The organism is Psychrobacter sp. SHUES1, from assembly GCF_001652315.1.
Lineage (GTDB): Bacteria > Pseudomonadota > Gammaproteobacteria > Pseudomonadales > Moraxellaceae > Psychrobacter > Psychrobacter faecalis.
Window position 1 is genome coordinate 1 of sequence record NZ_LXWA01000032.1, and the last position, 47,049, is coordinate 47,049.

Genomic DNA, 47,049 nt, shown 5'->3' on the forward strand with positions numbered 1-47,049 from the left:
CTCACGCCATCGTAGTGTCACGGGGTTTATCACAAACTTGCTGTCAGGTTTGATTGCTTATTGCTGGTTTCCCTATAAACCCACCATCAAAAACATGCCTCAGCAGGGACAGGTAGCCATATTGTAAATAGTATCAATGAGTTACAATGTGGCTTATCCCGAACTGGGGTTTAGATAAGATACTTCATGCGAATGAATCTGAGGTCAATACTTTTCTTACAAAGCTAGACCATGGACAAGCTAACGGTGCAATATCTAACATGGTGCGTAAATCAAGTGACAGAGATATAGAAAATCTTCGTAATGGCGACTGGTTTTATTGAAAAGCTCGTAGTGTGCACCTAGCGCACCGATTAAAATTAAAGTTCAGACTAATTTATCATAAAATGGTCATTCAGAGGCGCGTTTTAGCCCCGACTGTAGCGGTATCCTGCTGGGTTGGGCAAGTTGCGGTGGCTAGAGTTTGAGGTAGTGTCGAGGTAACAGCAACATCTCAACTCGTGTCACCGCCTCGCCCAGACTGGCAGATATAAGCGAAAAGCGGGATTAGCTCCCCTACTTCTTAAAACTCAAATCCCAAACATAAAAAAGGTGAGCCGAAGCCCACCTTTTTTTATGTTTAAAACAATGATTTAAAACAACTTAAGCTATATCCTAACGCAACCAAGCGCGAGCGTTACGGAACATACGCATCCACGCTCCGTCCTCATCCCATGCTTCTGGTTTCCAGCTATGATTGTAGGCACGTAGCGTACGCTCAGGGTGCGGCATCATGATGGTGACGCGACCGTCGGTGCTACACAGACCCGTGACACCGCCGACCGAACCGTTCGGATTAAGCGGATAGGTCTCGGTTGGATGACCTTGGCTGTCGACAAAGCGCATGGCGAGCTGACCGTGTTTTGCCATACCGTCGATCTCGGTATTGTCCAGCGTGGCATAGCCTTCACCGTGCGCGACAGCGATTGGTAAGATACTATCTTGCATACCTTTGAACAAGATAGACTTGGTACGCTCGACTTTGACGTTGACCGTACGCGCCTCAAAGCGAGCAGATTTATTGGCAATAAATCTTGGAAAGTTTTCTGCGCCTGGGATGAGGTCTTTGAGCTGCGCCATCATCTGACAGCCGTTACAGACACCGAGTGAGAAAGTATCAGGACGGGCAAAGAAGCGCACAAACTGCATGCGCAATTCGTCATGGAACAAGATAGAGTTCGCCCAGCCAGAGCCTGCGCCGAGGACGTCACCATAACTAAAGCCACCACAAGCGACCAGACCGTCGAAGTCACGTAGATTAATACGACCTTCAAGTAAATCGCTCATATGGACGTCGACCGCTTCAAAGCCTGCTTGGGTAAAGCCTGCTGCCATTTCTGTCTGACCGTTGACGCCTTGCTCACGCAGGATAGCGACTCTTGGCTTACTTTCACGGCTAGCTAAATATGGCTCTTCAACTTTTTGATTGAGGTCAAAGTTTGGCGCAGCGATAAGTCCTTGATGGCTAGCATCAGAGATCAAGTCATATTCTTGCTGTACGCACGCTGGGTTGTCACGGCGACGGGCGATTTGATAGCTGACCTGACTCCACTCTTGTTGTAGCTCAGAACGCTTAAAGCGTAGCGTATCATCAACCATGAGTATTGGCGTTTGGATAATGAGGCTGTCTTCCTCACAGCTTTGACCGACGAGGCTTAGCATATCGCTGACGTTAAATTCTTCTGCCAATTGCATAAGAGCCGCGACGTTTTCTGGTAAGACTTGAATGACCGCGCCCAGCTCCTCACTGAATAACTGACCGAGTAAATTTTTATCGTCCAATGACAGCTTGATACCTTGTCGACTGGTGAATTGCATCTCTGCAATCGTTGCTAGCAAACCACCATCACCGATATCGTGATAAGCACTAATAACGCCTTGCTCGTTACCCGCTTGGATAAAGTTAAAGAAGTCGATTAAATCGCTTGGTTTATCGAGGTCAGGACACTCATTGCCCAATTGGCTTGCCGTTTGCGCAAGGATTGAACCGCCAAGGCGCAGTTTACCTTTTGATAAATCAATACGGTAGAAGGCGCTATCACCATTTATTAGCTCAGGCGTAAGCGTTTTTACCACGTCAATAACAGGCGCAAAAGCAGTAATCACGAGGCTCATTGGCGAAACGACTGATTTATCAGTGCTACCGTCTTCGTTGCTATCTGTCCAGTTGGCACGCATGGATAGCGAATCTTTACCAACTGGGATAGCGATACCCAATGCTGGGCATAGTTCTTCACCGATCGCATGTACGGCGTCAAACAATGCAGCGTCCTCATTGTCATCGCCACAAGCGGCCATCCAGTTTGCTGACATGGTGATGTCTGATAACTGGTTAATACGCGCGCCAGCAATATTGGTAATCGCTTCACCGACTGCTAAGCGTGCAGAAGCTTTTGGACTAATAAGGGCAACAGGCGTACGTTCACCGACGCTCATCGCCTCACCGCTCATTGGCTGACCATCTAGCGCTAATAAACCAGACGCGGTAACGGCGCAATCGGCAACGGGCACTTGATAGCGACCGACATATTGGTCACGGACTACCATACCCGTGATTGAGCGGTCACCAATGCTAATCAAGAAAGACTTACTCGCAACGGTTGGATGACGCAGCACATCTTTGATAGATTCAGCTAAATTAAAATCATTGAGCTCAAGCGGCGGCAACTCATTGTCTTGACGATTAAAGCTACGCTGCATCTGCGGCGTACCACCGAGCAATACTTGCATCGGCATATCGACTGGCTGCTCATCGAGCAATTCATCATCAACGATAAGCTGACGTATTTCCGTCGCTTCACCCAAGATGGCATACGGGCAACGCTCACGGGCACAAATCGCATCAAACTGCTCTTTGCTTTCAGGGCGAATTGCTAGTACATAACGCTCTTGCGCTTCGTTTGACCAAATCGCCATCGGCGACATGCCTGCTTCTAGCGACGGGATTTTACGCAGGTTTAAATGGGCGCCCATCTCGTGGTCATTGACCAATTCTGGCATGGCGTTTGATAGACCACCGGCGCCAACGTCATGTAATGAGACGATTGGGTTACCGTCCGCGCTGTTGTTACTAGCGTCGACATCGTTACCAGCCAAGGCCCAGCAGCGATCGATGACTTCTTGGCAGCGACGTTCCATCTCAGCGTTATCGCGCTGCACAGAAGCAAAGTCTAAACCTTCATCCAGCTCGCCGCTATCGACAGATGATGCTGCGCCGCCGCCCAAACCGATTTGCATCGCAGGGCCGCCAAGGACAATTAATAAGTCACCTTGTTGAATGGCATTTTTCTCGATGAGGTTGCGTTTGATATTACCGTAACCACCTGCCAGCATGATGGGCTTATGATAGCCGCGCATCTCGCTGCCGTCTTTTGCCGCTGAGGTATCTAATTGGAAACTACGGAAATACCCGCATAAGTTTGGACGACCAAACTCGTTAGAGAAGTTTGCTGAGCCGAGTGGTGCTTCGGTCATAATCTCAAGGCTGGTTGCCATACGATCGGGCGTACCGTAGTCTTGGGTGCTGACTTGCCCCGACTGCTCCCATTTTTCGGCAAGCTCTGGAATATGCAGATGTGATACATGAAAACCCGTCAAACCGGCTTTTGGTTTACCGCCACGACCGGTTGCGCCTTCATCACGAATCTCACCACCCGCGCCCGTCGCTGCACCGGCATAAGGGGCAATCGCCGTTGGATGGTTATGAGTCTCGACCTTCATTAAGATATCGATTTCTTCTTGATGAAAGTCATAAGGATGGGCAGAATTTACATCCGTGGCATCAGTCGGCACTGGGTAGTAACGCAGCCCCTTAGCACCAGCCATCACCGCGGCGTTGTCTTTATAAGCCGACAAGATACCTTGGGGATTGGCTTTATAAGTATTTTTAATCATTTGGAACAGTGATTTTGGTTGCACTTCGCCATCGACCGTCCACTCAGCGTTAAAGATTTTATGACGGCAATGCTCTGAGTTGGCCTGCGCAAACATCATGAGCTCAACGTCCGTTGGATTACGTTTAAGCTCATTGACGTAGGCATTCATTAGATAGTCGATATCTTCGCTCGACAAGGCAAAACCAAATTCTTTATTGGCATCCTCTAACGCTGATTGACCTTGGCCGATGACGTCAATGCGATTAAGCGACGCTGGCTGTTCATCATCAAACAGTTTATTTACGTCATTTAAATCATAAACTAGGCTTTGGGTCATACGGTCAAACAATAATTGCTCAGCGGCTTTAGGAAGCTTGTTATTGGTTGCGCTCAATTCACCGTCTGCTTTTGCATCAATCGTTAGGGTATAAACGATGACGCGCTCGACGCGTTTAATCTCAATTTCACAGTTATTAAAGATATCGGTCGCTTTACTGGCCCACGGCGAAATCGTCCCAAAACGCGGACCGACGATCACTTGTACTTGATTGGCCTCTGGAGCGGCAAGTTGAATATCGGCATGCATCCCAAACAAATCCAGCGCTTTTTTCTGCTCATCACCTACGAGGTCGCGCGATAGCACATAAACCTGCTGAGTATGAATCTGGCTGACATTTAGCTCGGTTTTTTGCTGAAACTGACTGATGAGTTGCTGCGTCTGAAAATCGGTAAGAAACGGTTGTCCGGCGATGGTCATCATAAAGGCATAATCCGTAAGATCAAGGCATCTCTGCCATGCAAAGTAAATGGTCTGCGTATTATAACAAGAAGCCCTGTAATAAGCAGGTCAAAACCGAGATAAAAAGCTTTTCAAAACAGAAATATTGCTCAGCTGGCGTCACAATTTTTACCTAATTCTTGTAAACCTTACAAACACTCACATCGCATTACTGGCGACCTATATAAATAAGATAGTGATAATCGCTATTCTAGTTGGCAGTTGCGATGAGTTAAGCGCGTCATAACGAGCTTGACAACTATAAATATAATCTGCTCATAAAAATTACTATAAACGGCGCTGGCTTGTCTAAACTGAATGATTAATAAGCAACCATAAGTTAAACAAAGAACCACTTACTATAATGATAAAAGGACAAACCAAATGAGTAACCAAGAGCATATCGCGAAAATCCAAGAAATTATCAAAGACGTAAAATTTGCCATGATGAGTACCACCAATAAAAAAGGTGACATTCACGCTTGGCCAATGACCACCAATAAAGCCGATGTCGCTGCCAAAGAAATTTGGTTTATCGGTGATAAAACCTCAGACGTCGTCAAAGACATCCAAAACGATGCCAGAATTGGATTAACGTACGCTACCCAAGACGAGAAAAACTATGTCTCTATCAGTGGTAACGCTGAATTATCAACCGACAAAGACAAGTTAGATGAGCTATGGTCGCCTGTTTATAACGCCTTTTTTGCTAACGGTAAAGAAGATGAAAACGTCCAATTGATTAAAGTAGTGCCACATGGTGCCGAGTGCTGGATCAGCGGTAGCTCAGTGGTCAATATGTTTAAAATGGCAACCGCAGCGGTACAAGAAGGTAAAACTGCTGAAGATTTAGGCGAGACTTTCTCCGTCTCTCTATAACCTCGGTTTCTGTAAGTTTTGCTGTCTTAATAATAAAAAAATAAAACACAAGACCGATACTTCAAACGCTAGTAAATTTTTATTTACTAGCGTTTTTTTCAACAAAATTTTATGGGTTTATTTTGTTTTATCAAAATCTTAAAGCTTACAAAGCGTCACAGCGTATTACAGAGCAGCTATATCGTTTTATTAAGCAACTTTATTATATTAATAACTGATTCCACGCATAACGAGTCATCGGCTAAGAGTTATTAATGATTCATTAATTATCTGTCGGTAGCTTTTAAACTGCCTATTTCAATAGTAAAGGATAACTATTATGAGTAAACAAGCGCAAATGGACACCATCCAAGCGATGGTAAAAGATATTAAATATACCATGATGACCACACGCAATGGCGAAGACCATCTGCACTCTTGCCCGATGAATACCACCGAAACCAGCATTGGCGCCAAAGAGATCTGGTTTATCGGACACACGCCATCTGAGACTGTTGATAACATTAAACAAAATGCGGAAGTAAATTTGGCTTATACCTCGAAAGGTGATGATAGGTATCTATCTATTTCTGGTACTGCTGAATTGATCGAGGATGCGGAAAAACTCAATGAACTATGGTCGGTTATGTATAACGCCTATTTTGAGCAAGGCAAAGAAGATCCAAGGGTACAGCTGATTAAAGTGGTGCCGCATGGCGCGGAATATTGGGCAAATGGTAATGCCATTACCAGCGCGGTCAAAATGACGGCGGCGGCAGTTACCGATACGGCGATTGAAAAAAGCTTAGGGGGAAATTTCTCTATTGAATTGTAATTATTTGATCATTAAATACAGTTAAAACTATGATAAATAAAAAACGCCAGTCACTTATCATGACTGGCGTATTTGTTTATGAGCGGTTTAAACTTAAGCGTGTAAACTTAATGACTAATAGCATTTATTCTACATACTAACCGCTTTGTTTTAAATACGGCCATGCAGCTCTTAAGTAAATCATCATCGACCATAAGGTTAAAATCACCGCCGCCACCATCAATATATAGCCTATCATTTCAAGCGATTGCCAATTTAACAATAACACAGTGATAGCGATCATCTGAAAAGTGGTTTTGAGTTTGCCGACATACGAGACAGCAACACTGGTACGATTGCCAAGCTCCGCCATCCACTCGCGTAGCGCCGAGACAGCAATTTCACGCGAGATAATCACAATCGCAGCAATCGCCATAATGATATTGGGATGCCACTGTACCAAGATAATCAATGCGGCTGCGACCATTAGCTTATCAGCGACTGGGTCTAAAAAGCGCCCAAACGCAGAGACCACGTTAAGCTTACGGGCAAAGTAACCATCGAGCCAATCGGTCACCGCGGCGATAATAAACACACCGGTTAGCAGCAAATGGCGCAGCAAACTGTCGCTAAATTCGCTCATACCTACCCGCGCGATGACATTGTCCGAAATCGCTGGCATGCCAATTCCCATGGCGGGTGGCCAATAAGCAATCGCCACAAATAGCGGAATCATTAAAATACGCGCAATCGTAAGATTGTTGGGTAAGTTAAAGATACTTCTGTCGTTTGGCGTTGGTAGCGGTTTTTGTTCTGGTGTGTGCAGCGGTGTACTCTCGGTCATGACAAACCCAGTTTATAGTGAACGATAAGAATGTGGCTAGCTTAGCATTTTTCAGCCATGTCGTCATGCTTCTGTGCCGGTTGGTTTTGGCTTTACTCAATTGCAAGTGTTTTTGAGCAAAAGATGCTTAGCAAAACGATTATGATGATGATTTTTAGCTAATAATCGGCGGACAATTAACCAAAACGTAATGACATGTAAGCAAGCTAGGTAAATCGACCAATTTCAGTTATGATGACTGTGTAATAAATACAGTTGTACACTGGAAATTGTAAGCAGATGTGATAATTTCTTGAAATCATAGATTTTGTCGTCATCTTTATATTAACAATAATAAATCTTGATCAATTTACTTGTGGCTCGTTATTCAGTAGTAGCTCGGTCGCATGATAAGTTTTCCTCAGCCCACGACACCTCCTTCGTGGGCTCTTTTTTTGCCGGTAAGTTAATGATTTATATAAATTCAAATTTATTATGATGTAATACGTCTAAGTTTAATTCCTTAAAGCCTTTATTATCTGTAAATTAAACCATCGCTGCCACCGTCTGCGCTGCCATTTGATAGCAGCTTTCGATATTACCTTGCCCGCACCAATCGCCGCTGACAATCCATTGTTGCTTATCATCAACCAATACTCCTAACTGCTCTTTATGAGAAGCGGTTACGGTTGCAGCAAAACGCCAACGGTGACAGTTAACTTGGCTTGGCGCGCTGTCGGTTTGCCAGTTTAGTGCTTGCTTGGCGGCTTCTAACAACTTTGCTTTTATGGTATCGATATCGTCATCGACGTGCTGCTCTGACCAGTCGTTGCGCGCATGAATGGTCATGCTGGGTAATAGCGCATGATGCTCAGGCTTATGATGTTCGATAAATATTCTATCAATGATAGAATTCTGTACATAAGCCACATCCCACGCCGTGTCCCAACAGCTTAGCGCCTCAGGTAATGGTTGGTTCTCATTCCAACCAAGCATTAAGCTATAGCACGCCTGCATTGTTGGCTCAGTGATTTTTGCGCATTCACTAAAGCCGCTATCTGCCATCAGCTCGACGGCTTGACCATTTGGCACCGTACAAATCACCCAATCAAAATGACCAAGACTGTTGCCATTTTCATCGAATAGCTCAGTTTTATTACTGGTTTTTTCACTGGTTTTGTCGTTAGTTTTATTATTGTTGTTGCTATCTGGCGTTTGCTTATATTGAGATAATGGCGCGACGCGGGTATTAAACTTGATGGTGCTATGCTGCAATTCATCAGCCAATGCTCGCCCCCAATTGGTCATCTTTGGCGTGCTGATATAACGCGCTTGCGTACTGCCCCATTGCTCTTTGAGGTGAATATCGAGTGTCTGATTATTCGCAGACATTGGCGTTAAGCTCACTACTCGCGCGCACCAAGGCTGTAGCAAACCTGTCTGCAACCACGGCTCAATAAATTGTTGAAAGCTTGTGGTTTTGGTGGTAAAAAACTGCGCTCCAAATGCCCATTGCCAGTTTTTATCAGTAAGGCTATCGCTGCGGTAACGTGTTGCTAGACGCCCGACGCTGCGTGATTTCTCAAAAATAGTGATTTCTGGTATTAAGGATTTGTCATTAATTTTCTGCTCATTCATTTGGCTAAAAGCGCGTTCTAATAAGGTGGCAGTAAATAGCCCCGTTAAGCCAGCACCGATAATAGCAATTTTTGGCGCTGATGCCTGCGTAGGCTGCAAAGAAGAGTTCGGCATAATGACGTTAAACCTTGTAAATGTAGAGAAAAACAAAAGTTATTGAAACTTTAAAGCGCGCCAATAGCAATAACCTCTAGGTAAAAAAACCATACTATTTACGATAGTATGGCTTTTGAAGAAGGGAAAAATTAGTTTAGTGCATATCCTTTTAGTATATCCAATTATCGAATCATACTCTTTAATCTCCGCGTTCCGCTTTGACCACGTCAATCAGCTCATTGATGACAGCGCTATCAGCGAGGGTCGATAAATCGCCCAATCCAACATACTGCCCTGCGGCAAGATTTCGCAGGATACGGCGCATGATTTTACCAGAACGCGTCTTGGGTAAGACGTCCACCATATAAATAGCATCCAAGTTAGCAATCGGGCCAATCTCCGCGCGCACGTGGCGATTGAGCTCGGATTTTAAAGCATCCGTTGCGGTTTCGCCCGATTTTAGAATGATAAAGGCACAAACCCCCATGCCGCGAATGTCATGCGGCATACCGACAATCGCCGCCTCAGCCGTTGCTGGGTGTGCAACCACCGCGCTTTCAATCTCTGCCGTGCCCAAGCGATGCCCGGCAACATTGAGCACATCATCCACGCGTCCAGTAATCCAGTAGTGACCGTCTTCGTCACGCTGCGCACCATCACCAGTAAAATAATAGCCCGGATATTCTGTAAAATAGGTTTTTAAAAAGCGCTCGTGATCGTTATAAATGGTACGCATCTGCCCCGGCCAGCCGCCACTAATCGCAAGGTTACCTTCTGCCGCACCTTCTAAGACATGGCCATCAGCATCGACGACGACCGGCTCGATGCCATATAGCGGATTCATCGCCGCGCCTGGTTTCATATCGACAGTACCCGGTATTGGTGCCAGCAAGATACCGCCGGTTTCCGTCTGCCACCATGTATCGACAATCGGACATTTACCGCCGCCAACGACATGATAGTACCAGTCCCACGCTTCTGGATTGATCGGCTCACCAACCGTCCCGAGCAAACGCAAACTTGAGCGATCCGACTCACGGACAAAGGTATCGCCCTCTTTCATCATCGCACGGATGGCCGTCGGTGCCGTGTATAAAATCGTGATTTGGTGTTTATCAATAATATGTCCAATACGCGCCCACGTCGGATACTCTGGCACACCTTCGAACATGACCGTCGTCGTACCATTGGCGAGCGGTGCATAAGTAGCATAAGTATGACCGGTCACCCAGCCGACATCGGCGGTACACCAGTAGACATCGTCTTCTTTGACATCAAACACATCGCGAAACGTAGAAAGCGCATAAGTGATATAACCGCCAGTGGTATGCAGCACGCCTTTTGGCTTGCCGGTAGAGCCTGAAGTATATAATAAAAACAGCGGATCCTCGGCATTCATGACTTCAGGCTCGCAATGCTTCGATTCGCCATCGACCAAACTGTGATACCAGACATCGCGGCGACCGCTCATCGGCACAGAGTTACCCGTACGATGGACGACCACGACATTGGTCACGCTATCGGTGCCATCCATGTCTAACGCACGGTCGACATTGGCTTTGAGCGGCGTGCGTTTATTACCGCGAATACCTTCATCGGCGGTAATGACCAATTTTGATTGGCTATCGATAATGCGATTGCCCAAACTCTCGGCAGAAAAACCGCCAAATACCACCGAATGTACCGCCCCGATGCGCGTACACGCCAGCATGGCGACCATCGCTTCTGGTATCATTGGCATATATAAAGTGACACGGTCGCCTTTTTTGACCCCAAGTTTGCGCATGGCATTCCCGAGACGACACACCGCTTCGTGCAGCTCTTTAAATGAGATGATTTTGTGCAGCGATGGATGGTCACCTTCCCAAATAATGGCAGGCTTATAAGGGTGATTTTTTACATGGCGATCAAGGCAGTTAACTGAGATATTAAGCTCACCGTCTTCATACCATTTGATATGAAAATCTTCTAAGTCATAACTGACATCGCTGATTTTGGTGGGTTTTTTTATCCAATCAATCAGCTCGGCACGCTTCGCCCAAAAGGCATCGTTCGCCTCAGGTGACGCAATAGATTGTTGGTATTCTTTGGTGTATTGCTCAGCGCTAGTATTGGCAGCGGCGACAAACTCAGCCGCGATAGGAAATGATTTTTGAGTCATCGTAGTCATCCTTTTTTAATTATTCTGACTTGTAGCGGCTGTCGTTGCGACTATCATTAAACAAGTAGCATAAAACCATCATCATCAAACGACTGGTAGTTAATGGCTTATGTTAAATATGAACGGCAAACGGTGGCCTATACAAGTGATGTCATCTTCCATAATGTCTGACACTTAAGTTAGTTTGACAAATAAGCAGCGTCGTTGCAAGACGTCGAGCGCAAAACACAACAATTTCGCTGCACAGCTGTATACTTAATCAAGGGTAGCGACTTTTATAAGTTGACTGGGCAAAAATATTTAATCCTTGTAACCTGCTACAAAACATGGACAATAGCTACCCTTTATGATTAAAACGCCCACTCGGCTACTTTTTAATTTTACGATTTTTTTTATTTTTATTCTTTAAAGTTTAGCGCTTTTTGGAGCCTATCATCATGGAAAATCCGCGCAATACAGCAGCACACAATTACTACGATGTCATCGTCATCGGCGCTGGTGCGTCGGGGTTATATTGTGCGCTCACCGCGGGTCGCCGTGGTCGCCGCGTCTTGGTGCTCGACCATGCCAATAAAGCTGGTAAAAAAATCCTCATGTCAGGTGGTGGACGCTGCAACTTTACCAATTACTTCGTCGAGCCTGAGCATTTTATCGGCAGCAACGCCCATTTTTGTAAATCCGCGCTCAGCCGTTATCCGAGTTGGGAATTCATTGCTATGGTTGAGCAGCATAAAATTCCTTACCATGAGCGCGAGCACGGGCAGCTATTTTGTGATGATTCGGCGCAAGATATTTTAACCATGCTCCTCGATGAATGCGCTGCCGTGGGCGTGCAAGTCAAGCTCAATACCCACATCGAACAAGTAAAAACTGATGAGAATAATAAAAAATCTCGCTTTGAATTAATTACCAGCAAAAACCTGAGTAAAAAAGAAAAGCAAGAGAGAAAAGACAGCGGCAATCAAAGTAAGTTGCCGCAAACCAGCTATCGCTGCGAGTCGCTTGTGGTAGCGACGGGCGGCTTATCAATTCCGACCTTAGGTGCGAGCGGCTTTGGTTACGAGCTGGCGCAGCAGTTTGGTCATACGTTAGTCGCAACTGATGCCAGCCTTGTGCCATTTACCTTTACCGATAAAACGGGTGAGCTGATTCGTACGCTTGCCGGTATCAGTCTGCCGGTGATTGCCAGTAATGAGCGCATCTCCTTTAAGCTACCGCTGCTCTTTACCCATCGCGGGCTGTCGGGCCCAGCTATGCTGCAACTGTCTAACTATTGGCATGTTGGCGAAACCATCACTATCAATTTACTACCTGAAATCGATATGACTGCGCTTTTACTTGCTCATAAAAAATCGCACCCACGCCAGCTTATCCGCACGGTCTTGGCAGACAATACCAACAATGCTTTGCCGAAAAAACTGCTGGCAGCGCTACAAACGCATTTGTGGGACGATATCAAAGATACCGAGCTTGCCAATATTAAAGATGAGCGCTTGATAGAGCTTGGCGCGACGCTGAACGGCTGGCAGCTAAAACCGTCTGGCACTGAAGGCTATCGAACCGCTGAAGTCACACGCGGCGGCATCACAACCGATGAAGTCTCGTCAAAGACCATGCAAAGCAAATATCAAGACGGGCTATATTTTATCGGTGAAGTGCTCGATGTCACCGGTTGGCTTGGCGGCTATAACTTTCAATGGGCGTGGGCCAGTGGTTTTGTTTGCGGCGAAGTGGTTTGATGTTAAGACAGACCCTTAATTTAAACGGTAAGCATTCAAACGCTAGCCTTTCAAACGCCAGCGATGCAAATTTAAAAACACTAAATATTTGACTATTTTGAATTTAACCACCATATAAACCCATACAGATTTAGAATTACTTAAGAGTAGGTATTTCATTCCTATTAAAGAATGACGGTGAAATAAATAAGTATTCTTTAATACAGTTAGGCTGACGAGGTAAGCAATGCGCGCCATCAAACATATTCATAATAATAAAGCACCGCATTGGGTCGGCGATGGTTTTTATGTCAAAACTTTGTTTAATCATTTAGATAACGAAGCTGATTTTAATTATCAGCATACCGATCCGTTTTTATTATTGGACTATGGTCAGCCGACCACCTTTGCGCCAAATCCAAACCATGAGAATGGGCCGCACGGTATCGGGCAGCATCCGCATAAGGGTTTTGAGACGGTGACGATTGCCTACGCCGGCGAGATTAGCCATGCCGATTCGGCTGGCGGTTGTGGCATCATCAAAGAAGGCGATGTGCAATGGATGACCGCAGGGCGCGGCATTATGCACGAAGAATTCCACTCACCCGACTTTAGTCGCCGTGGTGGACTTTTTAGCATGGTGCAATTATGGGTCAATTTGCCGAGCGCCCATAAGCTGACTGCCCCTAAATATCAAACGCTAAAACGCGCTGATTTGCCTATGGTTGATTTAACTGATTTTGAGAATGGACATGCTCTTGGTCAAGCAGCAATTATTGCTGGTGAATGGCAAGACACTAAAGGCGCAGCAAGTACCTTTACGCCAATCAATATGTGGAATATTGCCTTGCATAGCAGTGGCTCAACGATGCTGCAAGTGCCAAACAATCATAACATCATGATATTGGTACAAGAAGGCACGCTACTGGTTAATGATAAGTCAGTAAGCGCAGGCAGTCTGATTCAGTTTACAGCGCCGACTGATACTGATATCGCTATTGACTCTGCCAATGAACAAGCAACAACGCAGATAAACGATAGCATTAAGCTGACGTACCCCAAGCTAGCTGATGATAAGATTTCTGGTGATAAGCCATCGTCAAGCATAGTTAAACTGCTACTATTAAGCGGTGAGCCGATCGGCGAACCAGTGGTAGGCTATGGTCCTTTTGTCATGAATACCCAAGCGGAGTTAAAACAAACATTTCGTGATTACCAAACGGGTAACTTTGGTAAATAGCTAAATATTACCCATTAAAAAGCCACCTTACTGTTATTAGCAAGGTGGCTTTTTATTCATTATCGCTTTATTTTAATCGATAAAGCCAATTTAAAATAGCTATCTTAGAAATATTTAAGCTTGTTTTAAAAAAGGATAATCGGTATAGCCTTCTGTACCGCCGCCATAAAAGCTTTGCGGATGTTGCTCATTGAGCGGTGCACCTTCGCGGATACGCTCAGCTAAGTCCGGATTGGCAATATAATCACGGCCAAAAGCAACGGCATCGATATAGCCATCCTTAATATTCTGCTCCGCTTTTTCAGGGGTATAACCACCCGCAGCAATTATCATTTGCCCAAACGCATCACGAACGCGCTGACGGAATTCTGTGCTATAAGGCGTACCACCTGCCCAATCAGGCTCAGAAAGATGCAAATACATCAGCCCGCGCTTATTAATTTGCTCAATAAGCCAGATATTTTCGTCTTCATGGTAGCCTGCTTCGACATTATTAAAGGTACCAAGCGGTGAGATGCGAATACCAACATGGTCAGCGTCCCACGCAGCCACGCAAGCATCGATAACATCAAGGATCAAACGCGCACGGTTTTCGCGGCTACCGCCATATTCATCATTACGTTGGTTGGTTTGCTCAACCCAAAACTGATGCAGCAGATAACCATGCGCGCCATGAATCTCTACGCCATCAAACCCTGCTTCTTTGGCGTTTTTAGTCGCAAGCCCAAAGTCAGCGATAACTTGCTTTACTTCCTCAAGCGTGGCTGGACGCGGGGTTGTAGATTCAACGCGAATTGGTTGGTTATTACTGTCACGCAATGTCGTGCGCACGCCCACATGAACATCAGACGCCGAAATAGGCGCCTTGCCTTCCGGCTGGACGCTTTCATGTGAGACCAAACCGGTGTGCCATAGCTGCACGACAATTTTACCGCCTTTAGCATGGACATTATCGACGATGGTTTTCCACGCCGTCGTCTGATCTTCGGTATGAATACCGGGCGCGCCTGCATAGCCTTTTGCTTGAAAAGAAACCTGCGTTGCTTCGGTAATGACCAATCCTGCGCCACTACGCTGGGCATAATATTCATTGGCTAGTGGCGTAGGAACATCGCCCGGCTCGACCGCGCGTAAGCGGGTTAAGGGAGCCATAATGATGCGATTTTTTAGAGTTTGGGTACCCATTTTTACGGGTTCGAATAAGGTATCGTGTGCCATGTGGAGCCTTGTTTGTTGTTATAAAATAGATTTATAAGAATTATTGAGCTTTGATAAATAGCCATGCTAATTGTTAAGACAGCCATTTATCAGCCGAGTTCTTTATAAGGGTAGATACCGCGATTCCAAGTAATACTTACAAACAAAAACATCGACGCAAGTATATTTCCAACCTTTCAAACGCTATTATTTATGTGACCTTATAAGGGTGTTAAGCTAATAGAATCATTAATTTTTGCTAAAATTTAGTAATAAAAAAAGCACCTACTTTTAAGTTAGTGCTTTTTCTAATCGCTACTTTTAACAAACAATCTCAGTCAATTTTTAAAAATGATAACCCAATTTCATGCCAAGTGCGTAGCCAGTACCATCATCGATATTGGCCACTCGCCCATCAATCTTGGTATCGACTGGACCGCCTTCAAACCACATATATTGACCGCCCGCAGACACACTAAGCTGCTCAGTGAGTTTATATTGCGCGCTTAGCCCCAAGCTTTTGATAGAGTCATAAGGTCCTAATAAACTGAGCGGTGCGCCAGTGCCATGATCATAGCCCAAACGCACTTCGCCTAAAACTTTTGGATTAAACTGCTTACCCAATGCCACTTCAACCGCATAACCATCTTTTTTATAGGCGGCTAAAGGCTCTTGTGTCGATAATGTCGCTAAAGGCGGGGCAACATTAAAGTTACTCCAATCTACCCAGCGCGCGTTAACCATTCCTAATAACTGATACTTTTCACTCAGACCGGTTTGGAAATCGAAATTGACCGACTGCGGCATTTTCACTTCGGTCTTGCCTGCTAGCGGTAAGGCAACTTCATCAGTAGCTGGTCCCGGCGTTACGCCATCACCACCAGCGATAGGCGGCAAAATAACTTGCAGGTTTTCTACGCCAGATACCTGATATTTGGCAGGAGCGCGATAGGTTAATGCGGCACGCAAGGCAATCTCTGGCTTTTCATACGCCATTCCAACGACGGGCACTAGCGTATTTTCGTTTTCAAAATCTAAGGTATAATAAGTCGGTGCTGTCGCCACAGGATTGATGGCCGCTTCATTGATAGCGCCCAAAGTTGCCGCTTCAGTTGGCGTAATCGTGCCATTATTTTGTTTATTGACCAAATCATAATAAGCGGTAGTCGTTGGAATACCAAAAAGCGCGCCCGCTTCATCGATTACTTGCGAAACAGCGGTAGTCAAACCGACTGGCTGCGCGCCCGTTATATTGCCTTTTAACGTTTGGTATTCAAGACCACCATATAACCAAACATTATTGCCAATCTTACCGCCGCCCAAAAGCGTGATGCCAGTTGTCTCTACTCGCGCTTCAGTTGTACCCATGCGATTGTTAAATATATTTCCTGCAGGGTATTCGGTATCGACACCAAAGGGCTGCTCATAAATCACTGCCAATGCCGTATTGGCGGTCGGGGCGATTTTGACAGCGGCACCGGGTAAATCAAAGTCGTCCATCATATCGCCGATTTTATTACCAGCGGCATCGGTGCCTTCAATTTTTGGGTCAACATACGCATAAGATAGCTCGGCATAATTACCCGGCTCAAAAAAAGGCGCAACCGACTGTTTGCTGTATTCGATGCCAGCGGCATGCGCTGAGCTAATAGCCAGACCTAACGCTGTTAAAGCACTGGCAGTGAGCAAATAGCGCGAAGAACGAGAAAGGGAAGCAGAATTCGTAAATCCTAAAAAAGGCGTTGAGCATGCGATTGTATTTGTTGGAGAAAAGCGCAGTTATTTGGTACAGAGCGCCAAGAGAGATCGTGAATTTATTGATATTTTAGAGCAAGTAGATTTGGCTTATTTTTCCTTTAAGCCCATACCAGCATTCAATGCGCCATATTTTAGAATAAGAATAGACGAGCAAGGCTGCAGCTCAGCGCAAAGATGTATTGCCACCATATTATGGTTTGAAAAACCGACCCATCTGCTAGCCGCAGGTGAAACGGCGAAGCTTGAAGGGTTTGATTTTACTTGTAATGATGGTTTTGCAGGTGGTATAACACGCTGTACAAAAAATCTGTGGCGCCTTCCTGTGACAGTGGCACCGGCGGTGAAAAATATCGAGACGCTTACCTATCGCTTTCGCCAACCGACCACGCTGAAGTTTTATCATTATCAACCAGACAAGGCTTTAGCAGAAGAAAAAAGACTGGAAACGCTGATGCCATTTGCCAAAGCGTTTGACATCATTCCCATTCCCATTCAACTTATCATGGCAGAAGGTGCTAAATAAGTGGCATTGATTAAAAGGCTATTTATCAATTAGAAAAAAGCAATATCTTAGGATTTAAGCATCTTTTTAATAGACAGCTCTAACGACAGATAAGTACCAAACAATATCACCATTGAACCGATAATCGCTGGCGTGTCTAAAGCCTCACCAAGCAGTAGATAGCCTAAAATAATGGCAAAAATTGGAATCACTAAGGTAATGCTGGTCGCGCGCATCGGACCGATACTTTTGATGAGTTGATTCATAAAAATCAGCGCGATGGCGGTTGAGAAGACGCCGATACAAATCACTGACGTCCAAGCAGTGAGGCTAATGGTTTTGCCATAGGGAAACTCATACACCGCTATCGGCAGCATAATAATACTGGCAATGATAAGCGAGCCTGCGGTAATCGCCACCGGCGAGACATCGTATAAATAGTTTCTGGTGATATTGGCGCCGACCGCATAACCGACACAGGCCAATAATGCATAGCCCATCGGCAGTAACCCTGAACCTGACTCAGCGCCCTGCCCGCTGCCGCCAAATAAGTTCTCACTCATCAAAATAATCACGCCGATAACGCCAATGATTAAGCCGATAATTTGTTTTTTTGACAAACGGTCTTTAAAAAAGGTGCTGGCGATAAAACCACTCATCATCGGTACGGACGCATTAAGCACTGCCAACACCCCAGCATTGACCGAGCGCGCTGAAAAGGCAAATAGGATAAAAGGGATAGCGGCAGAAAACAGTCCGACTAGGGTCAAAACTTTCCAGTTATCACGGATACCTGCTCTGTTTTTTGGGCTGATTAAGACAAAAACCAACATGGTCAAGCCAGCTAGCACCACGCGCAAACTGGCAAATGCTAGCGAGCCAAATTCTGGCACGCCGACACGGTAAAAAATAAAGGACAGCGACCACATAAAGGACAATGTCATAAAAATAATGAGGTCGCGGTTGGACATGGGTAAATCCTATCAAGCGTTAGACTAAAAAAACCACGATGATAACTGGTTACACGCTTGAGAGCTGTTGTTTTTTTATACTGCTTGCAGATTTTTTATAGCTTTACCTTATCCAAAATAAAATCAATATCTTTATCGCCGCGCCCTGATAAATTGACCAAAATCGTCTCATCCGCTGACATATCTTTGGCGATTTTCATCGCATAGGCAATGGCGTGCGCCGACTCTAAAGCCGGAATGATACCTTCAAGGCGTGATAGCGCCATAAAGGCTTGTAAACATTCTGCATCAGTCGCCGACTCATAGGTAGCAAGCTTTAAATCTCGTAAATGCGAATGCTGTGGTCCAACGCCCGGGTAATCAAGCCCTGAGGCAATCGAATGTACCGGTGCAGGCTCGCCTTTTTCATCGAGCAATACATAACACTTAAACCCATGAATCTCACCCTTGACGCCCAGTGACATCGTCGCCGCATGATTGGGTGTATCCAAACCTTCACCTGCGGGTTCGACGCCGATTTTTTGTACCTCGGCATCATCGAAAAAGCCGCTAAACATACCAATCGCATTCGAGCCACCGCCGACACAAGCGACCACTTTATTGGGCAGCTTACCCGTCGTCGCTAAGAACTGCGCCCGTGCTTCATGACCAACCACTGACTGAAAATAGCTCACCATTTCAGGATAGGGAGCCGGCCCCAATGCCGAGCCAATCGCAAACATACTAGTATCAAGCTCACTCAAATAAGTCTCAAATGCGCTATCGACTGCTTCTTTTAGCGTCCCTGCACCGCGTGATACTGGGACAATATTGGCACCCAAAATTTTCATCCGGCTGACGTTTGGATGTTCTTTTTTAATATCGACCACACCCATGTGAATCTCACACTCGATACCCATCAAGGCCGCTGCCGTTGCCAATGCGACGCCATGTTGCCCCGCGCCCGTTTCCGCAATGACCTTTCTTTTGCCTAATTTTTTGGCTAATAATACTTCACCTAAGCAGTGATTAATCTTATGCGCGCCCGTATGGTTCAAGTCTTCACGCTTAAAATAAATCTGTGCGCCGCCGCAATGCTCCGTCAAACGCTGCGCATGATAAATGGGGCTTGGACGACCAACATAAGTCTCACGTAAGCGCTTCATCTCTTTGATAAAGTCGTCGTTTTTGATAATGTCACGAAAGCCTGCCTCAATCTCACTCATGGCTTTAGCAAGCTCTGGGTGAGCAATTTTGCCACCGAATTCACCATATAAACCCTCGTTATTTGGCAAGATAGATTGATGTAATCCGTAGCTCATGGCGGTATTTTTCGTTGTCATAGATAAGCCTTATTGTTTTAAATGGCGTATGAATATTGGCATTTTTGCCGAATTATTTAGCTTTTTTAAGGATAAGAACAATCAAATGTATTTGCGTTCTAGTACATTGAAACAAGATGATAAGCGAAATTATCTATTCGGTCAAGTTTACGCCTTACTCTAAAAACAATTTGCTAAGTAACTGGCTAAGCCATTGACTAAAAACTGGCAAGAATAATCGATGAACGAAAGCCCGATTTATCTATAAGTATTATAGCAATCGTGTGACTGAAGTAATAACGCAACCTATGTTTTCTAATATGATGCTCGCTTGGCTTAGCGCACCTTTGCGGTCGAAAGCTAATATTATTCAAATCGGGCTTTTTTAGCTTAAATATCAAATTAGGATACACCATGCAACGTCGCCAACTGATTAAAGCCATGGGTTTAAGCTTAGGCGCTATCAGCACCTCCGCTGCGGTGAGTGGCTGCCAAACGCTTGCCAAGCAGCCAAAACTACCAAGCAAAATTACTCAAGCTGGACACTTCCCCAATATCATCGTCGGTAGTGGTTACGGCGGCGCGGTATCAGCGCTACGATTAAGCGAAAAAGGTCATAAAGTATTGATACTTGAGATGGGTATGCGCTGGGATAGAACGCCCGCACATAATACCTTTTGCAAAATGATTAGCGCCGATAAACGCTCAAGCTGGTTTAGCAATATGCCAAACGCCCCTATCCCGATTCCAATTCCTATCAGAAAATATCCTGGGGTGTTGGATTTAATCGAATATGACGATATGAAAGTATTTGCAGGGCGTGCTTATGGCGGCGGCTCTATCGTCAATGGCGTGATTGCCATTCAGCCAAGACGCGCGCATTTTGAAGCAGTGTTTCCTTGGATTGATTCTAATGAGATGTACGATACTTATTTTCCCCGTGCCATGAAAAATCTGAAAGTCAGTAAAATCCCTGAATCGTTTTTTAATGAGTCCGAGCATTATGAGTACACTCGCGCAGCTGAACGCCAAGCAGCAAAGGCGGGAATGAAAACAGAGTTTTTCGGTAATAGCTACGATTTTGACTATATGCAAAAGGAAGCGCGCGGCGAAGTGTATAAATCCGCGCTCGGCGGTGAAGTCATTTATGGTAATAATGCTGGCAAATTTTCACTGGATTTAACCTACCTAAAAGACGCTGAAGCCACCGGCAATGTCACCGTAAAAACCTTGCGCAAAGTTAATACTATTCAAGCGCTCGATAATGAGCAACTGCGCTTAGAAGTTCATGTGTTAAAAACTACGGGCGGCATCGATAAAGTTGAGCATTACACTTGCGATAAGCTCTTCCTTAATGCTGGCAGTACGGGCACTTCAGAGCTACTGCTCAAAAGCCAAGCGGAAGGCAAATTAAACAACCTAAACGAACATATCGGACAACATTGGGGACCAAACGGTAATATCATGACCGGTCGCAATTTCGTCCACGCCGCGGGCACCACCCAATCGACCATTCCGGTCAAAGGTATCAATATGTGGGACGGCGATAGAGGCGGCTCAAAGTATAAAATCTTTGCTGAACTCGCGCCATTACCATTAGGACTTGAGACTTGGACAACGCTCTATCTCGCCATCACTGACAATCCAGAACGCGGTAACTATTACTATGATAAGGCCACTAAAACCGTCAAACTTAACTGGAAACGCGAGCAAAATGAGTATTCGGTGAACGCTGCTAAAGAGCTGATCGAAAGACTCGCCAAAGTAAATGGTGGCTCTACTTCAAGCTTATTATTCACCAAAGGCTTCGGCGATAACTTCTGCTATCACCCGCTTGGCGGCTGTGTATTAGGCTGGGCGACTGATGAAGTTGGTCGCGTCAAAGGGCACGAGAATATCTACGTGCAAGACGGCGCGTTAATCCCCGGTAGCGCTGGCGTCAATCCGTATGTGTTTATCACGGGACTTGCCGAGCGTAATATGGCGGCTATTCTGAGGGAAGATTTTGGGTAGGTTTTTAGAGTTTTAGGATTTGGTTAGATGAGAAACGCTCTTGATGAGCGTTTTTTTGGGTTTGTAGAAGTTATTTGATTTTAGGCTCTTTCCGATATTACCCATCATACCAACTGGAAATGTCTACGCTGAATTGGTTGAGATTAATAACACTACCTAATGGCTTCTTAAATAGTACTTCCATCTCACTGTAAACAGGAAATGAAATTGGAATTTCGGCCCCATTATCTTTACGACGATCAGATTCTGATCCATATAGCAAAATCACATCTATAAGTGCTTCGACACTCATTACTAGTGAATTTGCACCAACCTTAATAACATGAATTTTTTCTGGTGTTATTTGTTCAATATACTGATGGGTTGATATTTCTATCAACTCGACCACCGACTCACTATTTATTCGTTTAATCAGCATTTCATCAATATTCTCGAATAGCTTATCTGCTACTTCTTTTCTAAGCTCGTCAATCTTTTTAACAAAACCTAGTGTTACAGAAAGATACTGCTCTGCCGTTTTTTTAGTTTTTTCTGTTGAACTATTAAACTTCGATTCTTCTATATGAGTAAATTCACTCAAGTCATTTATGATGTCTTTTAGTTCGTTAGAAACATCATCCACTTCATCAATATAAAGCTTTTCAATTACGTAAAAATCAGAAAGACCACCTTGTATCGCGAATTTTATTCGATGTTTTCGAGTGATTCCGTTAGATGATGTCCCATCTGGTCTAAACCATTCACATTTTCTAAGCTCATTATCTGGCGCTAGTCTATGTAAAACATGCCTTGTAAGTTCACGCAGTGCATAAGCAAAATTATTCAACCTCAGTGCGTTAGGAGTTAAAAGGTTAATAAAAGCAGAATTCAATAATTCTTTTTCAAAACCATCAAGAAGTACACTGTTAATTTTTTCCTGATACTCATTTCTTAAAGACTCCATTTTGAACCGCCCCGAGATTGTCGGAGACTCAACTTTCTGAGAGAATACGACAATGAAAACACGAAACTATACCCCTGAAATGAAAGAACGAGCCGTCCGTATGCTAGTTGAAGCTAAAGACGACTACCCATCTACATGGTCAGCCATCAAAGCCATAGCACCAAAGATAGGTTGCACGCCTGAGACCCTACGATCATGGCATAAAAAGCACATTGATAAAACCATTCCTGCAAAGATTCAAGCTCAAAGCCAAGCCGAGCGCATCAAAGAGCTTGAACGTGAGAACAAAGAATTAAAACAAGCCAATGAGATCATAAGGAAAGCAGCCGCTTTTTTCGCCCAGGCGGAAATAGACCGCAAACCTTAGTGATGGTTCAATTCATCGACGAGAATAAATCTATTTATGGCATTCCAGCTATTTGTAGAGTCTTGCCGATTGCCCCATCCACATACTATCGTACCAAAGACTTAAACGACAATCCGGAGAAGCGTTCACAGCGTAGTCAGCATGACGATTTCTATCTAAATGAAATCAAACGTATTTGGAAGGACAGCAAATGCCGTTATGGTACTCGTAAAGTCTGGCAACAGTTGAAAGCAGAGGGTATACATCCTGCACGCTGCACTGTAGAGCGTTTAATGCGTCAGCATGGAATGCAGGGTATTTGGCGAGGTAAAGGTAAGATAACGACTAAGTCTCGTGACGATCAAAAGCGTGCTGATGATTTGGTTAATCGTAACTTTAATGCCCATCGCCCTAACCAACTATGGGTTGCTGATTTTACCTATATAAAGACACTGAGTGGCTGGGTATATACCGCCTTTATCATTGATGTATTTGCTCGCGCTATCGTTGGCTGGAAAGTATCAGATCGTATGAACACTGATATGGTGATGGCAGCACTAAACCAAGCCATTGCAGACAGAAACCATCCTAAAGATGTCATTCATCATAGTGATCGCGGCGTTCAGTACTTATCAATTCGCTATACTGATAAGATGGCTGATTCTGGCGTCATTGCATCTGTTGGCACGACAGGTGATTCATACGATAATGCGTTGGCTGAAACGGTTAACGGACTTTATAAAACGGAGGTGATTGAATATTTAAAACAGCAGTGGCAAGGTGTGAGTGATGTTGAATTAGCAACCCTTGAATGGGTCGATTGGTTTAACAAAACTCGCATTCATAGTACGATTGGCTATGTGTCGCCTTTTGAGTTTGAGAGACGATACTATGATAGTTTTATTGAGTCAGACAAAGCTGCCTGACTCAAGCAATCAAGTCTCCGATATAGTCGGGGCGGTTCATATAAAATCGTTATTAACTTTTCCACTCACTCATTCTTTGTCGAGATATTTCTACTGCACTCTCAGAGAATAGTTCAGGATAGCGAAGTATTACTGCTTCGAAAGCATAGGCTTCCAAGCCCATCTCTAATAATGCGGTATAACCTTTTGTCTCAGATTTACGATCAACAGCGCGCTCGACAGCATTAATTATTCCGTATTTTTGAATCATTGGCCAAGTTCTAGATGCGCGTGTTTTCTTACCATTTTTGGCACTTAGCACCTCTTCATAAGCATAGACTGCTTTTATAGCTTCTTTCTCTGCCGACGTTTTAGCACCATAGTTTTCAGCTTTTAAGTGAATAGCTCGTTCTTTTGCTTGTTTTACCAAATCTTCTCCGCCTGCATTCAAAGCATTTTTAGCAAAAATCTCACATTTCTTAGGAGTGTCTAAGTTTTTTATCCTTTCATCCATAACCAAATCTCTTCTTATGGATCAGTTAGCTGGTTTGAACCAATGCTATTTGTTACTTAATATCAGTCGTAATCATAACAGAAAGACTAAAAATAAGTTAACTTCTTAAAACCTCAGACTTAAACCGCTCCCATACCACACACCCATTGAATTCCAACCACGCATCGGCAACAATGACAGTATCTATTGATAATATTCACTCTAGAAAAATCATTCGGGAAAAAGGACAACTAATGAAACTGCGCATCTTAAAATCTGCCGTCACCAACCCTTGGTTTAACCTTGCGACCGAGGATTGGATATTTAATACGCTCAATCCCGACTCGCACACGCTATTCTTATGGCGCAATAGCGAGACCGTGGTTATTGGGCGCTCACAAAATCCGTGGGTAGAATGCAAAATCGATAAGATGGAAGCCGACGATGTGTTTTTGGCGCGGCGTCAGAGTGGCGGCGGCGCGGTGTTTCATGATTTGGGCAATACCAACTTTACCTTTTTATCGCCCAAAGACGACTATGACCAAGCAGCGAACTTTACCATTATCATCAATGCGCTAAAAAAGTTGGGTATAGAGGCGGATTTATCTGGTCGTAACGACATGCAGGTCGGCGATAAGAAAATATCAGGCAGCGCCTTTAAACACGCGGCGGATCGTAGCTTTCATCACGGCACATTACTGGTCAATGCCAACATGCAAAAGCTGGGCGATTATCTCAATCCGCATCCGCTTAAACTCAAAGCCAAAGGCATTAAATCGGTGCGTGCGCGCGTTGCTAATTTGATTGAGTTTAATGAAGACATCAATCACGAGGCTTTATCAGAGGCGATTATCGAAGCGTTTTGCGAATACTATCGTGACAAAGATTATGGCGACACTTCGCCAGTAGAAGAATTGGATGAAGCCAGTCTCGCCAAGCAGCCTAACCTGAACAAATACTATCAGCAAATGGCAGATTGGGACTGGCGCTTTGGCAAGACGCCTGAATTTACCCATCATATCGAGACGCGCTTTGATTGGGGCATTATTGATTTGCACCTTGATGTGAAGCAAGCAGTGATACGCGAAGTGGTCATCTTCTCTGATGCGCTAAACGTTGAGTTGATTGACCTATTAAAAGATGCCCTGACTAGCGTTAAATACAATAAAGACGATATTAAAACCAAGCTCGATGAATTAGGCAAAGCATACCCTAAATTGGCAACGCAGATTGATGATGTTTCTAAGTGGTTGATTGAGCAGATGGAAGGTTAGGTTTTTGCCTGTTATTGATAGTGAGTAAAGAGTTTTTATTTCTTATTGCCATCAGTATTTTAATCGCCTTTATACTTTGTGCGGATTAGGCTTGCTGTCTAGATCACACCCTTAGATAAACTTAAGTTTGATATTTAACGCTCTAGCCATCTATAATGTCAGGCAAATAATCGACTCGATTTAAGAGTCTACACTTTGGGCATTTAAGCAAGGTAGCATTATGGCAGCCTATATCACAGTCGGCGCAAAGACCTCTCATGGTGGGACGGTCATCTCCGGCTCACCGCAAACCACTCATAACGGTATCCCAGTCGCGCGTAAAGGCGATAAAGTCATCTGTAAAAAATGCAAAAAGGTGACCACTATTCTTAGTGGTGATGCCTCCTTTATTGTCGATGGTGCGCCTATTGCTCGCGGCGGCGATGTGACAAGCTGCGGCGCGAAGCTGATTGCGATTCAGCAAGCGTTTGCAGAGTCTGACTTTGATGTTGGCAGTATTGCGCAGGCAGAGCCTTTACAGTTTGCGAAGTCTGATCCGAGCAGTATGTTTAACGATATAAATAAGAACATCTATGATGATAGATTTCAATTGCTGGATAAACATAGCCAACTTCCATTAGCCTATATCAATTACCGTTTAGATTATAACGGTAAATCCGTTGAGGGCAAAACTGATGCTGAGGGATTTACTGAAATAATTGAAGCAAATCATTCAGCAGAAGTAAATATTTATTTATTGCTAGACGAGGATGAATAATATGACAAGACGAGAGATTAGCTGTGGTAGTTATCATTTAACGAAAGCTGATAATAATGGTAATAAATGTATTGAAGTTAATGTTGGGAGGAAGTTGACCTCTGGCGAGATAACCCTTCTCAGAAGTATGTTTGGTAACGCGATAGATTACAATACTGTTCGTATTTATGACAAAAAGTTTATCACTGACCAAGGTGACACTATGGCTATTGCCCCTAATGGCAATATATATTTTGCGCCAAAAGTACATAAAAAACGCCAATCTCAACTTATCGTAGGCTTTTGATTTTTATAGAATTTAAAATTCTAATTGTTTTAACTGAAATTTTAAAAAATAAGTAAACCAATACCTTAGAAAAATAAGTTGAGAGTGGGGTATAAAAAGGACTTTTCTTTAGCTTCAGATGTCAGCAAGCATTTCTTTATACATGAAATGACCCATGTGTGGCAGTATCAGAATGGTCAAACCGTTGCGCTACGTGCTATTGGCGAACAACTATTTTTTGAATTCCCAAGTCAAGCAATAAATCATATCGGGAAAAAATTGTCTATAGAAATAAATGGGTTTAAAGGTGCTTATAGCTATGAGCTTGATGTAAGAAAAGATTTACTTGATTATGGCATAGAACAACAAGCATCTATTGTTGCAGATTATTGGGCTATGAAAAATGGACTGCATGTTGAACTCAGAAACTCAATAAGAGCCACTAATCGCAACGATGCTTATTTAACTCATTATAGGATAATTGTAGATACAGTAGTCAAAAAATATTAAAAACAATATAACTATTATTGAATATTAAAAAGGATATTTTGTAATGTATTCGTTTATGCAGAAAAGCAGAAAAACACGTATTGATGAAACTACTAACTCTTATATACGTCATCTCTTCAAATTCAACTTTATATTGTTAGCAGTTAGTCTTTCTGGATGTTTTCAAGATTATCCTACGCATAGGCCTCCTATTGAAGGAAGTGTTGATATATCGAAAAACAGTAAAGGTGACCTGTGTTTTATGCCTATATTTAGCTCTGCCACTGTTATGGAGAATCCTATAAACTTAAATTATATAAAAATGGAAGAGCTTGTTGTATTAGATCCGAACGCAGAAGTAAGTAGTCATGTCAAAATACAAATTAAACCTGTAAATAAAGATTATTTTTCCTTAAAAGATGGTCAGAAGGTATGTTTAAACTCTGATAACGTCAATTTAAAACAGACTATTTACTCCAAGTTAGATAAGCAATTATTAGTAGTTTCAATCGGAGGCTTGGATGACAAGGAAGAACACTTTATAAGTTTTCAAAGAAAATTTGACTATCCTTATACAGCTGAATGACAAGAAAAATTAAATGTATCAAATAAAAATCATATTTTTAATTCAGTCTTTATTACTAACCACAGTATTATCCAGTGGTTTGTTAGCTTCTGCTTGCTCAGCGGAACCATTGATTTATGGTTATCAATGATTGCGACTACAAAATGATAAATACATCGATGCTGAAATTCAGATTTTTAATGGGATCATGCTCTTTAATATAGTCAATCCAACTTAAAGTTGTAACAGCAGACATTGCTGAATAAATGATTTAGATTATTCTCACCCCAGCCTTGCCTGAGCTTTTTTACCTCAGCCCACTTCTTCTCAATAGGATTTAGATCAGGACTATAAGGCGGTAGCCAGAGTATGCGATGACCATGTCGGTTTAATAGCTTTTTGATACGTTTGTTCTTATGAAATCTGGTACTCGAGCATAGCTCTCCCCTTGCACTCGGGCAAAGCAGTGCTTTGCTTTATCCTCGCTCATGTCCATGACGATGACACATTTGCGACCAAGCTTTGGAATGACGTTATACTTAAACCAGTCGTAAACCACTTGCCAGTTGATGTTATGGGTAAATATGTCCACGGCAAACAAGCTTTTTTGATATAGCGCCCCAATGACGTTAGTTCTTTTTGTTTTTTGATAGTTATAGATATCGATGCAAGGTTTGCCTACTGGCGTATAGCCAAAGGCTCTGATAACTTCTTGCTCAAAGCCGCTTTCATCCATATAGATAATAGGGTAGCCTTGGCATTGATAGTATTTCAGTTTAATGGTGTACTCTAATCGCTTAAGCCAACTTGATTTTGGGTGTTTAAGACTTTTTTTTGCGAGTATAGCCCAGCCGCTTCATGGCGGCTTCTACACCAGATTTACTACAGCCCAAACGAGCAGCTCTTTCATAGTAGTAAGCGTCAGGATAGTCAGTAATGTCTTGTTTTAGTGCTTCGGTAGATATTTTGCGCGGTGCTCTGACGATGGGCTTGATACTGATGTCTTTTTTCCAGTTAATAATGGTGGTGGGACTCATATCATAAAGCTTTGCTGCAGTGCGCACGCTCATGCCTTGTTCAAGAGACTTTAGTACCTTTTTACGAAGGATAATGGGGTATGTCATGGTGATTAGCGAGCTAGAATTTAGAATTATCGTAACATTTCCTGGTGGGATTGACTATATATCATGGCGAAATTGACAAATGGAAAAATCAAGCTAAAAAATCCTATGAGTTAAGATCAGATCTTGTACATGGCTCTCAAAGTCTTTATAACACTTATAACATAGAATTAAATTTTAACCCTTTTAAGCTTGCCTATCCAGTGATACTTTCTGCATGTATAGGGTTTTATATGTTGGGTTTAGAGCTTAATTCTTACGAAGAAAAATTAAAAAATATGTATTTTGAATTATCCGAACTATGTAAAGATGAAAAATATAAAACAAAGGAAGTTATGAATTCATAACAAATAAATCAAAAAAAAGCGGCGAGAAAATCTACCTCGCCGCTTTTGCATTCACATCTTTAATCCTTAAATCGCTGCCGCAACCTCTGCTCCATCACGAATGGCGCGTTTGGCATCCAATTCAGCAGCAAGTTTAGCACCGCCAATCAAATGATATTGGGCGTCTGGCGCATCACCGACGTTTGGCATCAGCTCAACCACTGATTCTTGACCGGCACAGACCACGACGCTATCAACACGTAGCAGCTGGCTTTGACCTTGATTATTAGTGATCCAAATACCTTCATTGGTGATTTTATCGTACTGCGCACCTGATACTTGGATGACGCCGTGTGATTTAACGTGCGCGCGATGTACCCAGCCCGAGGTTTTATTGAGCCCACTACCCAATCGACCTTTGGTACGCTGCATTAAGTATACTTGGCGTACAGGTTTGATGCCTTCAGGTTTAATCAAGCCGCCATCTGTCTGATAATCAGTATCAGACGTCACGCCCCACTCTTCGCGCCAATCACTAATTGACTGCGGTTTTGGACGATAGCTTGGGTCTTTTAGCAATTCAGGGCCAAGCTCATCTAATGGCTGCCCATGATTGGCGGTTAGATACTCACTGACGTCAAAGCCGATACCACCAGCGCCAATGACAGCAACGGTATCACCGACGGATTTTTCACCAGAGAGCAATTCAGCATAGCTGATGACTTGTGGTAAGTCCGCACCTTCCAATTTGCCTTTTAGGCTTCTAGGAACCACGCCGGTTGCGACGATGACGTGATGGAATTTGGCTTTTTCTAGCATAGCTTTGTCGACTTTGGTATTAAGTTTAATCTCAACACCTAAATGCTCAAGCTCATTGATATAATAGCGAATGGTTTCAAAGAATTCTTCTTTACCTGGGATAACCTTGGCATAATTAAACTGACCACCCAAGATGTCTTTTGCTTCAAATAGGGTGACGTCATGACCACGCAAAGCTGCCACATGAGCCGCTGACATGCCAGCGACACCGCCACCGATGACTGCCACTTTTTTCGGTTTTTTGGTCTTCTTATAAACCAATTCCGTCTCGTAGCAAGCTTGTGGGTTGACCAAACAGGTTGAGCGTTTATTTTCAAAAGTATGGTCAAGACAGGCTTGGTTACAGGCGATACAGGTATTGATACGATCGGCTTGGCCTTCTTTAGCTTTGTTGACCCAATGCGGATCCGCTAAGAACGGACGCGCCATTTGAATCATGTCAGCTTGCCCACTGGCGAGGATATCTTCAGCGGTTTCAGGCATATTGATACGGTTGGCTGCCATCATTGGGATGCTGATATGTTTTTTAATCTCAGCAGTGAAATCTACAAAAGCCGCGCGCGGTACGCTGGTGACAATGGTTGGAACACGCGCTTCATGCCAGCCGATACCAGTATTCATAATGGTCACGCCCGCTTCTTCTAGCGCTTTAGCAACGGTGATGACTTCATCCATGACGTTACCGTCTTTGACCAAATCAATCACTGACAAGCGGAATAGGATAATAAAATCTTCACCCGTTGCTTCGCGAACTGCTTTGACCACATCGACCGCAAACTTCATGCGGTTTTGAATATCACCGCCGTATTCGTCGGTGCGTTTATTGACATGACGCGATAAAAACTGATTGAGCAAGTAGCCTTCAGAGCCCATGATTTCAACACCGTCATAACCCGCTTGTTTGGCAAGTTTGGCACAGCGCGCATAGTCTTTAACGGTTTGTTCGATATTTTTGATGCTCATCTTACGCGGTTTAAACGGCGAGATTGGCGATTTAATCGGGCTTGCTGACACGGCAAACGGATGATAACCATAGCGACCACTGTGCAAGATTTGCATGATGATTTTGCTGTCATATTTATGCGCCGCACGGGTGACGCGTTGATGATTAATGACGTCAGCGCGGGTGTTCATGGTGCCGCCAGCAGGGAGCAACCAGCCTTCGCGATTGGGCGATATGCCCCCGGTAATCATCATCGCCACGCCGCCTTTGGCACGTTCGGCAAAATACGCCGCCAGCTTGCCGTAATTATAAAAACGGTCTTCAAGCCCCGTATGCATCGAGCCCATCACCATGCGGTTTTTAAGTGTAGTAAAGCCCAAATCCAGCGGCTCAAATAAATGCGGGTAGTGCTCGTTGGTGCTGGCGGTCTCAATGGTATTGGCAGTGCGGCTGGCGGTCATATCATTTTCCTTATGAATGAATTAACAAACTACGTTCTGAAAACAGAAAAGTCACGGGATTTAGCGTTGCTGCTATCGTAACACACCGCTATTATCATCAGCTATGCGGACAAGCGACTGATGAGTGAGCACTATCTTGATACCAATCCTAGACAGTCAGATGTTTACCTCGACTTTATGGCTTTTATTAAGCAAACCTCATAAAACCCGCCCAATTTTTGGGGCGATTGGCTATAATAGCGTGAGCGTTGTCAATATTTAACGTGTTTTATAACGACCGTTTTTATGACAATTGTTTTTATGACAACGGCTTCTATAATAGCCGCTTCGCTAAATCCCTGCACCATCGAATACCCGCAATACGATAAAGGACTATCCCCATGACAGACTTTCACACCGGTCTTGGCAAAAACGCTGCCAATCACCAACCGCTGACCCCTATCGATTTTATTATCCGCAGCGCGCAGGTTTATCCTGACAAGACTGCAATTATCTACGACGACCTAGAGCACAATGAGCTCACGCAGACATGGCAACAGACTTATGATCGCTGTCGTCAATTGGCCGATGGTCTGCGTAAATTGGGTATCGATAAAAATGACACGGTGGCGGTGATGATGCCGAACACGCCGGCGATGGTCGAATGCGCCTTTGGCGTGCCAATGTCAGGCGGCGTGCTTTGTACCCTTAATACCCGACTTGATATCAATGCCCTAACCTTTTGCCTGCAACACTCTGAAGCCAAAGTATTGATTTTAGACAGCGAGTTTGCTGAGCATGCTGAGATTATTGATGAAGCTTTTCCCAACCTCATCGTGATTCATGCGACCGATAAAGCGCTTGATATCGAGCGTTTTGGCACTATGAGTTATGAAGAGTTAATCGCCAGCTCAGACAATTTGGATAATTGGGAAAAACCGCTCGATGAATGGGATGCCATTGCGCTCAACTATACTTCTGGCACCACTGGTAAGCCCAAGGGCGTGGTCTATCATCATCGCGGTGCCACGCTCAATGCCGTGTCTAATATTTTAGATTGGGATATGCCCAAGCATCCCATGTATCTATGGACGCTGCCACTATTCCATTGTAATGGTTGGTGTTTCCCATGGACCATCGCTGAGCGCGCGGGCGTCAACGTCTGCTTACGTAAAATTGACGCTGATTTGATTTTGCAGCTGATTGCCAAGTATAAAGTCAGCCATTATTGCTCAGCGCCCGTGGTGCACAATATGATTGCCGGCGGTAAGCCTGAGTATAAAGAAGCCATTAACCATGAAGTCAAAGGCTGGGTCGCTGGTGCGCCGCCGTCTGAAACTATGCTCGCTGCTATGGAAGCCATGGGTTTTCATATCTCGCACGTTTATGGGCTGACTGAAGTTTATGGGCCAGTCACCGTTTGCGCTGAACAAGAAGAATGGGCAGCGCTTGATGTCGCTGGACGCGCGCAGAAAAAATCTCGTCAAGGGGTGACCTCGCATCTGATGACAGGCTTTGAGCTGTTTAAACAAGGGACGACCGACCCCGTTGCCGCCGATGGCGAAGAAATGGGTGAGCTGGCACTGCGTGGTAACATGGTGATGAAAGGTTATCTTAAAAGCCGTAAAGCGACCGAAGAAGCCTTTGCTGACGGTTGGTTCCGCACCGGTGATTTGGGCATCAAATACCCCGACGGCTATATCAAAATCATGGATAGGCTCAAAGACATCATCATCTCAGGTGGCGAGAACATCTCTAGTATCGAAGTCGAAAACGTCTTATATAAAATGCCGGAAATCCAAAGCTGTGCCGTCGTCGCCGCGCCGCATGATAAATGGGGCGAAGTGCCAGTGGCCTTTATCGAAATTCATGCTGGTAGCACTTTACAACGCGATCATGTCATGGAGCATTGCAAGCAATATTTGGCTGGCTTTAAAGTGCCTAAATACATTATCTTTGCTGAAATTCCGAAAACCAGTACCGGTAAAGTACAGAAGTTTGAGCTACGCCAAGCGGCAAAATCATTGGCGCACGAAACGCCAAAAGTTACGGCTAGCGCTAAATAATAGCTTTTGAAAAACTTGCACTTTGAGCAATTTGCATAAAACAGGGTCAGTCTAATGATTAGGCTCACCCTGTTTTCTTGAACTAAAAACGTAAAACCTATTCTTGTAGGCAGTCCGCTATAAAATAAACACAGAGCTACTGGTATTCATTTTGCGCAGCCTCTGTCTGCGTAGGCACAGCCAGCAAGGAAAATGAATACCAGTAGCGCGTTATCATACTTGTACTAATTTTATTTAGGACTGACTATAGCCGAACGACTAATTCAATTTTGGCTTAAGCCACTGATAGATGATCATACCAAGCAGCATGGCAGCGGCAAACACATAGCCTTGCCAATGTCCTGTACCTAGCAACACAATACTAGGCCCTGGGCAGATACCCACAAGTCCCCAACCGATACCAAACATCATCGCGCCGATTAACAACTTGTTATCAATCACCGTCTTACTTGGCAATAAGATAAAAGTACCCGCCCAGCTGGTCTTTTGCCATTTGGCTAATTGCACACCGACTATCGCTACTACTAAACCGCCGCCCATCACCAGTGCCAAGGAGATATCCCACGCGCCAAAGACGTCCAAAAACCCTTGTAACTTAGCAGGGTCGGTCATGCCTGCTATCAGCAGACCCAAGCCGAATAGTAAACCGGCCAGTAATCCAATCATATTTTTTAGCATTATTGTGCCCCATACTTAATCTGTTTATTCAAGCTGTTATAAATAATGTGCCGTCTATACCTGCGTTAAAATATGCCTAAAACATGCCTACCCACATACACAGTCAATGCACCAAACAACATAAAAGTTACCGTCGCTGCCATCGAGCGTTTCGATAGGCGGGCGTTGCCGCAAATACCGTGGCCACTAGTACAGCCTGACCCTAAACGCGTGCCAAAACCAACCAGCAACCCTGCGCCAATTAACAGCGGTAATGACGTGGTGATTTCTATATCAGGCAAAGGTCGGACCAAACTGTAAAGTAAAGGCGAGATGATAAGGCCTGCGATAAACAGTACCTGCCACATCTCTATATTTTTGGGTTTTAGTACGCTTGACACGATACCGCTGATACCCGCAATACGGCCAATACCTAATAATAAGATAACGGTCGATGTCCCTAGCAGCAAACCGCCGATTAAGGATATCGGCGTAAAGGCTAACCAGTCTATTTGTATACTCATAATGTTTACCTAAGCCAATTTTATTAAATACAAACTTAATATTCGTTTTATATAAATACATTATATAATAAAATATAATAAAAAGGTAAAAAAATACTGAGATCTGTTTAACAGAACTCAGTATTGTTACCTAACTTATAGTAAAAATTATGCAGGCTGCTCTGCCAATACTTCATCAAGCGCTTTTTCAAAACGTTGTACCGCTCCGTCAACATCAGTCAATTTATCAAGACCAAATAGACCTAAGCGGAAAGTTTTAAAGTTCTCAGGTTCGCCTACTTGTAGCGGAACGCCAGCGGCGATTTGCATGCCAGCTTCAGCAAAGGCGCTACCTTTATGCATATCATCACGGTCGGTATAGGCAACCACGACGCCCGGCGCTTCAAAACCTTCTGCCGCCACGCTTTCAATGCCTTTGTCCACCAATACTTTACGAATACGTTTGCCAAGCTCCCACTGCGCCTCGCAAAGCTTATCAAAGCCGACTTCCTTAGCTTCATTAATAGCATCGCGGAACTGGCGTAAGCTATCGGTTGGCATGGTTGCATGATAAGCGTGACCGCCATTTTCATAGGCGCGCATGATATTTAACCACTGTTTTAAATCTAAGCTAAAGCTATCAGATTCCGTGCTCTCTACTTTTTGCACAGCCGCATCGCTGAGCATTACCAAACCTGCACCCGGCGTGCTGCTCCAGCCTTTTTGCGGCGCGCTAATCAGCACGTCAATGCCCAAATCTTTCATATCAAGCCAGACGCAACCCGAGGCAATACAGTCAATGACCAATAGACCGCCAACGCTATGAACAGCCTCGGCCAATGCTTTGATATAGTCTTCTGACAAAATTATGCCTGATGAGGTTTCAACATGCGGCGCAAAAACGATGGCAGGTTTTGTGTCTTTAATTTTAGCAACCGCTTCATCGATAGCAACTGGAGAAAACGGCTTTGGCGTCTCACCCTCTTCACGATTGGCAGTCAATACCGTAGACGATTTGGCAATTTTGCCTTTGTCTAAAATTTGCGTCCAACGATAGCTAAACCAACCGTTACGGATAATCAGGCAGTCTTCATCATTGGCCAATTGACGCGCCACCGCTTCCATACCATAAGTGCCAGAGCCCGGTACAATCGCCACCGCATCAGCGTTATAGACTGACTTTAGGTTGCTAGACAAGTCATTCATTACTTGCTGAAAGACTTTTGACATGTGGTTTAAGGCGCGGTCAGTATAGACCACCGAATATTCTAATAAGCCGTTTGGATCAATATCTTGACGTAATGCAGTCATAGGACGCTCCTAGTTTATAGTTAGGCAATATAGGTATTGGCAAATTTTAGTGATAACGAGCCAAATACTACGATAGATAGTATTTATCGGGCCCTCATATCGAGTAATCATCGAGAGTATGACGCAGGGTTGATGATATAGCGCTTTATCCTAGCGCTATTGCCGTTGACGAGTATGTCGTGTGCGCTTTATTTTTATTTTAAACAGTACTACAGACGATAGGCGCGCCATTATCAGACCGTGAATGACAGCCTATTGAATCATCAATACTGAGAATTAATGAAATGAGAAGATATTAAGAGGCAATTGATAAAATTAGACTTTGAAAAAAAAGCCAAAATCAATTAGTTAAAGGATTATTAGAAATAAGCGCTGCCACATAACCAAAAATTATCGCCACTTAATACACTCATAACAACTTGATATTAGCACTGATAATGCAGGTTGACAACGCTCAGCTTGCATAAGTTGAAAGCTTAGCCAATTTATGATTTTTGAAGAGAAACCGTTTCAAAAGGAAGAGTTTTAAAAGAAACGGTTTTAAGAGAAATAGTAAGAAAAACAATTAGTGAATTAAAAGGAGTAATGATTACTGACGACGACCACGATGCGCGTCTTGTAATCCCGAGACCACAAAATCTAGCAATTCATTGTCACCTTCGCGTGCCGCTTTACGCATCAGCTTCGAGGGCGCATGGGTCAGCGTCTGGGTTAAACGCCGCGATAGCTCAGTGATAATAGCTTCAGGGCTGGCGTTATCTTGTTGCAGCTTAACAATGGATTCATGCAGCAGCTTATCGACTTGGTCATGGGTGCGCGCGCGATATTGTTGAATCTCTTTACCGACTTGGCGCACCTGAAAGCGCCGATCCATCTCAACCACCAACTGACTGACCAGCAGCTCAGCATCGACCGCTGCTTGCCGGCGCTGCTCAATATTACCAGCAATCACGTGTTGCAAGTCATCAACAGAATACAAATACACATCGTCGATACGGCTAATGGTAGAGTCGATATCGCGCGGCACCGCCAAGTCAATCATCAGCATCGGCTGATAACGCCGGCTTTTAAGCGCGCGCAAGGTCATGGTCTTATCAATCAATATATCCATACTGCCGCTACAACTACTGACGATATCAGCTTCTGCCAATACTTGCGGCAACTCTTGCAGCGATTTCACTTCTACCATACGCTCGGGTCGACGCAATTCGGCGGCCAACGCTTCGGCGCGCTCAGGATTGCGGTTACAAATAATGACCCGCCCGACCCCAAGCCCAGCGATATGCGTTGCCACCAAGCGATTCATCTCGCCTGCCGCAACAACCAATAACGTGCGATTGGGCAAATCGTCAAATATCTGCGTCACCAATTTGGCTGCAGCATAGCTCAGCGATACCGCTTGAGCGCCGACTTTGGTTTCGTTGCGCACGCGTTTGGCAGCGGCAAATACTTGATCGACAATCCAGCCGAGCTGATTGCTGAGCGCCTTTTGGTCTTGCGCCAAATGCACAGAACGTTTGATTTGACCGAGTATCTGCGGCTCACCCAATATCATCGAGTCAAGACCAGCAGCCACTCGCAGCCAATGAGTCAGCGCATGAGTATCACGGTGCACATAAAGATAAGGGTCAATCTCTTCCAAAGGTAACTGTTTAAAATCCGCCAGCCAGGCTTTAATTTTTAAGATATGAGCGCTAATTGCCGCGGTAGAAGGCTGCGTACTAATGGCATTATTACTCGAAACAGCAGTTTGCTGCGCTGCTAAAGCTGCGCCTGATTCTGACGGTACTGAGACTTGCGGGACGAGTGCATAAATCTCAGTACGGTTGCACGTCGAGACAATCACGCTACCATCGGTAAAGCGCTCTAGCTGCTGCAGGGCAATATTCACATCGTCACCGACAAGCGCCAAGCGCTCTCGCAGAGCGACTGGTGCGGTTTTGTGATTGACCCCAATGACCACTAATCTCATTATTGATAGACCATAAATATAACGTTCACCTGCCAGCCAAACGCTTTTAGAATGTGAAAAAACCTATTCAATCAGCAGTGCTAAAAAACAGTTTTTCACAGACAGCGCTTGCTCAACTGGCTGTGAAAAAACGTCTTTAATAAATCATTATCAATATAAACGTCTAAAAAGCGCTTATTATATCATTATTGCTAGCTTTATTTAACAAGCAGCGCTAGGCGATGGTATTTGTCTGTATCTGGGCATGACAACGATAAATCAACTGCTGTAATTGCTTTTAAATAAAGGCCAGTGTTATTTATCTAATTTGTCAGCGCTGGTTTACTAGAGGACTTACTAGCAGATGTTTAAGCTATCAGAGTTTATTGAACGCTACTTAAAGTCATTTATCGTCATTACTTAATCGCCTAAATATTGTTAGTATTTGAGTAACATAGGCGCTATTGTTTATCGCTTTCATCTGCTCTTATAATGACAACAACAAACATCTTTAAAATAAAGACAATAAAATCCTCCTGTTAGAATGCAAGTGGACTAATGGGAAAATATTGCTCGCTAGATTTTTTGGGTCATCCTTTAGATTGCAACCTATGTATAATGATCAATCTCGCCTCCGCGCCTTATTGCAAGCCACTATTGAGCGCCTATGTCAGCGTTATAAGCTAACGTTGTCGTTGGCCATTTGTCTATGCCTAGGATTCCCCGCCCATGCCAAATATGTCAGCCCTGCGTTGACCGCTCCGATATTAAATACTGACTTGGCCAATTCGTCTACAACTTCAGCAGCTAAAGCAAGCAATACCGATATCCTTGATCAGACTGCCAATGAAATAGCTCCTCTGCCATCGTCTACTGAGCAGTCTCAGCTAGCAGTAAATAGCGCTGATGCAAACAATCAAGCAACATTTAGCCCAGCCCAATCAGAGCTTGGCGAGCCAAGTTTATACGCGCTGTTAGATGCCGAATTTGCCGCAGATCGCGATGACAATAAGCGCGCGCTGACTATTTATAAGCAGCAATCTTTTAAGCAAGATGCGACCGCGGTATTTGAGCGCGCGCTAAGCTTGTCTTTACGTAATGAAAGCGTTGAGGATTCATTGCGCTTTGCCAAAACTTGGCAAGACCAAAACCCCGACCACGTGCCCGCTTGGTTTTATGTGGCGCATTTGGCCCTGCGTGCGCACGACTATGAATTGGCGGGCGCCACTCTAAACCGCATTTTAAACTATGACCCGCGAGCCGATCTGAGCGAAATACTGATTGGCATTTATCCCAATACCGATGAAGACAAACGCGAGTTGCTTGCCGCTTTGCAACCTATCGATAGCGAGCAAAACGCTTCGCTTTCGGTATTAAAGGCTGGTTTACTGTATCAATTTGATGAGCCTGAGGTCGCTATTGTCCATATCGATCGTGCCCTCGCGCGTCAGCCAGATTATGTGCCTTTTATCACTTTAAAAGCCGACATCTTACGCAAGACCAAGCCATCAGCAGCCGTGCTTGATTATATTAACCAAGCGCGCCTACGTAACCCTGATAGCAAGAGCTTATACTTATATGAGATTCGTTATTTACTCGATTTGCGGCAAAGCGAGCAGGCTTGGCAGCTATTACTTGATGCACACGGGCGCTTTGCTGATGATGACGAAATCACTTTGCTCGCCGCGCTGGTGAGCTTGGACGTTGAAGAATACGCCAGCGCCGACCAGCTGCTTAATATCTTGGCTAAAAATCCGGGTTATCTTGACCAAGCCTATTACTACCTTGGCATCAGTGCCGAGCGCCAGCAACGCTTTGAGCAAGCAAAACACTATCTCAATGGTGTGATGCAAGAGGACTTGGTGTTAGAAGCGCGGCGAAAAGTGGTGTCGTTTGAGCTGCTAAACGATGACGTCGATGTCGCCATTGCCACTTTAGAGAAGCTGCGTAAAGACTTTAGCATCTTCGCGCCTGACAGCTTTGTCATGCAAGCGGATATCTTATGGCAGCAAAATGAGCCCGAGGAAGCGCTACGGTTATTAACGCGCGCCAGCCGCAAATATCCTAATAATGAGATGCTGCTATTTGCCCGCGCGCAGCTGCTTGACGACAAAGACGATTATATCGTTAAGCGCACTTTATTGAACCATTTGCAAACGCTCGACCCAACCAACCTTGCTTATCAGCTTAGCTATGCGCAGTTATTGCTCGCCAATGAACGCAGCTCCAAGCAAGGTTTGGCGCTAGCAACGGCTATTATCCAAATCCGTTATGATGACCCGCGCTATGACAATGAGCTGCATTTGCAAGCGTTAAACGTACTCGCCGCCAATGCTTTAGCGAACGAAGATTATCAACAAGTTATCGACTATCTACAAACCCCGTACGACGTTTTTCCAACCCTACGTTCAGGCACGCTACTGCTGCGCGCTTATCAAGGGCTAGGCGATAATGAAAAAGTTGAGGCGTTGCTTGCTGAGTTACAAGAGCGTTTTTCATTTGGGCAGCGCAACGTCAATGACCGTATACAGCTTTATTAAAGTGCTTTTTGCTCAAAGCTTATTGGATACTCATCATAAAATACGATTAAAAACAAAAACGTTTGCGCTAAAAACTACAAGCCAGTTATAAGAAATGAACAGCCATGCATCAGCGCGTAACAAATCATGCTTAAGCTAAGCGTTTATTGTTTCATTTAATCTTTTAACAAATCTGTTGCTTTTAAAACTTGTCTATTTTTGAGGATATATCATGTCAGTATTAAAAAAAAACCAGCCGAATAAACTGGCGCTATTTAGCACTTTAACGGCCGCGCTCGTTATCACATCTGGTTGTCAGTCATTAAAAACCGCCAATGCTACCAATCAGCCTGTTGGCACGGTACAAGGTCAGAAACCTGAACAACCTAAAAAGCTTGAGAACTTTAATATCACGGGCAAGATCGGCGTTACCACACCTAGTAAGGACAATTCAGGAAACCAAGGCGGCAGTGCGTTTTATGCATGGGGACAACAAAATGACCGTTTTGCTATCGAATTGATTGGTGCGCTTGGCATTGGCAAAACCAATATCGAATATAATGGTCAGTCGGCGACTTTAGTCAGTGAAAAAACCGGTACTTTAACCGCTGCTGACCCTGAAACCTTGCTCAAAAAAGCCACAGGCTGGCAAGCGCCGATTTCACAAATGCCGTATTGGATATCGGGTCGCCCAGCGCCTTCAGACAGCGCGCCACAGCTTGATGACCAAAACCGTTTAATTAGCTCGGTCAATGGTGAATGGCAAGCGAACTTTAGTTATAAAGGCAACGACAAATTGCCAAATAAAATCAGTGCCGTACAGTCACAAGGCAATAAAGTAGTGATGACCATCGACCATCAAAAATAATGGCCTTATGTAGACAGTAGAAAATACTATCTTTACTTACAACTCATAAAGACATTTATTTATGACTGAACGCACCACCGCAACATCAGTTATCACGCGCTTGTCACCGGCCAAGATTAATTTATTTTTGCACATCACTGGTAAGCGCGCTGATGGCTATCATAATCTGCAAACCGTCTTTCGCCTGCTTGACTGGGGCGATTATCTGCATTTTACGTTTGTAGACGATACGGCACTTTCTATTATAGATAAAACCTTCGACGCTGCTAAGCTTTGTCATCAGCTGCTAACGCTCGCTGGTGCCGACACCATAACCAGCAGTATCGATGACAATCTGATTTTTAAAGCCGCCCGAGCGTTACTAGCATTTGCTCTCCAAGCTGACAGACTACCTAAGCAGCTGCAATCAGTGCAAATCACCTTGGATAAGCACTTACCAATGGGTGCAGGCTTAGGCGGTGGCTCATCCAATGCGGCAACGACATTATTAGTTTTAAATGAGATCTGGCAGCTCAACTTTAATCAAAATGAGCTGATAAAAATTGGCGCAAGCATTGGCGCCGATGTGCCGATATTTATCTTTGGGCAAGATGCGATTGCCATGGGTATTGGCGAGGAGCTGACAGCGATTGATTTGCCCGAGCAGCAATATTTAGTCTTAACCCCAAACGCCCATGTCAACACGGCCAAGCTGTTCGCCCATCCAAAGCTACAACGAGATATCGACGCCCTATCCATTGACATTATCAAAAGCCAGACCAATGACTATGTGCAACGTTTAAATACACCTTATCAAAATGTGTTTAGTCATGTCGTCACCAGTCTCGCTCCGTCTGTCGATGCGGCATTACGGTATTTGCAAGGCTTAGAGATGCAAGCACTTGGCACAGCTCGGATGACCGGCTCTGGTAGCGCGGTATTTTTACCATTGGATGCGAGTATTATTGATGATAAAACGCTGTTGGCAAAGTGGGTTAACAATGCGCCTTGTGCGGCGTACGTAGTGGGGAATCTACAAGTTAAATAGAATTAATAATATGATTTTCTTCGCTTAAAGGTTATTTATCATGAAAGGCAATTCTTTTACGTTATCAATAAGTATTTTGGCCCTTTCAATAGCCGTGACAGCCTGCACCAACAATTCTGATACTCAAAACGTCACGTTACCTGCGCCAAAAGTATCTATCGATAACATGGCCAGTGATAGCAGCACTAACGATTTTAAGAATAAGCCCTATGCCCAGTTTTTTACTTATCCATATAAACATGGTGCGGAAATAGAACCAGCTATGGGCGGCATTTTGGTTATGAAAGACGGCTGTTTGCTTATCCAAAACGATGATAGGCTTAACGTTCCTGTGTTTCCTCATGGCATAACCACTTGGAATGAGGAGACCCAGACTCTGACCGCCAATGGCGTTGATATACCTTTGAACACTGAGCTATTTACTAACGGACCCTTAAGCGGCGGGAAATACGACCCTAGTTACGATTATAATTTCGAGCAACAAGCCAACCCTAAATGCTTGGAAAATAGATATATCGTATTTTTGGGTTCACAGTTTATGGACGCTACAGATTTACCAAATAATTAGCCTATACAAGCTAAAACTGAGGCCAAACCCTACTTATAGCGTATAAATAAAATGAGTATAAAGACCATATATAAATTTTCATTAACTCAACATCGGTTTTATTTTCGACCTATTTATAATAAAAGCCATAAAAAGGCGCAAATGACTTGCAAAATCTAAATATTTATTTATAATAGGTCGCCTCAATAGGGGTATAGCCAAGTTGGTAAGGCATCAGGTTTTGATCCTGACATCCGTTGGTTCGAGTCCAGCTACCCCTGCCATTTTTAAGTGTAAAGCGTCCGATATGTCGTCATTATAAGCCGTTTTTAAATAAACGCTTATTTTATTGACATTGACAACGTTATCCCAGTTTCGGTATAGTTCGCAATGAACACCGTTAGGGAAAAGTTATATTGTAGACAATTTATCTGTTTATAATATAACGAACAGGTCGTGACGCTATTTTAAGCGTAATTTAGTATAAATTATGCCTAGATATCGACGTACACAGCCTAGACATTACAGGGGTATAGCCAAGTTGGTAAGGCATCAGGTTTTGATCCTGACATCCGTTGGTTCGAGTCCAGCTACCCCTGCCATTTTTTACTGTAATAGTAGTCATCAATAGTTTTCCATACTCTTTTCTAAATTTGAGCAGTTTGATACTGCTTAGCGGTCGCTGCTTGAGTTAATCAATAGGACTTCTGTCATGCCTTATTTGGCGATTTTTACGGGTAATGCCCACCCAGAATTAGCAAAAACCGTAGCCGATCATCTCCATATACCTCTTGGTAAAGCTGACATCACGCGCTTTTCTGATGGCGAAATTGCCGTGGAAATCAAAGAACACGTACGTGGCAAAGACGTGTTTATCATGCAGCCTACTTGTGCACCGACTAACGACAATTTGATGGAAATCATGATGATGGCCGATGCCTTGCGTCGTTCTAGTGCTGGCCGGATCACTGCTGTCATGCCATACTTCGGTTATGCCCGTCAAGACCGCCGTCCGCGTTCAGCACGTGTACCTATCTCGGCCAAAGTCGTCGCTGACATGCTAAACATCGTTAGTATTGACCGCGTTATGACCGTTGATTTGCACTCAGATCAGATTCAGGGCTTCTTTGATATCCCAGTTGATAACATCTATGGTACGCCTGTCTTATTGAACGATCTTAAAAAACAAGATTATGACAATATCATGGTGGTTTCACCTGACGTCGGCGGTGTGGTACGTGCGCGTGCCATGGCGAAGCAGTTGGGCGATACCGACATGGCGATTATTGATAAACGCCGTGCCCGTGCCAATGAATCACAAGTGATGCACATCATCGGTGATGTCCGTGACCGTGATTGCGTCATCGTTGATGACATGGTTGATACCGCAGGTACGTTATGCAAAGCCGCTGAAGCCTTAAAGCAAAATGGCGCGCGCCGCGTACTTGCTTATATTACTCACCCTGTCCTATCGGGTAATGCGCTAAAGAACATCAGCGAATCGGAATTGGATGAGATTGTGGTAACTGATACCATTCCATTGTCTGACGCGGCTAAAGCCTGTAGCAAAATCCGTCAAGTAAGTATCGCACCGATGCTGGCTGAAAGCTTACGCCGTATCAATAACGAAGAATCTATCAGCGCTATGTTTGATGCCTAGTTAATGCTTAAGATTTTCTTTCGCTAAAAAATATATTACTAAAAACGCTAAGTTTAATGACTTGGCGTTTTTTTATGTAAGACTGGCGTGCGCTATTTTAGCTAGGTCTTTATTATTGTTAAAGAATCACGTATAATGCGCGCCTGTATTCATCATTCGTTAACCCCTATTATTTTTGGGTATTTTATACTTAGCGACATGATTGATACTTTCTAAAGTATTGATTATCCGGTGATAGACTGGTCGCAAGTCTGTTATTGCTGGTAGATACTTCACATACTCTCTATAGGATTATATCCATGGCTATTGATCATTTTGCAATCAACGCAGTTGACCGCTCTGCTGAACAACAAGGTAAAGGTGCGAGCCGCCGCCTACGTAAGCAGAACCTAGTTCCTGCTATCATTTATGGTGGTGGTGAAGAACCAACTGCTATCTCTATCAAAATCAACGAGCTCGTAAAATCGCTTGAATATGAAGCGTTTTTCTCACAAATTTTGACCATCACTACCGATAAAGGTGATGAGCAACAAGTCGTTATCAAAGACTTGCAGCGCCATCCTGCTAAAGGTTTCCCAATGCATGCAGATTTTCAGCGCATTGTGAAAGGTCAAAAAATCAACATGCACGTGCCGCTACATTTTGCAGGCCGTGAAGAAGCGCCAGGTACGAAAGCGGGTGGTATCTTATCTACGCTAGTATCTGATGTTGAAATCGTTTGCCTACCATCACAATTACCTGAATACTTAGAAATCGACGTATCAGGCATGGAAATTGGTGATCTATTCCGTCTATCAGACATCAAATTGCCTGAAGGCGTAATTATCTTTGATCTTGACATGGAAGATGCTCACGACCGTACCGTTGTGAACATGCAGCCACCAACAGTTGAAGAAGTTGACGAAGACGCTGACGAAGTTGATGCAGCTGACGTACCTGCTACTGAGCAAGGTGCTGAGCCTGAAGACAAAGACGCTGAATAATAATCTTTATAACGCTTATATAGCAGCCTTATGGTTGCTCGGTTATAAAAGATTGGTTTAGTCAAAAAATAGCAGGTGATGAATGTCTCCTGCTGTTTTTGTAACTGAGGTTTGAAAAGAAGGTTTGAAAAGTAGGATAAAGACGATTTATTCATCTTACTTTTCAAACCTTATCACTCATTTATTAAATTTAAGCAGGGTGTTTTTATGGCCATAAAGCTTATTGTCGGTCTTGGTAATCCTGGTCAGCAGTATATGTTTACGCGTCATAATGCCGGGTTTTGGTTCGTCCATCATTTGGCGCAGCAGTTTAATATTGCCCTCGCCCCTGACAAAAAATTCCACGGGGTGACGGGACGTGGGCAAATTCATGGTCACGATGTGCGCCTGCTTATGCCTCTAACCTTTATGAATAAATCTGGTCAATCGGTGGTGCCGATGGTCAATTTTTATGGCATTAACAATAATGAGCTGCTGATTGCCCATGATGAGCTCGATATTCCCGCTGGCAGTATCAAGCTTAAAACCGACGGTGGTCACGGCGGGCATAACGGTCTGCGTGATATCACCCCGCACATTGGCAACGACTTTCATCGCCTGCGTATCGGTATCGGTCATCCGGGTCACAAGTCTAAAGTCAGCGGTCACGTATTATCGAAAGCGGCGCCTGATGAGCAAATGGCTATCGATAGCGCGTTAAGTGCTGCTTTTGACGCCTTACCGTTATTATTAGATGGTGATATTGAAAAAGCGCGCTCGCAGATTAATGGCTTTAAATTACCAGAATAATCTGCCGTTGATGGCAAACATTTAAGTCATTTAAATCGCCAAAGCGTAAATTTAGCCGTGACTTTTAGGCAAATAACTTTTATTCTACTTACCCTGTCCCCATTAAGCTTTTGATTTGGTTCATTTATATCAGTTACCCTAAGGAAGCAACTTATGCTACTTAATATGCTCAAGTGCAAATTACATCGCGCCCGTGTTACCCATGCTGAACTGCACTACGAAGGCTCATGCGGTATCGATGGTGACCTACTAGACCTCGCTGGTCTGCGTGAAAACGAATCTATCGATATCTACAATGTCACCAATGGCAAGCGTTTTCGCACCTATGCGATTCGCGCTGAAGCGGGCTCTGGCATTATCTCGTTAAACGGTGCCGCCGCGCATATGGCAGACCTGGGCGATATCGTCATCATTTGTGCTTATGCCCATTTTGATGAAGTAGAAGCCGCTACCTATCAGCCAAAACTGGTGTATTGCAATGAAGACAATACCGTGAAAGACACTGCCAATATCATTCCGGTACAAGTGGCTTAATTATCCATGACTGCTATTTAAGTGATCAATAAAAAAGCTGAATCTAAGGTGTAATGGACATTATTCATGCTGGCGTAGTGTCTAACGCTATATACTGTCTATATTTGCAAGGAATCAAAGCCATGAATCAAAAAACTGCCCTTTTTGTCATGATAAACACACCAAG

40 protein-coding genes, 2 tRNA genes, 1 pseudogene and 1 other annotated feature are annotated in these 47,049 nt (G+C 44.1%); of the genes and pseudogenes, 25 read left to right on the forward strand and 18 right to left on the reverse strand.

Translation table 11 applies throughout. The annotated features are described in order from the left end of the window. Positions 1-127 (forward strand): annotated as a pseudogene (locus tag A7325_RS13665) (IS982 family transposase); the annotation flags it as partial. Positions 128-654: 527 nt separating this feature from the next. Here the strand turns inward: A7325_RS13665 and purL are convergent. Next, positions 655-4,674 (reverse strand): phosphoribosylformylglycinamidine synthase, encoded by a 4,020-nt coding sequence (purL, locus tag A7325_RS03355; RefSeq protein WP_068404638.1) that lies wholly within the window; start codon positions 4,672-4,674, stop codon positions 655-657. 402 nt (positions 4,675-5,076) lie between these two features. Between purL and A7325_RS03360 the strand changes: the two genes are divergently transcribed. Both A7325_RS03360 and A7325_RS03365 read left to right on the forward strand, forming a co-directional pair. Next, a complete protein-coding gene (locus A7325_RS03360; protein ID WP_068404640.1) occupies positions 5,077-5,571 on the forward strand; it encodes a pyridoxamine 5'-phosphate oxidase family protein in 495 nt (164 codons plus the stop codon). Between the two features lie 319 nt (positions 5,572-5,890). Next, positions 5,891-6,385 carry a pyridoxamine 5'-phosphate oxidase family protein gene (locus A7325_RS03365; protein WP_068404642.1) on the forward strand — a complete coding sequence of 165 codons (495 nt, stop codon included), beginning with the start codon at positions 5,891-5,893 and terminating at the stop codon, positions 6,383-6,385. 136 nt (positions 6,386-6,521) lie between these two features. Here A7325_RS03365 and pgsA read toward each other — a convergent pair whose 3' ends face one another. The 3 genes from pgsA to acs all read right to left on the reverse strand — a co-directional run bounded on the left by pgsA (position 6,522) and on the right by acs (position 11,082). Beyond that, on the reverse strand, positions 6,522-7,208 hold the full coding sequence (gene pgsA / locus A7325_RS03370; protein WP_068404644.1) for a CDP-diacylglycerol--glycerol-3-phosphate 3-phosphatidyltransferase: 687 nt from the start codon (positions 7,206-7,208) through the stop codon (positions 6,522-6,524). 525 nt (positions 7,209-7,733) lie between these two features. Continuing rightward, entirely contained in the window at positions 7,734-8,939 is a 1,206-nt protein-coding gene (locus A7325_RS03375) for an NAD(P)/FAD-dependent oxidoreductase (RefSeq protein WP_068404646.1), read from the reverse strand. Positions 8,940-9,120: 181 nt separating this feature from the next. Then, a complete protein-coding gene (acs, locus tag A7325_RS03380) occupies positions 9,121-11,082 on the reverse strand; it encodes an acetate--CoA ligase (protein ID WP_068404648.1) in 1,962 nt (653 codons plus the stop codon). 437 nt (positions 11,083-11,519) lie between these two features. Here acs and A7325_RS03385 point away from each other — a divergent pair, with 437 nt between their 5' ends. Together A7325_RS03385 and A7325_RS03390 are read left to right on the forward strand one after the other, a co-directional pair. Next, a complete protein-coding gene (locus A7325_RS03385; RefSeq protein ID WP_068404650.1) occupies positions 11,520-12,821 on the forward strand; it encodes an NAD(P)/FAD-dependent oxidoreductase in 1,302 nt (433 codons plus the stop codon). Between the two features lie 226 nt (positions 12,822-13,047). Next, positions 13,048-14,040, forward strand: coding sequence for a pirin family protein (locus tag A7325_RS03390; protein WP_068404652.1), 993 nt, complete (start codon positions 13,048-13,050; stop codon positions 14,038-14,040). A gap of 114 nt (positions 14,041-14,154) precedes the next feature. Here A7325_RS03390 and A7325_RS03395 read toward each other — a convergent pair whose 3' ends face one another. Beyond that, a complete protein-coding gene (locus tag A7325_RS03395; protein ID WP_068404654.1) occupies positions 14,155-15,258 on the reverse strand; it encodes an alkene reductase in 1,104 nt (367 codons plus the stop codon). 324 nt (positions 15,259-15,582) lie between these two features. Next, positions 15,583-16,926: an outer membrane protein transport protein gene (locus A7325_RS03400; protein ID WP_068404656.1), complete on the reverse strand. Its 1,344-nt coding sequence runs from the start codon at positions 16,924-16,926 to the stop codon at positions 15,583-15,585. Between the two features lie 94 nt (positions 16,927-17,020). Here A7325_RS03400 and A7325_RS03405 point away from each other — a divergent pair, with 94 nt between their 5' ends. Further along, positions 17,021-17,518 (forward strand): hypothetical protein, encoded by a 498-nt coding sequence (locus A7325_RS03405; protein ID WP_068404658.1) that lies wholly within the window; start codon positions 17,021-17,023, stop codon positions 17,516-17,518. 47 nt (positions 17,519-17,565) lie between these two features. Here A7325_RS03405 and A7325_RS03410 read toward each other — a convergent pair whose 3' ends face one another. Further along, entirely contained in the window at positions 17,566-18,468 is a 903-nt protein-coding gene (locus tag A7325_RS03410; RefSeq protein WP_068404660.1) for a DMT family transporter, read from the reverse strand. A gap of 95 nt (positions 18,469-18,563) precedes the next feature. Next, on the reverse strand, positions 18,564-19,769 hold the full coding sequence (gene trpB / locus A7325_RS03415) for a tryptophan synthase subunit beta (RefSeq protein WP_226928828.1): 1,206 nt from the start codon (positions 19,767-19,769) through the stop codon (positions 18,564-18,566). A 414-nt stretch (positions 19,770-20,183) separates the two neighbouring features. Between trpB and A7325_RS03420 the strand changes: the two genes are divergently transcribed. Further along, positions 20,184-21,782, forward strand: coding sequence for a GMC oxidoreductase (locus A7325_RS03420; RefSeq protein ID WP_068404663.1), 1,599 nt, complete (start codon positions 20,184-20,186; stop codon positions 21,780-21,782). Positions 21,783-21,879: 97 nt separating this feature from the next. Here the strand turns inward: A7325_RS03420 and A7325_RS03425 are convergent, their stop codons facing one another. Further along, positions 21,880-22,725 carry a hypothetical protein gene (locus A7325_RS03425; RefSeq protein WP_068404666.1) on the reverse strand — a complete coding sequence of 282 codons (846 nt, stop codon included), beginning with the start codon at positions 22,723-22,725 and terminating at the stop codon, positions 21,880-21,882. Between the two features lie 52 nt (positions 22,726-22,777). On the opposite strand from A7325_RS03425, the gene A7325_RS03435 reads away from it, so the two are divergent. Further along, positions 22,778-23,997, forward strand: a protein-coding gene (locus A7325_RS03435; RefSeq protein ID WP_369811280.1) for an IS3 family transposase whose coding sequence is annotated in 2 segments (ribosomal slippage) — positions 22,778-23,063 and positions 23,063-23,997 — 1,221 coding nt in all. Because the reading frame shifts where the segments join, the coding sequence is not laid out codon by codon here. Next, positions 23,053-23,169: a sequence feature (AL1L pseudoknot), on the forward strand. It overlaps the preceding gene by 117 nt. Before the next feature lie 52 nt (positions 23,998-24,049). Here A7325_RS03435 and A7325_RS03440 read toward each other — a convergent pair. Next, positions 24,050-24,490 carry a hypothetical protein gene (locus A7325_RS03440; protein ID WP_068404672.1) on the reverse strand — a complete coding sequence of 147 codons (441 nt, stop codon included), beginning with the start codon at positions 24,488-24,490 and terminating at the stop codon, positions 24,050-24,052. Between the two features lie 233 nt (positions 24,491-24,723). Here A7325_RS03440 and A7325_RS03445 point away from each other — a divergent pair, with 233 nt between their 5' ends. From A7325_RS03445 to A7325_RS03465, 5 genes are all read left to right on the forward strand, one after another. Continuing rightward, positions 24,724-25,743 (forward strand): lipoate--protein ligase, encoded by a 1,020-nt coding sequence (locus tag A7325_RS03445; protein WP_068404674.1) that lies wholly within the window; start codon positions 24,724-24,726, stop codon positions 25,741-25,743. Positions 25,744-25,963: 220 nt separating this feature from the next. Then, a complete protein-coding gene (locus A7325_RS03450; protein ID WP_068404676.1) occupies positions 25,964-26,500 on the forward strand; it encodes a PAAR domain-containing protein in 537 nt (178 codons plus the stop codon). Position 26,501: 1 nt separating this feature from the next. After that, positions 26,502-26,786, forward strand: a complete 285-nt coding sequence (locus tag A7325_RS03455) for a hypothetical protein (RefSeq protein WP_068404678.1) — start codon at positions 26,502-26,504, stop codon at positions 26,784-26,786. An 84-nt stretch (positions 26,787-26,870) separates the two neighbouring features. Next, on the forward strand, positions 26,871-27,275 hold the full coding sequence (locus tag A7325_RS03460) for a hypothetical protein (RefSeq protein WP_156508489.1): 405 nt from the start codon (positions 26,871-26,873) through the stop codon (positions 27,273-27,275). A 43-nt stretch (positions 27,276-27,318) separates the two neighbouring features. After that, a complete protein-coding gene (locus A7325_RS03465; RefSeq protein WP_068404682.1) occupies positions 27,319-27,840 on the forward strand; it encodes a hypothetical protein in 522 nt (173 codons plus the stop codon). A 203-nt stretch (positions 27,841-28,043) separates the two neighbouring features. On the opposite strand, the gene A7325_RS14220 is transcribed toward A7325_RS03465, so the two are convergent. From A7325_RS14220 to A7325_RS13925, 3 genes are all read right to left on the reverse strand, one after another. Next, positions 28,044-28,286, reverse strand: coding sequence for a transposase (locus tag A7325_RS14220; protein WP_201541611.1), 243 nt, complete (start codon positions 28,284-28,286; stop codon positions 28,044-28,046). Next, positions 28,208-28,555 carry a transposase gene (locus A7325_RS13920; RefSeq protein WP_201541370.1) on the reverse strand — a complete coding sequence of 116 codons (348 nt, stop codon included), beginning with the start codon at positions 28,553-28,555 and terminating at the stop codon, positions 28,208-28,210. Before A7325_RS13920 ends, A7325_RS14220 begins: the two co-directional genes overlap by 79 nt. Before the next feature lie 85 nt (positions 28,556-28,640). Next, positions 28,641-28,943 carry an IS630 transposase-related protein gene (locus A7325_RS13925; RefSeq protein WP_068404684.1) on the reverse strand — a complete coding sequence of 101 codons (303 nt, stop codon included), beginning with the start codon at positions 28,941-28,943 and terminating at the stop codon, positions 28,641-28,643. Between the two features lie 44 nt (positions 28,944-28,987). On the opposite strand from A7325_RS13925, the gene A7325_RS03480 reads away from it, so the two are divergent. Continuing rightward, complete coding sequence (locus A7325_RS03480) at positions 28,988-29,287, forward strand: hypothetical protein (protein WP_068404686.1); 300 nt, start codon at positions 28,988-28,990, stop codon at positions 29,285-29,287. Positions 29,288-29,353: 66 nt separating this feature from the next. Here A7325_RS03480 and A7325_RS03485 read toward each other — a convergent pair whose 3' ends face one another. Then, complete coding sequence (locus tag A7325_RS03485) at positions 29,354-31,489, reverse strand: NADPH-dependent 2,4-dienoyl-CoA reductase (protein WP_068404688.1); 2,136 nt, start codon at positions 31,487-31,489, stop codon at positions 29,354-29,356. Positions 31,490-31,869: 380 nt separating this feature from the next. Between A7325_RS03485 and A7325_RS03490 the strand changes: the two genes are divergently transcribed. Next, a complete protein-coding gene (locus tag A7325_RS03490) occupies positions 31,870-33,534 on the forward strand; it encodes an AMP-binding protein (protein WP_068404690.1) in 1,665 nt (554 codons plus the stop codon). Positions 33,535-33,792: 258 nt separating this feature from the next. On the opposite strand, the gene A7325_RS03495 is transcribed toward A7325_RS03490, so the two are convergent. From A7325_RS03495 to hemA, 4 genes are all read right to left on the reverse strand, one after another. Beyond that, entirely contained in the window at positions 33,793-34,212 is a 420-nt protein-coding gene (locus A7325_RS03495) for a DUF6691 family protein (protein WP_193031055.1), read from the reverse strand. Between the two features lie 65 nt (positions 34,213-34,277). Next, the gene (locus tag A7325_RS03500; protein ID WP_082894273.1) at positions 34,278-34,715 is read right to left on the reverse strand and encodes a YeeE/YedE family protein; all 438 of its coding nucleotides are present in this window, start codon (positions 34,713-34,715) and stop codon (positions 34,278-34,280) included. A gap of 147 nt (positions 34,716-34,862) precedes the next feature. After that, on the reverse strand, positions 34,863-36,005 hold the full coding sequence (locus A7325_RS03505) for an aminotransferase class V-fold PLP-dependent enzyme (protein WP_068404694.1): 1,143 nt from the start codon (positions 36,003-36,005) through the stop codon (positions 34,863-34,865). 589 nt (positions 36,006-36,594) lie between these two features. Further along, positions 36,595-37,977 carry a glutamyl-tRNA reductase gene (gene hemA, locus A7325_RS03510; RefSeq protein WP_068404697.1) on the reverse strand — a complete coding sequence of 461 codons (1,383 nt, stop codon included), beginning with the start codon at positions 37,975-37,977 and terminating at the stop codon, positions 36,595-36,597. 590 nt (positions 37,978-38,567) lie between these two features. On the opposite strand from hemA, the gene A7325_RS03515 reads away from it, so the two are divergent. From A7325_RS03515 to panD, 10 genes are all read left to right on the forward strand, one after another. After that, on the forward strand, positions 38,568-40,496 hold the full coding sequence (locus tag A7325_RS03515) for a tetratricopeptide repeat protein (RefSeq protein WP_068404698.1): 1,929 nt from the start codon (positions 38,568-38,570) through the stop codon (positions 40,494-40,496). A 211-nt stretch (positions 40,497-40,707) separates the two neighbouring features. After that, the gene (gene lolB / locus A7325_RS03520; protein ID WP_068404700.1) at positions 40,708-41,343 is read left to right on the forward strand and encodes a lipoprotein insertase outer membrane protein LolB; all 636 of its coding nucleotides are present in this window, start codon (positions 40,708-40,710) and stop codon (positions 41,341-41,343) included. Positions 41,344-41,404: 61 nt separating this feature from the next. Next, positions 41,405-42,370 (forward strand): 4-(cytidine 5'-diphospho)-2-C-methyl-D-erythritol kinase, encoded by a 966-nt coding sequence (ispE, locus tag A7325_RS03525; protein ID WP_068404702.1) that lies wholly within the window; start codon positions 41,405-41,407, stop codon positions 42,368-42,370. A gap of 40 nt (positions 42,371-42,410) precedes the next feature. Next, entirely contained in the window at positions 42,411-42,938 is a 528-nt protein-coding gene (locus tag A7325_RS03530) for a hypothetical protein (protein WP_068404704.1), read from the forward strand. A gap of 187 nt (positions 42,939-43,125) precedes the next feature. Further along, positions 43,126-43,201: transfer RNA gene (locus A7325_RS03535), tRNA-Gln, on the forward strand. Positions 43,202-43,443: 242 nt separating this feature from the next. After that, positions 43,444-43,519: transfer RNA gene (locus tag A7325_RS03540), tRNA-Gln, on the forward strand. Positions 43,520-43,629: 110 nt separating this feature from the next. Next, the gene (locus A7325_RS03545; RefSeq protein ID WP_068404706.1) at positions 43,630-44,577 is read left to right on the forward strand and encodes a ribose-phosphate pyrophosphokinase; all 948 of its coding nucleotides are present in this window, start codon (positions 43,630-43,632) and stop codon (positions 44,575-44,577) included. Positions 44,578-44,876: 299 nt separating this feature from the next. Continuing rightward, a complete protein-coding gene (locus A7325_RS03550) occupies positions 44,877-45,560 on the forward strand; it encodes a 50S ribosomal protein L25/general stress protein Ctc (protein WP_068404709.1) in 684 nt (227 codons plus the stop codon). 207 nt (positions 45,561-45,767) lie between these two features. Next, positions 45,768-46,349 carry an aminoacyl-tRNA hydrolase gene (gene pth / locus A7325_RS03555; protein WP_068404711.1) on the forward strand — a complete coding sequence of 194 codons (582 nt, stop codon included), beginning with the start codon at positions 45,768-45,770 and terminating at the stop codon, positions 46,347-46,349. A 153-nt stretch (positions 46,350-46,502) separates the two neighbouring features. Then, entirely contained in the window at positions 46,503-46,883 is a 381-nt protein-coding gene (gene panD / locus A7325_RS03560; protein WP_045443274.1) for an aspartate 1-decarboxylase, read from the forward strand. Positions 46,884-47,049 lie beyond the last annotated feature (166 nt).

Bases quoted from the DNA above. Each gene is read 5' to 3' on its own strand.
- A7325_RS03445 (WP_068404674.1), top strand. From the start codon at position 24,724: ATGAAACTGCGCATCTTAAAATCTGCCGTCACCAACCCTTGGTTTAAC.
- A7325_RS03440 (WP_068404672.1), bottom strand. From the start codon at position 24,490: ATGGATGAAAGGATAAAAAACTTAGACACTCCTAAGAAATGTGAGATT.
- A7325_RS13925 (WP_068404684.1), bottom strand. From the start codon at position 28,943: ATGACATACCCCATTATCCTTCGTAAAAAGGTACTAAAGTCTCTTGAA.
- trpB (WP_226928828.1), bottom strand. From the start codon at position 19,769: ATGAGCTACGGATTACATCAATCTATCTTGCCAAATAACGAGGGTTTA.
- acs (WP_068404648.1), bottom strand. From the start codon at position 11,082: ATGACTCAAAAATCATTTCCTATCGCGGCTGAGTTTGTCGCCGCTGCC.
- A7325_RS03385 (WP_068404650.1), top strand. From the start codon at position 11,520: ATGGAAAATCCGCGCAATACAGCAGCACACAATTACTACGATGTCATC.
- A7325_RS03390 (WP_068404652.1), top strand. From the start codon at position 13,048: ATGCGCGCCATCAAACATATTCATAATAATAAAGCACCGCATTGGGTC.
- A7325_RS03500 (WP_082894273.1), bottom strand. From the start codon at position 34,715: ATGAGTATACAAATAGACTGGTTAGCCTTTACGCCGATATCCTTAATC.
- A7325_RS03420 (WP_068404663.1), top strand. From the start codon at position 20,184: ATGCAACGTCGCCAACTGATTAAAGCCATGGGTTTAAGCTTAGGCGCT.
- A7325_RS13920 (WP_201541370.1), bottom strand. From the start codon at position 28,555: ATGGATGAAAGCGGCTTTGAGCAAGAAGTTATCAGAGCCTTTGGCTAT.
- pgsA (WP_068404644.1), bottom strand. From the start codon at position 7,208: ATGACCGAGAGTACACCGCTGCACACACCAGAACAAAAACCGCTACCA.
- A7325_RS03360 (WP_068404640.1), top strand. From the start codon at position 5,077: ATGAGTAACCAAGAGCATATCGCGAAAATCCAAGAAATTATCAAAGAC.
- panD (WP_045443274.1), top strand. From the start codon at position 46,503: ATGCTACTTAATATGCTCAAGTGCAAATTACATCGCGCCCGTGTTACC.
- A7325_RS03495 (WP_193031055.1), bottom strand. From the start codon at position 34,212: ATGCTAAAAAATATGATTGGATTACTGGCCGGTTTACTATTCGGCTTG.
- hemA (WP_068404697.1), bottom strand. From the start codon at position 37,977: ATGAGATTAGTGGTCATTGGGGTCAATCACAAAACCGCACCAGTCGCT.
- A7325_RS03395 (WP_068404654.1), bottom strand. From the start codon at position 15,258: ATGGCACACGATACCTTATTCGAACCCGTAAAAATGGGTACCCAAACT.
- A7325_RS03425 (WP_068404666.1), bottom strand. From the start codon at position 22,725: ATGGAGTCTTTAAGAAATGAGTATCAGGAAAAAATTAACAGTGTACTT.
- lolB (WP_068404700.1), top strand. From the start codon at position 40,708: ATGTCAGTATTAAAAAAAAACCAGCCGAATAAACTGGCGCTATTTAGC.
- A7325_RS03490 (WP_068404690.1), top strand. From the start codon at position 31,870: ATGACAGACTTTCACACCGGTCTTGGCAAAAACGCTGCCAATCACCAA.
- A7325_RS03365 (WP_068404642.1), top strand. From the start codon at position 5,891: ATGAGTAAACAAGCGCAAATGGACACCATCCAAGCGATGGTAAAAGAT.
- A7325_RS03530 (WP_068404704.1), top strand. From the start codon at position 42,411: ATGAAAGGCAATTCTTTTACGTTATCAATAAGTATTTTGGCCCTTTCA.
- A7325_RS03375 (WP_068404646.1), bottom strand. From the start codon at position 8,939: ATGCCGAACTCTTCTTTGCAGCCTACGCAGGCATCAGCGCCAAAAATT.
- A7325_RS03455 (WP_068404678.1), top strand. From the start codon at position 26,502: ATGACAAGACGAGAGATTAGCTGTGGTAGTTATCATTTAACGAAAGCT.
- A7325_RS03505 (WP_068404694.1), bottom strand. From the start codon at position 36,005: ATGACTGCATTACGTCAAGATATTGATCCAAACGGCTTATTAGAATAT.
- pth (WP_068404711.1), top strand. From the start codon at position 45,768: ATGGCCATAAAGCTTATTGTCGGTCTTGGTAATCCTGGTCAGCAGTAT.
- A7325_RS03485 (WP_068404688.1), bottom strand. From the start codon at position 31,489: ATGACCGCCAGCCGCACTGCCAATACCATTGAGACCGCCAGCACCAAC.
- A7325_RS03450 (WP_068404676.1), top strand. From the start codon at position 25,964: ATGGCAGCCTATATCACAGTCGGCGCAAAGACCTCTCATGGTGGGACG.
- purL (WP_068404638.1), bottom strand. From the start codon at position 4,674: ATGATGACCATCGCCGGACAACCGTTTCTTACCGATTTTCAGACGCAG.
- ispE (WP_068404702.1), top strand. From the start codon at position 41,405: ATGACTGAACGCACCACCGCAACATCAGTTATCACGCGCTTGTCACCG.
- A7325_RS03515 (WP_068404698.1), top strand. From the start codon at position 38,568: ATGTATAATGATCAATCTCGCCTCCGCGCCTTATTGCAAGCCACTATT.
- A7325_RS03465 (WP_068404682.1), top strand. From the start codon at position 27,319: ATGTATTCGTTTATGCAGAAAAGCAGAAAAACACGTATTGATGAAACT.
- A7325_RS03545 (WP_068404706.1), top strand. From the start codon at position 43,630: ATGCCTTATTTGGCGATTTTTACGGGTAATGCCCACCCAGAATTAGCA.
- A7325_RS03410 (WP_068404660.1), bottom strand. From the start codon at position 18,468: ATGTCCAACCGCGACCTCATTATTTTTATGACATTGTCCTTTATGTGG.
- A7325_RS03550 (WP_068404709.1), top strand. From the start codon at position 44,877: ATGGCTATTGATCATTTTGCAATCAACGCAGTTGACCGCTCTGCTGAA.